Raw genomic sequence first — 56,460 nt, 5'->3', positions numbered from 1 at the left:
CCGCAGCACGACGAGGGCCCCCATGAGCACGCCGATGCCCACCGCGAGCACCAGTGGGGAGCGCCAGAACCCACCGGCCGGTGTCTCGGTGTCCGTGCGAGCACTCGCCAGCGCAGCGGCGTCGTCGGGTGCGGGCGTCGGCGTCGGCGTCTGAGCCGGGGGGTCGCTGACGGCAGGGAGGTCCACACCGGTCGCGGCCGCGCTGGGGAGCACTGGCCGCGCGGACGGGACGAGCGGCACAGACGCGGAGGACAGCGAGCCCGAGCCACCCCCCAGGGGGCCCGGGCCCGCTGCGCCGTCGGACCGGGTCGTCGACACCGGTCCCGTGCGGGCCCCAGCAGGCTGGGGCGGCTGAGTGGACGCAGGTGCCGAGGTGGCGCGTGGCGTCGTGGCGGGGCGAGTCGTCGGGCGTGTCTCCGGCGTTGCCGGAGTGGTGGGGGTGGTGGTGGGTGGCGTGGGCAGCCCCGTCCCCGAGGGCAGCCCGGCGAGCTGCGCGAGCCCGACCGGGTTGAGGGCGAACACCGCCTGTGCCGTGGCCCGTCGCCACTGGTCGCGGCCGGCGGCGCTGATCCCGTGGGTGCGCGCGTCGGCGAGCGCCGCGGCGTCGTAGGCGATGGCCCCCCGCTCGCTGGCGAGCGCACCGGTCGTGGCGACCAGCTGCAGCCCGGCCACCCAGGAGCGCGCCCTGGCGGCCTGCGTCGTGCGGCCGGTGAGCTGCAGGGCGGCGGCAGCCAGGCCGGTGCTGTTGGCGTTGGCACCGGAGGCGCCGGCGCCCCCGCCGAAGGAGCCGTCGCTGTGCTGGGCCGAGACCAGGTATCCGGCGGCCGCACCCAGCGCAGCGAGGTCGACGCTGATCCCGCGGTCACGGGCGGCGACCATCGCCTGCACGGCGATCGCGGTGCCGTCGACGTCACCGGCCGCGTCCCCCTTGGCCAGTGCCGCATCACAGGTGAGGTCATCGTCGTAAAACACGCGGAACCAGCCGGGTGCGCACTGCTGCGTGCCCAGGAACGTGACGGCGGACGCGAGGGTGGTGGTGTCGGCCGCGCGGGTGAGCCGGGCGTCGCTGAGCCCGATGACGGCGATGGCCTGGCTGAAGACGTTGGTGCTGTCGAATCCTGCGCTCGCGGAGTCCTCGAGCCGCCCCACCTGCGGTCCGGTGGTGGCGATGCGCGCGAGGGTGGCGGCGACCAGGTCGTGACTCGTGCCGCCGGCCCGGACCGCCCGCGGGTCGGCGCCCACCGACTGGGCGGCCACCAAGACCTTGGCCGTTCCACCGCCGTAGCGCAGCGTGGTGTCGGTGGACCAGGACGGCGGTCCGGCGAGCTCGGTGGCGTTGGCCTCGATCGCCCCCCAGGTGCGTTGCAGGTCAACGGTGCTCGCGCCTGCGGCCTTCATGGCCCAGAGGGTGTCGACGGTCAGGCCCCAGTCGGTGCCGGCGAAGGGCCCCGGCACCCCGCCGTCGCCGTCACGCTCACCCGCGAGCCAGCCGGCCGCGAGCCTGGCGTCGGCCGGCACGCTCGCAGCCGTGGCCGCAGCCGACCCCGCGCTGGCCGCCGCAGGGCCGGGCGCGACGAGGGCGGTGAGCGCCACGACGACTCCTGCGGTCGCCGCGACGGCGATCCGCGTGAGCGCGGTGGGGGTGGGGCGTGACGGCATACGGTGAGGTCTCCTGGGCGTGGTCAGCGGTTGCGGACCTTGGTGGGGGTCAGCGTGGGCTTGGCCCCGTTGCCGAAGGCCCAGGCCTCGATGCTGCCCTGCGCCGGGGCGTAGGTCGACGCGCCCTGGCTGCTGTAGGACCACGCGGTCTGGCCGGCGGCGGCGTGGTAGTAGCTCCAGTAGGCCGTTGGCGCAGGGGTGTTCACGCACGGGTCCTGCGCCGGGGCCGGCTTGCTGTTGATCCGGCAGATGAAGGCCAGGCCGTAGCGGTCGGTGCCCGCGGGGGTGAAGCCGGCCTGCTGCAGGGCGGCGACACCGGTCGCGGGCGTGCCGGGTGCGCAGCGCACCTGGGTGCCGGCGCCGAAGGCGCTGAAGTCGACGGCGACGGTCACGCCGGTCGTGCCGGGGCAGTGACCGACGGTGCCGGCACGCGCGGCACGGGCGGCGCGGGCGGTGGCGAAAGCAGTGGCCGTGGCCTCGGGGCACCGGTAGCTCGGCGCTCCGGGGGTCAGTGTCCGCTGACGTACGGGGAGGGTCGCGCCGGCCTGCGCGGGCACGGCCTGGATCGTGGCCAGCACGTCTCCGGTGCGCCCACCGAAGGTGGTGTAGTAGGCGCCTCGGTCGGGGGCGGCGTCACCGCACGAGAGCTGGAACGACTGCAGCGCGGCGTAGGGCGTCACGTCGCCGACCTTCCAGCGGGCAGCATTGGGAGCACTGCCCGCCGCGAGGATCAGCTGGATCGACAGTGCGGTGGAGTTCGGGTCGGACTCCTGACCCGCAGCGGCGGTGTAGGGGAAGCCCCCGTCAGCGCCCTGCACGGCGTCGAGCGAGGTGAGCAGCGCGCGCCGCTTCTGCAGCAGGCCGTAGGCCGCGAGGCCCTGCCCGGCGAGGGCGCTGCTGTTGGTGTCGGCGTCACCGCTCGCACACGGGCTGGTGACGTCGGCTCGGTAGGACGCCCAGAGCCCGTTGGCGCACTGCTGGCCCTGCAGCCACGCGATCGGGGCCGAGAGCTTGCTGGCGCTGACGCCGGAGGCCTTGAGGGCGGCGAGGGCCAGACCCTGGCGGAAGGCGCCGTCGTAGGTGGGGGCGGAAACGCCGAACAGCCCGGCGTCGGAGCCGCCGGTGCGGGCGGTCGCCAAGAGGCGCCTGACGAGGTTGTTGCTCGCGCCGGTGCCACCGAAGGCACGCGGGTCCTCACCGGCGGCGCGGGCGGCGAGCACGAGGTTGGCGAGGGCGCCCGCGTTGTCGTTGCCCCCACCGTCGGTGAGGTTGCCGACCTGCGTCTTCAGGTAGGTGATGGCGAGGTCGCGGGCCCTGCCGCCGACGCCGGCGGCGGTGAGGGCCGACACGGCATACGCCGTGTTGCCGGGGTCGGGGCGACCGAAGGGGGCGAGGTAGCCGCCGTTGGCGGTGATCTGGTCGGCGAGCCACGCGGCGCCGGAGCGCGCGGACGCGGCGTTGCCGCGGGCAGCGGTCGCGCCGGCCGTGGTGTCGGGGGCGGCCGGGGTCGCCGAGTGCGCCGGTGCGGCGAGCCCGAGCGACAGGGCGAGTGCGGCGGCCGGGAGTGCAGCCAGAGCGGGACGGAAACGCATCGGGATGTGTGCCTCTCACAAAGAAGGACACACGACGAGACCCAAGCGCTGGCATACCCGGCCAGACCGCTCAGGCTCCGACCGCAGTCCTCGACGGTCATAACAGGGGGAGCCAGTCTCGGTCAGGCATTCCGGCTCGCCCCGGTCGTCAGGGGCCCACGGTTGCGGGTCAGCGCCGGAGTCGGACCGGCTTTCCCCGAAGGAGACGTGCCTTGCGAAGGTAGCACCCCCGCAGCCACCGCCGTGCACGACCCGGTTCACCACCGCCCCGAGCATCTCGCTCAGCTGGGCCAACGACAGCCCTCCGGCAGGGCGTCGAAGACGACCCGGCGCACCTCCTCGACGTGCGCCGCCAGGAGCCCCCGACCCCGGCCACGGTGCTCGCCGTCGTCGCGGTCGTCACCGCCGTGGTCGGCTTCGCCACGGCCTGAGCGCCTAGAGTCGCGGGGACGCCCGCGCAGCCCGAGGAGCCCCCCATGACCACCCTCACCGACCACCCGCACACTGCGCTGCTGGTCATCGACGTGGAGAAGGGGGTCGTCGAGGGCGCGCACGAGCGCGAGGCGGTCATCGCCAACATCGCCATCCTCGTCGACCGGGCCCGCGAGGAGTCGGTGCCGGTGATCTGGGTGCAGCACTCCAGTGACGACCTCGTGCAGGGCAGCGAGCAGTGGGCCTACGTGCCCGAGCTCGTCGCCCGCGAGGACGAGCCGGTCGTGCACAAGCGCTACGGCGACTCCTTCGAGGACACCGAGCTGGCCCAGCTGCTCACCGAGCGCGGAGCCGGTCGGCTCGTCGTCACCGGCGCCCAGACCGACGCCTGCATCCGCTCCACCCTCCACGGCGGCCTCGTGCGCGGCTACGACGTCATCCTCGTCAGCGACGCGCACACCACCGAGGACCTCAGCGCCTATGGTGCGCCCACTCCCGACAAGGTCATCGCCCACACCAACCTCTACTGGGCGTACCAGACGGCGCCGGGCCGTCAGGCCGACGCGGTCCCGACCGCCGAGGTCAGCTTCGCGGCCGGAGGCTGAGCCGCCCGTGGGGACGGCGCCCTGACGTCGCCCACCCTCTCGACATAGTGTGAGCAGGAGGGCACCGGCCTCGCGTGTGCGGCGTCGGACGGCCCGTCCTCGCCGCCGCGCAGGCGGCCCACCGCGACCGAGAAGTGGAGCACCACCGATGTCCGTGAGCCTCTCCAAGGGCGGCAACGTCTCCCTGACCAAGCTGGCCCCGACCCTGACGGCCGTCTCCGTCGGTCTCGGCTGGGACGTGCGCACGACGTCGGGGGTCGACTTCGACCTCGACGCGTCGGCCCTGCTGTGCAACGACGCCGGCAGGGTCATCTCCGACGCGCACTTCGTCTTCTTCAACAACCTGACCTCACCCGACGGGGCCGTCCAGCACACCGGTGACAACCTCACCGGCGAGGGGGAAGGCGATGACGAGGCGATCAACGTCGACCTGGCCACGCTGCCGGCCGAGGTCGCCAAGATCGTCTTCCCGGTCTCGATCTACGACGGCGAGACCCGCCACCAGAACTTCGGGCAGGTCACCAACGCCTTCATCCGGGTCGTCAACCGCGTCAACGACGAGGAGCTCGCCCGCTTCGACCTCACCGAGGACGCCTCGAGCGAGACGGCGATGATCTTCGGCGAGCTCTACCGGCGCGACGGCGAGTGGAAGTTCCGCGCCGTCGGCCAGGGCTACGCCAGCGGTCTGGGCGGGATCGCCCGCGACTACGGCGTCAACGTCGGCTGAGCGCTCCCCGGGGGCTGACCTGACGCAGCGTCGACCCACTTGACGCACGGCGCTCAGGTCACGGACCCGCGTCGATGACCCGCTCGACCTCAGCGAGGTCGAGGTCGTACGGGCCGATCCGGGTCAGCACCCACGAGGCGCCGCGTGCTCGCCAGGGCGTCGGGTCCTGCCCCGGCTGGAGGTCGATCACCACCTCGAAGCCCGGCGCCGGCTCGTGCTCCGCGAGCGCGGCGGTGACCTCGTCGAGGTCGTCGGGCCCGCTCAGGCCGATGACGAAGAAGCCGTCGTGTCTCGCGGCCCGGCGCACCGGAGCCCGGTTGCCGAACCGGCCGGCCAGCCAGATCGGCACGTCGGGCGCCGGGCGGAAGCGGGCGGCTCGCGCGGCATACAGCGCTCCGTCGTGGTCGACCGAGCCCCCGGTCAGCAGGGCGGTGAGCACCTCGAGCCCCTCGTCGAGCATCCGGCCGCGCGTCCTCGGGTCGGCTTCGTCGCCGAACGCGCTGAACTCGCCGAGCCCGTCGTCACCCAGCCCGAGGCCGAGCACGAACCGGCCGCCCGACAGCACCGCGAGGCTGGCGGCCTGCCGGGCCAGGACCTGTGGTCGGCGCCGCGGCAGCGGGGTCACCATCGGCCCGAAGAGCAATCGCTCGGTGCGCATCGCCACGGCCGCGCAGCAGGTCCACACGTCGGCGATCTCGGTGACCCGCTCGCCGTACTGCAGGTGGTCCCACAGGAAGAACCCCTCCCAGCCGGCGGCCTCCGCCCTGGCCGCCAGGTCGCCGACGACTCCCGGGTCGGCCAGGGCATCGAAGGGGGCGACGAAGAGCCCGCGGCGGCTGGTCATGCCCCCATCATGCCCACTCACCCGGGCCGCGGCCCGCGCCTACCGCTGCGGCGGCAGCCCGTATGCGTCCGCGCCCTCGACCAGCTGCAGGACGTCGACGGCGATCGCCGCGACGTGGTGCCCGCGCTCGGCCAGGAACCGTCGCGTGTGCGGCTGGCGCTCGTGCTCGTCGAAGGCCGCCCGATCGCGGTAGAGCTCGTAGAAGACGCGCACGCCGGGCTCGCCGTCTGGCCGGTGCGACGCGTACACCAGCGTCCCCGGCTCGTGGGCGCGGATGCCGTCGAGGGTCTCGGCGACGAGGGCGTCGAACGCGGTCTCGTGACCGGGCTCGAGGGTGAACCGCACCACGAGTGCGTAGCCGTCCATGATCGATCTCCCTGCCTGGCTCACCGGTCTGCGTCGACCCGCGTGAGCGTAGTGGCCAGCCGGCGCTCGCGGAGGGCGAGGAACAGCGGCAGCGCGAAGGCCAGGGCGGCGACGAAGGTCAGCGGCACGAGGACCAGGCTCCAGCGCCAGCCGAGGCGCCACCCCTCACGCACGGAGAACGCGCAGGCGACGCGGGCGAGGACCTGCTGCGGGCTGCTCGGCTGGGCTACGTCGAGACGCTCGAGCGGCTGCGCTCGACGGGCATCGCGCCGCACTGACGCTCACTCGACCCGCCCCATCTCCACCAGCTCGCTCATCACCTGCGCGAACGACCCGACGACGATCGACAGGTGGCCCTCCTGGGGCATCAGGTGCACCCGGGCCCCCGCCGGCAGCAGCTGGCGCAGCGCCCCACCGTGCGCGAAGGGCACCATCTGGTCCTGTCCACCCTGCCAGAGGCTCACCGGCACGGTGATGGCGCCGAGGTCGAAGCCCCACGGCTGCACGAAGGCCAGGTCGTCGTCGACCCACCCGTCCAGCGGTCCGGCGCCCTCGAGCGCGGCGGTCGTCGACGCCACGAGCTGGTGCCCGATGTCGCCGGTGAGGCTGGCCTTGTCGACGTCGGGCAGCAACGAGTCCCAGGCCTGCAGGAACGCGTCGGGGTCACCGTCGGTGAGGGCCGGCAGCATCCCCTCGAGAAAGCCCCGCAGCTGCTCCTCGCCGTGCAGGGCCGCACCGAACTCCGCGACGTTGTCCGCGCCCATCCCCGCCAGGAAGTCGAGCCCGATGCCGGGCGCGAGGTCGTGGGGCGCGACCCCGCACACCGACGCCGCGGCTGCCACGCGCTCCGGCAGCAGCGCCGCGCAGGCCAGGGCGTGCGGCCCCCCGCCGGAGGTCCCCGCGGTCACGCACCGCTCGATCCCGAGGTGGTCGAGGACCGCGGCGGTGTCGGCGGCGACGGCGGCGACGGTCCGCCCCGGCTGCCGGGTGCTGCTGCGGTATCCCGGGCGCGACACGGTCACCAACCGCACCCCGACCTGCTGCGCGGTCTCCACCAGCCACGTCATCGGTAGGAAGGCCTGCGGCGTGCCGTGGTGCAGCACCACCGCGGGCAGACCCTCGTCACCGACGGTCGCGACCTCGACGACCCGGCCCTCGGCCACGTCGACGTGGGTGGTCTGCCAGGGAGGTGTCGAGGTCGTCGCTGAGGTCACAGACGGACGCTACGGTCGGCCCCGCGGGCCCGCCACCCTCGCAACCTTCGAGTTCGCTGAGGGTGTGATGCACCGGGGTCGGGTCGGGCTTGACGACCCGTCGCGGTGGTCGGCCACTGCCGGGTAGGACGCGCCGCTACCGTCGGCTCACCGCGCCCGCCCACACCCACGCCTCGAGCACCCGCGGGGGGACCCCCCACCGGACGAGGACGGCCTTCGACGTCCACGACACGGCCACCGCCTGCTCCACGGCCCCGACCAGCTCTTCGACGCCGCTCTCCCAGACCACCCACGCCACGACCGGTACGGGGGCGCCAGCCGTGGTCACCCGCACCGCGGCATACTGCTCCGGCGCGAGCGATCGAGGGCGCAGCAGCGCACGGCGCGGAAGCTCGGTCACCGGGTCAGCCTACTCGAACAGGTGTTCGACAATGGAGAGCGTGAGCCGATAGCCTGAGGGTGCTCGACACCGCGTCGGAGGCATCCGGTCCGGCGCGGTCGGCGTCGGGTGCTCGACGAAGGGGGACTCGTGCCTGACGACTGGGACGGTGTCTACAAGCGACTCTTCCGCGACTTCCCGGTCGAGGCGCTACGCATCCTCTGTCACGTCGACGCCGACGGTGCAGAGGTCGTCGCCCAGCCGACCGAGTTCACGATGAAGCTGCGTGCCGACGGCGTGTTTCGCGTGCAGCCCAGCGACGGCGCCCCGTTCGTCGTGCACGTGGAGGTGCAGCGGTCGCCCGCCGACGACTTCGAGCTGCGACTGGTCCGCTACTGGCTGGCAGTCACCACCGAGCACGGCCAGCCGCCCCTCCAGGTCGTCATCATGCCGATGGGCGGACCGTATGCCGGTCGGTATGAAGCCGGCGGTCTGACCCTGACCTACGACGTCGTGGACGTCACCAGGTTGGATCCCGAGGTGCTCCGCACCTCGGCGCTGGCCCCGCTGGCGCTGGGCCGGCACGCCTCAGCAGCACTGGTGGAGTCCGTGGTCGCGCAGATCGCCCTGGCCACGGATGATCTGGATGCCCGAGCCACGCTCGTCGACCTCGCTATGCTGGGAGCAGACGACGAGTTGACCGCGTGGATCACCGACTCGATGAAGAGGAACGACATGAGCAACGTGCTGGAACGCACCGCCGAGGGCCAAGCGCTCCTGGCCCGTGGAGAGGCCCGTGGAGAGGCCCGCGGAGAGGCCCGTGGGTATGCCACAGCCCTGCGGGTGCTGCTCGTGCAGAAGTTCGGGGAGTCGACTGATCTCGATGCGATCTCGGACGTGCTCGCCGAGCGAGGCTTCGCCTCCGGGCTGCAGATGATCCAGGACGCCGACACCTTGGCCGACCTGCCGCACTGACCTGCCGCACTGACCTGCGGGCGCGCTCAGCCCCGCACTGTCGCCGGCACGAAGAACCGCAGGGTCGCGCCGCGGGTGCCCGTCCGCTCCAGCCGGCACCAGCCTCCCGTGGCCGACGCCCGGTCGCGCATCGTCTCGAAGCCGCGGTGTCCGCGGCGACGCGGCAGGTGCTCGACGTCGACGCCGTCGGGCAGGCCGTCTCCGTCGTCGGTGACCGCGACCTCGATCCCGCCACCCACGCGGTGCAGGTCAATGTCGACGTGTGAGGCGTGGGCGTGCTTGCGGGCGTTGATGAGCGCCTCCTTGACGATGCGCAGGATCTGCCCGCGCTCGAGGCTGGGCAGGTCGACCGCCCCGGTGCAGTGCACCGACCAGGTCGTCCTCTCGCCCTCGAAGACGTGCTCGGCCGTCGTGCTGAGGGCCTCGGTGAACGACTGCGCCAGCAGGGGTGGCTCGAGCTCGAAGAGCAGGGTCCGCAGGCTCTCGGAGGCCAGTCGCACGGTCTCGGTGATGGTGCGCACCATCGCGCTGGCGTCGGCGAGGTCGGGAGAGCCGCCGAGCCGCCGGCGCAGCAGCCCGAGGCGCAGGTTGACGGCGGCGAGCACCTGCACGGAGTCGTCGTGCAGGTCGCCCGCGATCCGTCCCCGCTCCTTCTCCTCCGCAGTGACCAGCCGCAGCAGCAGGTCGCGTCGCGCGGCGGCTTCGGCCTCGAGGGCCCGGGCCGACTCGAAACCGTCGAGGGCGAAGGAGATGTTGTTGCTCATCTGGATGAGCAGGTCGCCGACCCCGTCGTCGAAGGCGGTGACGCGGTCGGCATACAGGGTGAGGCAGGCCACGACCCGGCCGGCGGTGCGCAGCGGCAGGCTCGCGCAGGAGGCGATGCCGTAGCCGCGGGCGCGCTCGTGCACGAAGGCGGTGGTCGCGTCGTGCAGGAAGTTGCTGTTGACGACCGGATGCCCCTCGCGCAGGGCCACCCCCACGGGGCCCTGGCTGCTCGGGTCCAGCGGGTCGAGGGTCAGACCGAGCTGGGTGACGTAGGGGACCAGCACGCCCGCCTGCGCCAATACCTCCACCGCGCCCTCCGCGGTCGGGACCGCCACCCACGCCCCGAGGTATCCCCCGTGCTCGACGGCGACCTGGCAGGCTGAGTCCAAGAGCGCCTCCGCGTCTGGCGCCCGGACCACCGCCTGGTTGAGCTGGGCGAGCGCCAGGTAGGCCCGGTTGAGCTCGGCGACCTGCCGCTGGGCCTCCACCCTGGTCGACACGTCGCGCACGGTAACCACCGCCCAGACCCGTCCGTCGCCGAGGTCGGTCGGGGTGACGTCGACCTCGGCGGGGAACTCGGTGCCGTCGCCGCGCAGGCCCACGGGGTTGAAGCCGGCCTCCTGCCGCCGCAGCGCGAGGTCGTGCAGGTAGGAGGAGCTGCGGCCGGTGAGCCGGGCACTGACCAGGCAGGGCACGAGGACCTCGACCGGGTGGCCGACGACGTGGCCCGCCTCCAGCTGGAAGAGCTGCTCGGCCGGCCCGTTGACGAAGGTGATGCACCCGTCGTGGTCGACGGCGATGACGGCGGTGGGGGTGCGGGTCAGCAGCGAGCCGAGCCCGACGGGCAGGTCCGGACCCTCGCTCGTGACCGCGACGGCGGGGGAGGGATCCCCGGAGGTGTCGGTCATTTCTGTACGTTAACTGCTAAAGCACCGCAATGCACTCGGAGAACTTGTGCCCCGCAGACACCCGGCCCGGCGGCGTCGGCGAGCCTCACTGCGAGATCTCACGGTCGAGACGGTCGAGGAGGGCTTCGAGGGCCATCTCGAACTCCGCCTCGGTGTGGTCCTCGGTTAGCATCGCGGCGGTCCGCACGAGGGTCGGGTAGGAGGAGACCTCGAGGTCGGACGTGGGTGGATCGACGTCGGCGTCGCCCTCGTCGAGCGGCTCGTCGACCGGTGCGGTGGAGGCCCCTCGGGTGGCCGCCTCGAGCAGCAGGTGACCGAGCAGGAAGCTGGAGAAGATCCGGTAGGTCTCCACGGCCTTGCGGTCGGTGAACCCGCACTCGCTAAACCCGCGCAGCAGGTCCTCGACCAGGCGCAGGCTGCGCAGCGGCGGGCACAGCCAGGGCGCGGCGGGGGGGCGGGTCGCGATCAGCGGGAAGATCGCCGGGTGGTCGATGGCGACCTGACGCACGCAGTGCGCCGTCCACTGGAGCATCCCCTGCCACTCGTCGGTCAACGCGGGCTCGTGGTCGCCGTCACCCTCTGGTCTGGTCTGGATCTGCTCGACGAGGGTGTCGACGATCCCCTCGAGGAGGGCCTCGCGACCGTTGATGTGCCGGTAGAGCGCCATCGCCTCGAACCCCAGGTGGGCACTGAGGGACCGCATGGTCAGGGCCTGCAGGCTGCCGCTCCGGTCGATCATCCCGATCGCCGCGTCGATGATCGTCGCGCGCGACAGCGGCAGTCGGCTCTCGTGGTCGTCGGGTGCCGGCATGTGCACGAGCCTACCGGTGGGACATCCCTCGCCCTCGCGATGTTTACGTCGTACGCAGGTGGGGGATACGTCGTAAACACTCGTCACCATCGTGACGTGACCACTGCTCGACAAGGAGAAAACCGATGCAAGAGGCCCTCACCAGTGCCCTGACGTCGATCGCCACGTTCGTCCCCAAGCTCGTCCTGTTCCTCGTCATCCTGCTGATCGGCTGGCTCGTCGCCAAGGCGCTGGCCAAGGCCGTGAGCGCCATCCTGACGCGGGTCGGCTTCGACCGCGCCATCGAGCGCGGCGGGGTCGCCAAGGCCCTCGCGAAGTCGGAGTACGACGCCAGCGACATCCTGGCCAAGCTCGTCTACTACGCGGTCATCCTGTTCACCCTGCAGCTGGCCTTCTCGGCCTTCGGCCCCAACCCGATCAGCGACCTGCTCGCAGCCGTCATCGCCTTCCTGCCGCTGGTCTTCGTCGCGATCGTCATCGTCGTCGTCTCCGCCGCCGTCGCGGCCGGGGTCAAGACGCTCATCGAGGGCACGCTCGGTGGCCTGTCCTACGGCAAGACCCTGGCCAACATCGCCGCCGTGTTCATCCTCGGCCTCGGCGTCATCGCGGCCCTGAACCAGGTCGGCATCGCCACCACCGTGACCACCCCCGTCCTGGTGACGGTCCTGGCGACCGTCGGCGGCATCCTCGTCGTCGGTCTCGGCGGCGGCCTGATCAAGCCCATGCAGGCCCGGTGGGAGAGCTACCTGACCAAGGCCGAGGAGGAAGCCCCGAAGGTCCGCCGCGAGGCCGCCAGCGCCCCCAGCGCCAAGGACCAGGCGATCGAGGCGAAGAACCGCGCCCGCGCCGCCTACGACCAGGCCGAGCCCGACACAACGTCGGTGTCGTACCGGGACAACGAGCGCGGCGCCTACCGCGCCTGAGACGGGCACCAGTCGGCAGGGGGGCGGTGGGGGCGGACGATCGAGGTCGATCTGCCCCCACCTCCCGACCGGCCGGGGCGTCCCGGGCGGAGAGCGCTGTCGACCACCAGCGTCGGGTGCTGCCCGCCCGGGCCAGCCGCGTCCGGCGCCCCGATGCCGGACGCGACCGACCGCGGGCGCTGACCGCCCCGGGTGGCTCTGAGCCGGGCCGGCGGCGCCCGGTGGAGGCGGGGGGCCCGGCTTCTCGGCATCCGGCCAGGAAGCGGCGATGATCGCCTCGAACTCTGCCTGCAGAAGGTCCGGGTCGTCGAGCACCTGGTCGAGGTCTGTGTCCTCGACCGGTGTCGGGCACCGGGTCGCCGTGATCGCCACGATGACACCTCCCTCGAATGACCGTGGCAGTGGGTGGCAGTGGGTGGCCGTGCAGATCGGGGTGGCCGTGGTCAGGCGTTGACGACCTGCCGGTCTCGTGCGTCGTGCCGGTCCGGGGCGAGGGGCGGGCTCTCGCTGGGCCGACCGGTGCCGATCTCGATCTTGCGGGGCTTGGCCCGTTCGGCGACCGGGATCTCCAGGCTCAGCACGCCTGAGTCGTAGCGAGCCTCGATCCGCTGGGTGTCGAGGTTGTCTCCCAGGACGAGCTGTCGAGAGAAGACGCCGCGGGGGCGCTCCGCCGCCAGCATCTCTCGGTGTGTGGGCAGTGGGGGCCGCTCGGCCCGCACGGTGACGACGTTGCGCTCGACATCGAGGTCGACCGTCTCCGGGCTCACCCCGGGCAGGTCGAACTCGATGTGGAAGGTGTCGCCGTCGCGCCAGGCGTCCATCGGCATCGCCGAGGGGCGGGCCCAGGTGCCCGCGCTGCCGACGACCTGCTGGGTCAGCCGGTCCAGCTCACGGAACGGGTCGGTGCGCATCAGCATCGCAGCCATGACTGTCGTGCTCCTTTCGTCTGGGGTCCCACCACGGCTCTGATCTACCGTGGTGGCTGTAGGTTTTTTTGTAGCACCCATGACATGCTGAGAGCAACACCCGCCATCAGACTTTTTTCGAGGACTCCGTGCGCGAAGCATCCGGCACTCATTCGCGGCCCCTCCCCGGCCAGCCCTCAGGGGCGAGGTGGCCCGGTGAGCGCGCCTGGTCCGGGGCACGGCGTCTACGGCATCTCGGTCGCCGCCGAGCTGGTGGGCATGGGCGTGCAGACTCTGCGCCTGTACGAGGCTCGCGGGCTGCTCGACCCCGCCCGCACCGCGGGCGGCACGCGCCGCTACAGCCCCGACGACCTGGTCCGGATCCGACGCATCGGGGCGCTGCTCGCCGCCGGGCTCAACCTGGCCGGCATCGCGATGGTCCTCGACCTGGAAGAGGAGGCCACGCACCTGCGCACCCTGCACGAGCGAGCCCCGGAGTAGCGCCCACCAGCCCCGACTCGGCCCGAGTCAGCCGCCCTCCGTCACCGGTATGAAGAAGCGCAGCGTCGCCCCGTGGGGCTGGCGCCGCTCGAGGCGGCACCACCCGCCCGTCGCGGTCGCCCGGTCGCGCATCGTCTCGAAGCCGCGGTGTCCGCGCTGTCGGGGCAGGTCCTCGACGTGGACGCCGGGGAGCAGGCCCTCGCCGTTGTCCCTCACCGCGATCTCGATCCCGCCGTCGACGCTGCGCAGGTCGATGTCGATGTGCGAGGCGTGGGCGTGCTTGCAGACGTTGATGAGCGCTTCCTTGACGATGCGCAGGGCCTGACCCCGCTCGAGGTCGGGCAGCTCGACCTCGTCGACGCAGTGCACGGCCCAGGTCGTCGCCTCTCCCTCGAAGACGTGCGCCGCGGTGGTGCCGAGCGCGTCGGTCAACGACTGGGTCAGCAGGGGAGGCGCGAGCTGGAAGAGCAGGGTGCGCAGGCTGTCGGCAGCGAGCCGCACCGTCTCGGTGATGGTGCGCACCATCGAGGCCACGTCGGCCACCTCGGGGGCGGTGCCCACCCGTCGGCTCAGCAGCCCCAGCCGCAGGTTGACCGCGGCCAGCACCTGCACGGAGTCGTCGTGCAGGTCGCCGGCGATGCGTCCCCGCTCGTTCTCCTCTGCCGTCACCAGTCTCATCAGGAGCCCGCGTCGCGCCGCCGTCCCGGCCACCAGCGCCCGGGCGCTCGCGAAGCCGTCGAGGGCGAACGAGACGTTGTCGGTGACCTGCCCGAGCAGGTCGCCCACCCCGTGGTCGAAGGCGGTCGGGCGGCCGGCATACAGGGTGAGGGTGGCGACCACCGCGCCTGCGGTGCGCAGGGGGAAGGACGCGGCCGAGGCGATGCCATGGCGCCCGGCGCGCTCGTGCCACGGCTCGGTGGTGGGGTCGCCGAGGAAGTCCTTGCTGAAGCAGGGCCGTTCCTCGCGCAGCGACCGGGCCACGGGGCCGTCCCGGTGGGCGTGGTCGGGGTCGAGCCTGATGTCGAGCTCGTTGATGTAGGGACCCAGCGAGCCGGCCTGGGCCACCGCGTCCACGCGGCCGTCGGGGAGGGGGACGCCCACCCAGGCCCCGAGGTAGCCACCCTGCTCGACGGCGATGCGGCAGGTGGCGGCGAAGAGCGCCTCGGCGTCGGGAGCCCGCACGACGGCGTGGTTCATCTCGGCGAGGGTGAGGTAGGAGGTGCTGAGCTCGGCCACCTGCCGCTGCGCGCGCACCCGGGCCGACACGTCGCGCACGGTCACCACCGCCCACAGGCGACCGTCGTCGAGCTCGACAGGGGTGAGGTTGACCTCGGCGGGGAACTCGGTGCCGTCGGGCCGTATGCCCATGGGTTGGGCGGTGCGGCTGGCCGTGCGCCCGGGCGGAGGGTCCGGCAGGTGGCGGTAGCTAGAGGCGACGTACGCCACACCCTGGAGGCAGGGGACCACCACCTCGATCGGCTGCCCCACCAACCGGCCGTCCCCGAGGCGCAGGAGCAGCGCCGCCGCGTCGTTGACGAAGGCGATGACGCCGTCCTGGTCGATGGTGATGACGGGGGTGAGGGTGGCGGTGAGTAGCGATCCCAGCCCGGGGGGCAGGTCTGGGCCCCGGTCGGTGACCGCGTCGGGGGGCAGCACGCTGCCGAACTCGGTCATTTACCCACGTTAGCGGCATTGCGCGGCGAGAGGGACTTTTTCCTTCCGCGGCTGCTCCGGATGCCGACCAGTGGTGGCGGCTGTCGTCGAACCACCGGGGGTGTTTTGCCAGGACCGGTGGACGGCGTCAGAGGCCGACCTCCACCGGTCCACCCCTGACGACAGCAGGTACGTTGTCCCCGGGTTGCCCCACCGTCGCGCACCCGCCCCGTCCGACCCCGCCCCACCGCGCGAAGGACCCCTCTTTGCCGCACCTGCTCTTCGTCTGCGTCGCCAACCGCGCCCGCTCGCCCCTGGCCCAGCTCATCGCCCAGGAGCGCCTCGGCGCCCACCCCCAGGGCCACGAGATCACCGTCGCCAGCGCCGGGGTCTGGACCGCCGGTGACGAGCCCATGTGGCCGCCCGCAGCCGCAGCCGCCCGCGCCCTGACGCTGGATCCCGCCCCCTTCCGCTCACGCCAGATCACCTCGGCGATCGTCGCCGACTCCGAGCTCGTCCTGGCCGCGACCCGCACGATCCGCGACGGCGTCGTCGCGGCCAACCCGAAGGCGCGAGACCGGGTGCTCACCTGGCGCGAGCTCGCGTGGGTCTTCTCGCAGGTCGCGCCCGACTGGCAGGGCCTGCCGCTGGCGCAGCGTCCACAGCGCCTGCCGGCCTTCGTCAGCCACTACCGCAGCCGCATCACGTGGCCGCCGGGGGAGCAGCTCGACGTGCAGGACCCGGCCGGGGCTCCCTCACGCGTGATGGCCGAAGCCTCCGCGCTGACCCTGTCTGCCGTCGACCTCGTCGTGGCGGGCCTGTGCGCGTGATCCCGGCTCCCCGCTTCGCGTGCGGCAGCCTCAGGCCGCCGCATAGGGTCGCAGGGATAATTCGCAGCGACCGACAGCCAGGGAGGGGTCCGGCCTAGTGGCCAACCGAAAGCGCCGCGCGCCGTCGAGCCGACGCCGCGCCCGTCCCCGGCTGGCGACGGTGGCCCAGGTCGCCGGAGTCGCCCTCGCGGGCGCCGTCACCGTCGCGCTCACGGTCGCCCCGCTCCGCCCGCCCCCCACCTACGACTCCACCCAGGTGACGGCGGCGGCAGTGCTGCCGGCGCCATCGGCCGCGAGCACTCCCGTGCCCACCTCGACGGCGAGCACCACGACGCCGTCGCCACCCACCTCGGCATCGACGTCGGCCTCGACCACCGGCGCGACCACGCTGCCGGTGGGGCTCGTGCTGGGTGACGGCTTCGCCGTCCGACCCGCGGCACAGACGTCCTTCGCCTGTCTGGCGATCACGTCGCGTGGGTGGGCCTGCGACAACCGCGCCGGGGCCGGCAGCGGCTACGTCTCCGGCGGCACCGTCGGCTCGTATGCGGTGCAGCTCGCCGCCGCAGCCACCGCCCAGGACGTCGGGCTCGTCGTCATCAGCGGGGGAGCGGTCGACGGGCGGGCGTCGACCGCCACCATCAGCGAGGCTGCGCGCACCCTCGTCGAGGCGACCACGACCCAGTTCCCCCGGGCCACGGTGCTGATCCTGTCGCCCTTCCCGGTCAAGGGGGCCACCACCCCAGCCCTGATCGCCGCGTCCATCACCCTCAAGGGGCTGGCCGACGGCATCCGGGTGCAGTACGTCGACACCACGTCGTGGTTCGCCGGGCTGAGCACCATCGTGGCGGCGGATGGCATTTCGCTGACGCCGCAGTCGACGACGGTGGCGCAGTCGGCGCTCGCCGGTCTCGTGCCGACGGTCACGACGCCCTCCACCTGACGTCACCGGGTGGTCCCGCACCACATGCCCGGTAACGCTCGGTCTGATGTGATTTGCCATGAGGGAGTGGGGGGCTCGCACCTGCCCAGCTCGCATCGAGAGCGCTACGCCAGTAGGGTCTGCGCCGGGGAATCAGAGCTGGGTCAGAGAGGGTGAGGTCGGTCATGGCACGAGGCCGCCATCGTCAACGGCGCGCCCTGCTGTCCTACCGCAGCCGCGAGCGGGTGCTCCTCGGCAGCCTGCTCGCTGCCATGGTGGTGGGCCACCTCTTCATCGTCACGCTCACCGTGCAGTCGCTGTGCGCGCAGCCGCTGCGTTCCGACCGGTCGACCCCGAGCAGCGCGACGGCGACCTCAGACGCGCGTCCCGGAGCCAGCAGCACCCCGGCTCCGCTCGGAGCGCCCCCGGCGCGCTGAGACCGCTGCCCGTCCGGCGGTGCGTTGCCGGGTCGGTCAGGAGGGGTGCGACGCCGGGGCGGCGGCCGCAGGCTCCGACTCGGGTGGGGTGACCCGGTCGCCGTGCGGGCTCTCGTCGGCCCGAGGCTCTGGTGGGGGCCCAGGAGGCCGTCGACCTCTACTGGGAGGTCGTGGGCAGCGGCCGGGTCGACTACGTGTCCCACCTGGCGACCGCCGTCACCAACCTGTCGATCGACCTGCGGGTGGCCGGTCGGCGGACCGAGGCGATGTCGGCGGTGCAGGAGGCCCTTGCGCTGCGACGAGAGCTGGTGGCCCAGGACCGTGAGCTCTACCTGCCCGACTTCGCGAGGTCGTTGGACGCGCTGGCCACCGTGCTGTGGGTGTCGGGCCAGGGCGACGAGGCGGTCACGACCGCGCAGGAGGCGGTCGACCTGCGACGCGAGCTCGTGGCGACCGACCGCGAGCTGCACCTAGTCGCGCTGGCCACGGCGCTGGTCAAGCTCGGGCACCACCTCGTCAGGGCCGGTCGCGGGCCCGAGGCGGTGGCGGCGACGCAGGAGGCGGTCGACCTGCGGCGCGAGCGGGTGGGGCCGGGTGGTGCGGCGCTCGTCCCCGCGGGGAGACGGGTGCAGCTGGCGGTGACCCTGACCAGCCTGGCGATCCGGCTGCACGAGGAGGGCCGTCAGGCCGAGGCGGTCAGTGCGGCGCGGGAGGCGGCCGAGATCTACGGCGTGCTGGCGATAGCCGACCCGTCGACCTACGAGCACAAGCTGAACCGGGCGCAGCGGGTCGCGCAGCAGATGGTTGTACGCGACACGAACTAGGTCTGCCATTGTGCCTCAAGGGGTTTGGGCAGGGCGCGCAGACGGTGAGGCTCGGGTCGCGGGTGCGGCCGATGCTCAGGGATTACCCCGCTCGTTGGGCCACGTGTGAAGATCCTCCCATCGTCACCACATCACCGGGAAGGACCATCGCGATGCCCAGTCATGGCAGACACCCGCGCGCCACAGCCCTCCTCATCGGCGTGGGGCTGGCCCTCGCCGCCGCGGCTCCGGCGAACGCCGGGATCCGGTCGCAGCTGAGCAAGGGGTGCGCCGGGACCCCGACCATCGCGTGCTATCCGCTCAGCTCGCCCACCGGACCGGGCAAGTACGACCTGACCGAAGTGATCGACCCGGTGAGCAACACCGTGCCCGACGCGATCGACCCGGCCACCACCACGGGAGTCACGGCCGCCCGCGGCGGCCGGACCTACTACACCGGCGGCTGGGGCGACTACGTCCACCGGGTCGGCAAACGCTGGCAGCTCGGGCCCGACCCCGTCACCGGCTCGCAGACGATGGCCGAGACCTATGGGCAGGTGCTCGTCGACCGGACCGGCATCACCGACCCGGCGACGTCCTACAACCCCGGCCTGCGTGACTGGCGGGTCAGGCTCCGGCTGCAGCCCGAGCTGCTGAGGTTCGGCCCCGGCGACTTCCAGCTGCCCGACCTGTGCCCCGACGCGTCCTGCGCAGACCTGGGGCACCCCTCCTACAACGTCGTGCAGAAGGGCCGCAACGGCGCCGGAGGGCCGGTCGGCGGGTTCTACAAGATCGAGATCATGGGCTATGCCGGCAACGACCACGGGCTGCCCTTCACCAAGGGATCGGTGCACTGCGTCTTCACCGACGACGACGGCACGAGCGTCGAGGCCTTCACCGGCCGCGGCTCGACCCCCCAGCTGCTCAACACCAAGAGCTACTACTCGATCGACTGCTCGCGCATCGGCAGCGGCGTGCAGCTCAAGGTCACCAACGACACGACCGGGGCCCACGAGCGGGTCAACGGCACCATGACCCTGCTCGGGCGCATCATGCCTCCCGCGACCAAGGGCGACGGTGTGCTCGACACCGTCGCCCCGGCCAATCTCGTTGGCTCGCAGTACAGCCCGCTCCTGGCCGTCGGCAAGAAGCCGATGTCCACCAACCCGGCCGACGCCTTCCACGGCTGGATCGACTACGTCTCGCTGAGCACCCAGTAGCGAGCTCCGGTCTCCCTGCCCCGCCGGGCGGTGCGGCTGGCCGCCGGTCACCGCTCTTGGATAGCGGGTATGGGCCGTGGCACCATTCGCTGGTGGAGCTGCTCTCGGTCGGTGACGTCGCAGGGCGGCTCGGGGTGTCGCCGTCGACGGTGCGCATGTGGGGATCGCGCTACGGGATGACGGCCTCAGGCCGGTCCCCGGGAGGCCACCGGCGTTACACCGCTGAGGATCTCGAGCGGCTGCAGCGCGTGCACACCGCCGTGGTCAGCGGTCTGACCCCGGCGGCTGCCGTCGCCGCCGAGCTGGGAGAGGAGCCACCGAAGCCCCCCTCCGGGTCGGCGTCGCGTCGCTCGGGTGCGGGCGGCTCGGTGCTCGCGGTGCCCGGCGCCGGAGCCCGCGCCCGTGGAGTCGCCCGCGCCGCCTCCCGGCTCGACGAGATCGCCGTCGAGGACGCGATCGTGGATGCGCTGCGCGCGGAGGGGACCCTGGCGACCTGGCAGGACGTCGTGCGCCCCGTGCTCGTCGCCGCTGGTGACCACTGGCAACGCACCGGTCACGGCATCGAGATCGAGCACCTGCTCAGCCAGGCGGTGACCACCGCCTTCGTGCGCCATGTCGCCGACGTCAGCGAGCGACCGCAGGACCCGCCCGTCCTGCTCGCCGCCGGGCCGCAGGACGAGCACGTGCTCGCGCTGCAGGCGGTGCGCGCCGCCCTCGCGGAGCGGGGTCTGCCGGCCCGCCTGCTCGGGCCCCGCACCCCGATGTCGGCCCTGGCCGCGGCTGCTCGGCGCACCCGAGCTCCGGCCGCCCTCGTCTGGCTGTCCACCCCCGACGTCGCGGCCGCCGCGGAGCTGCCGATGCTGGCCAAGGCCCACCGACGGATCACCGTGCTGGTGGGCGGGCCGGGGTGGGCCGACGTCGACGTCGACGGCGCGCGGCGCTGCACCGACCTCGCGGACACCGTCGACGCCCTGGCCGCGGTCGCCGCGCCCGGCCGAGCTCAGACCGAGACTTCCTCGTAACTTGCACAACTTGTGCGCAGGCCCGTCCAGCAGTACGGTGGCAAAGGCCCGCCGATCGGTGGGCACGAGCACCCGCGGCAGAGTTGCCGCATCACGTAGGAGCACTGATGGTTGCCGCATCCGGCATTGACATCCCCTCGTTGACCGCAAGCCAATTCGCTACGGTCTACAACCTCTTCTCCCTCGTGATCGCCTCCATGCTGTTCACGGCGATCTACCTCCTCTTCTCGCGGAGCCGGGTCGCTCCGCGCTACCGCAACGCCCTCGTGGTGTCGGCCATGGTCTGCGGGATCGCGGCGTACCACTACTTCCGGATCTTCAACAACTTCAACGAGAGCTACCCGCCGGGGGCCGACGTCCAGGCCATCCACGCGCTGTCGAACATCCAGTTCAACGAGGCCTACCGCTACGTCGACTGGTTCCTGACCGTGCCGCTGCTGCTCGTCGAGACGATCGCCGTCATGGCTCTGGGCAAGACGGCCCAGCGCAGCCTCCTGCAGAAGCTGGTGCCGGCCTCGGCCCTGATGATCGCGCTCGGCTACCCCGGCGAGATCGCCTCGGGCACCGGCGAGCGCCTCATCTGGGGGATCCTGTCCACCATCCCCTTCATCTACATCCTCTACGTGCTCTTCGTCGAGCTCAGCAAGTCGCTCGACCGCCAGCCCGCAGAGGTCATCAAGACGATCAAGTTCCTTCGCCTCTCGCTGGTGATCCTGTGGTGCGTCTACCCGATCGCGTACCTCTTCCCGATCATCGGTGGCGACTTCTTCGGTGGCTCCAGCGGCTTCGTCCTGCGCCAGGCCGGCTACAGCGTCGCCGACATCCTGGCCAAGGCCGCCTACGGCCTCGTGATCCTGCGGATCGCCCGCATGAAGAGCGAGATCGAGGACCCGACCTACAACGACGACCACGAGACCGTGGCCGCCAAGTCGCGGGTCTCGGTCTGACCGATGGCGCTGCTCGCCCGGCCGGCCTCCGCCTCCGCGCGGAGGCCGGCCGCGGTCGGGTCGCCTGCCCGCTCCTCCGCTGCGCGAGGACCGACAACGGCGATGGCCGCTCTGCCGGTGCTCACGATCCTCCCGGTCTGCGCGCTCGCCGCCCTCGTCCTGCTCTCCGTCCTGGCCCCTGAGGTGGCCCGGTCCTTGGCCCTGCCGGTCGCGGTGGCCGGGGCGGCAGTCGGCATCCCTCACGGTGCCGTCGACCACCTCGTGCCGTGGTGGTGGTCGGAGCAGCGGGTCGCCGCGCGTCCCCACCCCGGTCGGCTGCGGCTGACCGTCTTCGTGGTCGCGTACGCCGCTGCCGCCGGCCTCGCCTTCGCGGCCTCGCTCGCTGTGCCCACCGTGACCTACGTCGTCTTTCTTCTCCTGTCTTCCCTGCACTTCGGCCGCGGCGAGGTGGTGACCAACGCCGAGCGCGCTGGCCGACCCGTGCCCGGCCCCCGGCAGGAGTGGGCCACGACGCTCGCCCCGGGTCTGGTCGTCGTCGGACTGCTGCTGTGGGCCCGTCCGGCTGACACCGACGTCTTGCTGAGGCCGGTGTCACCAGTCCTGGCCGATGCCGTATCCGCCACGGCCACCAGCGGGCTCGTCGTGGTGGGAGCCGCTGTCCTGCTCGCTCTGGCCGTGCAGCTGCGCCGGCGCCGCGTCCTCGACGCTGCGGAGCTCTCGCTGCTCGTCGTGGCCTTCGCGGTCGCGCCACCGCTGGCCGCCTTCGGGCTGTGGTTCGGTCTGTGGCACGCGGTGCGACACACCGGCCGGCTCCTCGACCTGGCTCGCACCGACTCCGCGCAGATCCCGAGCGCGCGGGACTGGAGGCGAGCCGTGCGCCGGCTGACCGTGGCCGGCGCCCTGCCCACCGTCATCGCCCTGGGCGCCGTCGCGGTGCTGTGGGCGGTGCACGAGCAGGCCGGGCTGCGGGCCGAAATCGGCATCCTCCTGGCCCTGACCTTCCCTCACACCGCCGTGGTCGGCGCCTGGGACCGGCACCAGTCCCGCCGCGCCCCAGCCACCCCCACCCTCACCCCCTGAGCGCTTGTTGCTGACGATCACCCCGAATGGTGGCTCTGGAGGGCATCATTCGCGGCGATCGGCCGCAACAAGGGGGTGGGGGTGAGGGGGTCAGGCGCGGTCCAGCAGGGCGCGCAGGTCGGCGTCGGTGGTCACCGGCCGGTCGCACACAAAGCCCCGGCAGACGTAGGCCGCGGCGCCATCACCGACCAGCGGTCGGCTCGCGAGCAGGGGGTGAGAGTCGGGGGCCCCATACACGAGGACGAGGCCGGGGGAGCTGCTGCGGCGGGCGGCCGCGACCAGCGCGCGACCGCGCTCGTCCTCGGGTGACGGCGTCACGACGGCCACCTGCAGCGGACCCGCCGCGCGGGCCTCGGCCACCGCGAGGGCCCAGCCGGCGAAACGGGGGTCTCGGGTGGCCACGGCGCCGGCGGCCGTGAGGGCTTGGTCGGCCGCGTCGAGCCACCGGGTCTCACCGGTGAGGGCGCCGAGGGTCAGCAGCGCCCCGGCGACCGCGGACTGGCCCGACGGCTCGGCCCCGTCCGAGCCGGAGTGCGGCCGGGCGTAGAGGGCCTCGGCGTCGTCGGCGGTGTCGTGCACGGCGCCGTCGTCGTCGGTGAAGCGCGCGGTCACCGTCTCGAGGAGGCTGGTCGCGGCGTCCAGCCACCGCTGCTCACCGGTCGCCTGATGGAGGACCAGCAGGCCCTCGGCGAGGTTGCCGTGGTCGTCAGCGACGGCAGCCGCCCCTCCGACCACGCAGTCCCGCGACGACCGGCGCAGGCGCCCGTCGACGACGTGAGTCTCCAGCAGGTAGGTGGCGCAACGGGATGCGGCCGCGACGAACCGGGGCTCGTCGAGCAGAAGGCCGACGTCGACCAGCCCGGCGATGGCCAGACCGTTCCACGAGGTGACGACCTTGTCGTCGCGCCCGGGCTGCGGCCGGGTGCCGCGCGACGCCAGCAGGCGCTCGCGGATCGACGCCCAGCGGGCCGGGTCGTCGGGGTCGACCGGTAGCTGCAGGGTCGAGCTGCCGTGCTCGAAGGTGCCGGCAGCCGTCACGAGGAGCAGGGGCGCGGCATACCCCGCGTCGTCGTCGCCGAGCTCCTCGGTGAGCTGGGCCGGGGTCCAGGCGTAGGTGAGACCCTCGACCCCCGCGCTGTCGGCGTCGAGGGCACTCGCGAAGCCGCCCGCCGCCGTGCCGAGATCGCGGACGATGAACTCAGCTGTCTCCCAAGCGATCCGGCGCGCGAGCGGGTTGCCGGTCGCGCGCCACCAGTGCGAGAAGACGCGGCAGAGGAGGGCGTTGTCGTAGAGCATCTTCTCGAAGTGGGGGACGACCCACTCGGCGTCGACGGCATACCGGGAGAAGCCGCCGGCGAGCTGGTCGTAGATGCCGCCGCGCGCCATCGCGGTGCAGGTGTCCTCGGCGAGCCGCAGCGCGGTCGCGTCGCCGGTGCGGGCGTGGTGGCGCAGCAGCTGCTCGAGCACCATCGACGGCGGGAACTTCGGGGCGCCACCGAAGCCCCCGTGCTCCGTGTCCTCGGTGCGCGCGAGGCTGGTCACCGCGGCGGCGAGCGCGGGCTCGTCGAGCACCACGCCCGCGGGCGGGGTCATGGCCCGCCGGATGACGCCTGAGATGTGGTCGCTGCTGGCGAGCACCTCGTCGCGCTGCTCGCGCCAGGCCCTCGTGACCGCCGAGAGCAGCTGGAGGAACTGCTCGCGGCGGAAGTAGGTGCCGCAGTAGAACGGCTCGCCGTCGGGGGTAGCGAAGACGGTCATCGGCCAGCCGCCGTTGCCGGTCATCGCCTGGGTCGCGGCCATGTAGACCGCGTCGACGTCGGGCCGCTCCTCGCGGTCGACCTTGACCGCCACGACCGAGGCGTTGACGACCGCGGCGACCTGCTCGTTCTCGAACGACTCGTGCGCCATCACGTGGCACCAGTGGCAGGCGGAGTAGCCGACGGAGATGAGCAGGGGGACGTCGCGCTCCTTCGCCTCGGCGAAGGCGTCAGGCCCCCACTCGTGCCAGTCGACGGGGTTGTCCTTGTGCTGCAACAGGTACGGAGACGTCGCGGCTGCCAGGCGGTTCATGACAGTAACCCTGCCACGGACCTCGCCCGCGGAGACCCGGGCGGGGGTATCGAGGCCGGGGATGAACCCGAGGACGGTGGTGTCGACCAGGTGCTCGGTCTGCTCGTCGGTTCTGCCAGACTCGAGGTGCGTGGCGAGCGCGTGCAGGAGCTGGTCTCCCGCCGCCGTCGGGCCGCCGTCGAGCGCTTTCGCGGTGTGCAGGGCGGCCAGCCGCCACCCGAGAACGTCGGCGCCCAGGGTGTCGGTGGACGTCAACGGCAGCGACCGCACGCGTCCGCTGGACGGGGTGACCCATGCCGCACGTGTGCTCGCGTCCCGTGGAGACGCTAGCCCAAATCGTGGCGGTACCCACTTGGGTGGGCACGAGCCGCTTGCCGACCGGCCCGATCCCCAGTTCCCCTTGGACGTTGGCCCCCCAGCACCACGGGGTGTGGTCGGTGCGGATCCCGCACGTGTGGGTCGCCCTCGCGGATACGCTGCCGCACGGGCTCACGGCGACGCCCGCCGACGAGACCCCAGCGACGTCCGGCGCGACCGGGCCGGCGGCTACGCCGGCCCCGGACATGGCGGGCGGACCCGTCATCGCCAGCACCGTCGCCACGATGAACGCGACCACGGCGGGGACCGTTGCCGCCCTGACCCGCCCAAGCAACCGCACACCTGAACGTTCCACGATCCCTCGCCCCTCGCCTGGGCCGGGTACGCAGGGACTCAGCCGCCACCGCACACACGTCCGGGATTCCCGGCCCGACCAACCCCGAGACGCGTCGATCCGAAATCGGTGCAGAACAATTTCCCGCTCTCCCCGCGAAAAGTGTCAACGGGGCCGTGCAGTGCGGGCGCCCCCTGCCGGCCGACCCACCGCTAGCCGCGAAGTACGGCTATCGGGTGGCGTAACGCTTTGGCGCGGGCCGCTGACGCTCTGTCGCCCTTGCGCGTGTAGAGCGCGGCGGCCTGCTGAACCCCGCGACGGGCGGTGCGTACACGTCCCGCAACCTCGTGGAGTTCGGCTTGGTCCAGCAGGGCGTCATCGGGGATGCTTGAGAAGTCGGTCGGGGCAACGAGAGCCACCGCCTCGTCGGCCAGGGCAAGGCTCGTCGAGCCGGCCGGATCCGGCTAGCGCGCGTGCGGTTGCGGTGCGCCACATCACCTGGCTCTGGATGTCACCGGGGCTGGTCAGCTCCCGCGCCACGTGCGCGGATTCGAGGGCCTCGGTGAAGAGCCCCACGGATGAGCCCGGATCCACCGACGTGTGAGCGGTAACGGCGGGTCGTGACACGCGAATGCCCCTGTGGTGCAGGAGAATTGGGCTTGCGAAGATCCAAGATCACCGGCTCCGAAGGGGCATCCGACAGATGCAAGCATTCCACACGATCGACGCAGTTTTCGATGACCCCAACCTGATCGGTGTGGCGGGTTTGGTCCCGGTGATGCGGTTGGCCGAACGCGCCGGGCTGCAGCGCCTGCTGACGCAGCGGTTGACCGTGTCGTCGCCCAACGCGGCGGTCAAGGCCGGGTGCGTGGTCGCGGGGATGATCGCCGGCGCCGACAGCATCGACGACCTCGACGTGCTGCGCCACGGCGGCATGAGCAAGGTCGTGACCGGGGTGCGGGCCCCCTCGACGGTCGGGACGTTCCTACGCACCTTCACGTTCGGACACGTCCGGCAGCTCGACGCGATCTCCTCCCAGGTCCTGGCCGGGCTCGCGGGTGTGGTCCCGCGGCTCCTGGCCGGGACCGACGCGATGGCGTTCGTCGACATCGACGACACGATCCGCGAGGTCCACGGGTACAAGAAGCAGGGCGTCGCGTACGGGTACTCCGGCGTCAAGGGGCTGAACGCGCAGCTGGCCGTGCTGTCGTCGCCGACCTGCGCACCGGTCATCGCAGCGTGCCGGCTGCGCAAGGGCAACACGATCTCCGGGCAGGGCGGCGCGAAGCTGGTCGGGGACGCCGTCGCCACCGCCCGCCGCGCGGGGGCGTGCGGGCAGGTGATGGTCCGGGCTGACTCCGGGTACTACCGCCGCGACCTGGTCACCGCCGCCCTCAAGGCCAAGGCCTGGTTCTCGGTCACCGTGCGGATGAATCCTGCTGTGGTGCGGGCGATCGGCGCCATCCCCGAGGATGCGTGGACCACGATCAAGTACCCCCGGGCGATCTGGGACGACGACGAGCAGCGGTGGATCTCCGAAGCGCAGGTCGCCGAAACCGAGTTCATCGCGTTCACGTCCGCCCGCAAGGACCAGCAGGTCCCCTGCCGACTCGTGGTCCGCCGCGTGCAGCGGCTCAACAAGGTCGCCGTCGCTGCGGGTCAAGACGAGCTGTTCGCCAGCTGGCGTCATCACGGGTTCGTCACCAACTCCACCCTGACCGCGATCGCCGCGGACGAGACCCACCGGGACCACGCGATCGTGGAGCAGGTCATCGCCGAGCTCAAGAGCGGGGCCATGGCCCACGCACCGTCAGGCAAGTTCGACGCCAACGCAGCGTGGCTCGCCCTGGCCTGCCTCGCGTTCAACCTCCTGCGCGCCGCGGGAGTCGCCGCCTCGACCCGCCACGCTAAAGCGAGGTGGGCCACCCTGCGCACCCACCTGGTCGCGGTCCCGGGCAGGGTCGCGTCCTCGGCCCGACGGTTAATGCTGCACCTACCGACGAACTGGCCCTGGGCGAATGCATGGGACAACCTCTGGGCCACCGCCACCGCTACCGCTACCTGACCATCCGGCCACCTGGCCCCCGAGGAACGACCCGACGTGGAAGAGCCGGACAGACCGGCGGCTCCACCGCGCCACCGTCCGGCAAGGCCCGGGATCACCGGCCGACGATGTCAGCGGACACCCCCGAAATCAGGGACGGTGGATCCGGGATGAGAGGGCGTGGGCCAGCATCGCCGTCGTCGTCGAGCGGACCGCGCGCAGCCGTCGGCCACGGGAACGAATCACGTTCAGAACAGGGCCTGACGGGTCTTTCTTTTCCCCCGACACGGGTCTAGATTGCTGGTCGTCGGGGGTCCACGGAATGACAGGTCCCCGGTGCGTGCGCATCCCGTACCCGAGCAGGAGCTTGGGGGTGGGGGCCGGAAGCGTTGGACGGTGGGGGTACCCACCCGATCTGCACCCAGTTCCCAGCAGTTGCCCAGGAAACGTTCGTCCGAGTGCCACGATGAGGAGAAAGAATGCCGGGCCACGCATCTCACAGGTCGGTCAGAGTGGGCGGCGCGGCGACGGTAGGGCTCCTTCTGGGCAGCCTCGCACTCTCCACCATCGGCGCCGCATCGTCGTCTGCGTCGTTGTCCGCATCGTTGTCCGCATCGCGGTCCGTGGTGGGGAGCACAGCGGCGGTTGCGAGCCCGATCAAGCACGTCGTCATCATCTACCAGGAGAACCACAGCTTCGACAACGTGCTGGGCAAGCTATGCGCGACCGAGGCCCGTTCCGTCCCGTGTGACGGGGCCACGAGTGGTCACGTGGAGAGCGGTTCAACAGTGCCGCTGCAGAAGGCCCCCGACATCGTGCCGCTGTCCAACCACGACACCGCGTCGCAGGCCGCCGCCGTCAATGGGGGGAAGATGGACTCCTTCGACAAGGTGAAGGACTGCACCTGGGACCAATTTGCGCCACCGCCCGGAGACGTGGCCCCGTACAGCGACTGTTACACCCAGTACGCACCGGGACAGATTCCGTCCCTGTCGGCGCTCGCGCGCAAGTACGCGATCTCGGACCGGACCTTCGAAGAGGACAAGGTCCCGTCCTGGGGTGGGCACCTCGAGCTCGCGCTGGCCGGGCTTGGGGGGTTCACGGGGGACAACCCGACGCCCGACAAGACGGTGGTGACGAACCCCGGGTGGGGCTGCGACAGCAACCGCAGGGCCCGGTGGTCTCCTGACGGCGGTGTCACCCCCTACTCGTGGCAGCCGTCGTGCATCCCGTACCCCGGCCTGGATCCCACCCGCTTCCCGTTCGGCGGGGCCTACAAGCAGAGTGCGGTCCCTTACCAACGCACCATGATGGACGAGGCCCTGGGAGCAGGGCTGTCCATGCACATCTACGCCGAGCTCCCGCCAGCCACCACCCCGGGCCCGCAGCCTCCGACGGCCACGCAGCCCGCAGCCGGCGGGGCCGCGGGTAACGCGTTGGCACCTGCGGCGGGGGGCCAGGTCCATCCCAACGGCTACGCCTGGTCGATCTGCCCAAGCTTCGCCAAGTGCCTGTACACGGCGCAACGCGGGCAGATCTTCACTCCGAAGAAGCAGCTCGACACGGACGCCGCCGCGGGGACCCTGCCGGCCATCAGCTACGTGATGCCTATGGGGGTGGGCGGCAACACCAGCCAGCACAACCAGCAGTCGATGCTGATCGGGGACAACCGCATCGGGCAGGTCGTCTCGGAGATCGAGAACGGTCCCGCCGGTCCGAGCACCGCGATCTTCATCACCTACGACGACTGCGGGTGCTTCGCCGACCACGTCGCCCCGCCGGCGGGGACCTCGCTGGGCATCCGCGTGCCCATGGTCATCGTCAGCCCCTACGCGAAGGCGGGTTTCACCGACCACACCGTCGCCAGCTACGCGTCGATGCTTGCGTTCATCGAGCACAACTTCGGTCTGCCGCCTCTGAGCTCGGCCGACGCGACCGCCTACGACTACGCCGATGCCTTCGACTACACGCAGGTTCCCCTTGCGGCAGAGACGTTGACGCAGCACCCGATCCCCGCGGATTCACAGCGGTTCCTGCTGAGCAACCCGGATGTAGCAGTGGACGACCCGACGTAGAACCAGGTGCGGACACCAACCCGGGGGCGGGTGGTACGAAGTCAAGGACGGCCAGTTGCAGGCTCGGGGGGTGACCCGTACCGGGCGTGGCGCGTGAGCAGCGCACCGGCCTGCCGGTGACGCCGCGACGACGGGGGCGGCGTCCCAGCACAGCTCAGCGCCGGACGACGGACGGTCGAGAGCTGTGTTGGTCGCGGCCAGGACGAGCAGCGATGCGGCGATCACGGGCGGGAACCCCTTCGGGAACGGGCGCAATTGGGCTCTTCACAGTTGAGGGTGTAGGTCCCTCGCCCGGGTGGCTCGGCGCGTCGGTCCCGGGGTAGGTGTCGAGGTCTTCCGATGATGAGGGTTCCTACACACCGCATCTGGAAGACCTCGACGTGCCTGACGCTACCTTCGCTGCCCCTGACCTGACCACCTTCACCCGCTTGGACGAGCTCGGACTCGAAGTGACCGGGCAACGTCTCGAACCTGGCCGGGCGGTCCTCGCGTGCCGGGTCGTGGAACCCGACCGGTGGTGCCACCGCTGCGGGGGCGAGGGCGTAGCCCGCGACACCGTGGTGAGGCGGTTGGCGCACGAGCCGCTGGGGTGGCGTCCCACGACGTTGCTCGTGACGGTCCGCCGGTATCGGTGCACAGGGTGCGGGCAGGTCTGGCGCCAGGACACGAGCGCTGCGGCGGAGCCGCGGGCGAAGCTGTCGCGGCGGGGGTTACGGTGGGCGTTGGAGGGGATCGTGTGTCAGCACCTGACCGTGTCCCGGGTCGCGGAGGGCTTGGCGGTGTCGTGGAACACCGCGAACGACGCCGTCCTGGCCGAGGGCCGGCGGGTCCTGATCGGCGACCCGGCCCGGTTCGACGGCGTGCAGGTCGTCGGGGTCGACGAACACGTGTGGCGGCACACCCGGCGCGGGGACAAGTACGTCACCGTCATCATCGACCTCACCCCAATCCGTAACGGTACCGGCCCTGCTCGGCTCCTGGACATGGTCGAAGGCAGGTCCAAGCAGGCGTTCAAGCAGTGGCTCGCGGCCCGCTCCCAGGGCTGGCGCGACCGGGTGGAGGTGGTGGCGATGGACGGGTTCACCGGGTTCAAGACCGCCGCCAGCGAAGAGCTGCCGAAGGCGGTGGCCGTGATGGATCCGTTCCATGTCGTCCGCTTGGCCGGCGACGCACTCGACACCTGCCGTCGCCGGGTCCAGCAGGCCGTGCACGGCCACCGAGGCCGAAAGGAGGACCCGCTGTTCAAGGCCCGCAGGACCCTGCACACCGGCAACGACCTACTCACCGACGCTCAGCGGGAACGACTGACCGTCTTGTTCACGAACCGCAAGCACGTCGAGGTCGAGGCCACCTGGGGCATCTACCAGCGGATGGTCGCCGCGTACCGCGACCCCGACCGCAAGCACGGACGCGAACTGATGACGACGCTCATAGCCTCGGTCAGCGACGCCGTCCCTGAAGCGCTGACCGAGGTGAGCAAGCTCGGCCGCACGCTGGCCAGCAGGGCCGACGACGTGCTGGCCTACTTCGACCGGCCCGGGACCTCGAATGGACCTACGGAAGCCATCAATGGTCGACTCGAGCATCTGCGTGGCTCCGCCCTCGGGTTCCGCAACCTCACCAACTACATCGCCCGATCCCTGCTCGAGAGCGGCGGCTTCAGACCGCAACTACACCCTGCTTTGTGAAGAGCCCGCAATTGCCGGTATCGACAGCAGAGGCAGCAGCCGCGCCGGAGCGGTGAGGGCGCCGAGGATGCCGAGGCGGGGTGAGCCTCGGTGTTAGGCCTCGATGGGGGTGGCGGTCCGGTAGTCCCCGGCCTGGGTCAGGATGCTAGCGATGCGACCACATAGGGCGCATGGCAACAACCGTCGTTCGAAGCTGGTGCGGTGGGTGCACCAGACCACGGTCTAGGTCCCACTCACGCTTCTACGCTACGAGCCGGCACTAGTGGCAGGCGGAGTAGCCCACGGAGATCAGGAGCGGGACGTCGCGCTCCCTCGCCTCAGCGAAGGCCTGCGGGCCCCACTCCTGCCGGTCGACGGGGTTGTCCTGGTGCTGCAGGAGGTAGGGCGAGGTGGCAGCGGCGAGGCGGTTCACGCCGGCCACTCTGTCACTCGAGCGGAGCTGGGGTGGCGGCCCCCCGAGGCAGCGGTGGCCCGTACTGGCCACTGTCGCCTTTCTCCATACCGGGTGTCGTGCGGTCGGCCCTCGTCTAGGGTCGTGTTTGTACCGATTCACGGTGCCACAAGGTCCCCAGCTCCTGACTTCGTGTTGATGCCAGCGCACCGGAGGACCCCATGGATGACGTCGTCATCCCCCCTGACGTCTCGGCCCGGCCTGACGGCCGCCTCGAGGTCGTGGTCGCCGACCTCGCGGGCCTTCTCGACCGGGCCGTGTCCGGAGACGCCTCGGCGGCCGCGGCAGCCTACGACCTGGTCTCGGTCCCGGCCTACCGCATCGTGCACCTCGTCGTCGGTGACGCCGAGACGGCGAGCGAGGTCTGCCGCCGGGGCTTCGCCCATCTCTGGGACGTATGGAGCGCGGCGCCCGCCTGGGTCGACCGCCCCGCCTCCGCCCGGACCTGGGCGCTCATGATCATGCACCGCTGCGCCACCGACCACGTGCGGCAGGTGAGTGGCGGCCTTCCTCGCCCGCCCCTGGCCCTCGCCCACCACACCTGACGCCGACCCGCTCCCGGCCTGAGGTAGGGCATCCCGCGTCGCAGACCTCCGACGCGAGCTCGGCGTGGCCCGGCCGCGACTCCAGGCCCGTGCTCCCGTTCCGAACCAGGGAAACCCGTGGTTTCGGCCCCGAGCGGGCTGCGAAACCAAGGGTTTCCCTGGTTCGGAACGAGGGTGGTGGGGGTGGGGCATGCTGGAGGCCATGAGGATCTCTGTGCCGCGCTACCGGCTGGGGGCACGGGTCTACGACGTGGTGTCGATGGAGCGGCTGGTCTACCGGCACGGCCGCGAGGCGGCCATCGACGCGCTGGACCTCGCCGTCGGCGCGCGGGTGCTCGACGTCGGGTGCGGGACGGGGCTCAACGTGCCCCTGCTGATGCGTGCGGGCGCTGCTGAGGTGGTCGGAGTCGACGCCAGCGCGTCGATGCTGCGCCAGGCCCGACGACGGGTCGCGGGTGCGGGCTGGTCAGGGGTCTCCCTGGTCGACGGGGACGCAGCCGAGCTCGGCGCGCTCGTCACTGGCCCCTTCGACGCCGTCCTGTTCACCTACTCGCTCTCCGTGGTCGGCGACTGGCACGCGGCCTGGGAGCAGGCCTACGGGCTGCTGCGCCCGGGAGGGCGCGTCGCCGTCGTCGACACGGCCCTGCCGGTCGGCCGCTGGCGCGTCCTCGAGCCCGTGGCGCGGCTGGCGCTCTTCACCGGTGGGGTGGACGCGTCACGCGAGGTCTGGCGGCAGGTGCTCACCGCGACGGACGACACGACGTATGCCGTGATGACCGGCGGGCACGTGCACGTCGCGGTCGGCACCAAGCCCGCCCACGGCACTCAGGAGGACGCGCGATGACCACTGGAGGCAGTCCGCCGGGACCGCCCACCGATGGCTCGTCCACCTGGGCGTCCGACGACCTGACGCCGCCGGACGGGGTCGCGTGGGACCTGCTGGTGGTCGGCGGCGGCACCGCCGGCCTCGTCGGGGCCAAGACCGCCGCCCGCTTCGGAGCCAGCGTGCTGCTCGTCGAGCGCGACCGCATCGGCGGCGACTGCCTGTGGACCGGCTGCGTGCCCAGCAAGGCCCTGCTGAGCGCCGCGCACGCCGCCCACGACGCGCGCACCGCCTCCCGCTACGGCGTCCGTGCGGCCGCAGTCACCGTCGACTTCACCGCGGTGATGGCGCACGTGCGCGACGCGATCATGACGATCGCGCCGCTCGACTCGCCCGAGGCCGTGCGGGCCGCCGGAGCGCACGCGGCGCGCGGGTCCGCGCAGCTGACCGGCCCGCACACCGCCACGGTCGACGGCACCCCGGTGCCCTTCCGGCAGGCCGTGATCGCCACCGGCGCCACGGCGGTGGTGCCGCCGATCCCCGGGCTCGCCGACGCGGGGCCGCTGACCAACGAGTCGGTCTTCGCCCTCACCGAGCTGCCGAAGCGGTTGCTGGTGCTCGGTGGTGGCAGCATCGGGTGCGAGCTCGGTCAGGCCTTCGCCCGGCTCGGCTCGCGGGTGACCCTGGTGGAGGAAGCCGACCGGCTGCTCGGGCGCGAGGACGCCGACGCCGGCGTCCTGGTCACCCAGGCCCTGGTCGACGACGGCGTCGACGTGCGCATCGGTGCCGGGCTGCGCGCCGTCCGGGCCGACGGGGAATCCTTCGTCGCCGAGCTGGCCGACGGCAGCGAGGTCGCCGTCGACTCGGTGCTGGTCGCCGTGGGGCGTCGCCCACGCACCGCGTCGCTCGGCCTCGAGCGGGCCGGCGTCGAGCTCGACGAGCGAGGCCTGGTGCGGGTGGATGCTCGGCTGCGCACCACCAGCCCCCACATCTGGGCCGCGGGCGACCTGACCGGTCACCCGCAGTTCACCCACACCGCAGGGGTGCACGGCAGCCTGGCGGCGTCGAACGCCGTCCTCGGTCTGCGTCGCCGGGTCGACGTCGCCCTGACACCGCGCGTGACCTTCACGCAGCCCGAGGTCGCCGCCGTCGGCGTGTCGCTCGCGCAGGCGCAGGCGCTCGGGCTGACCGTGCAGACGACGCCGCACACCGAGGTCGACCGGGCGGTCGCCGAGCAGCACACGGCCGGCTTCTCCCGGCTGGTGCTCGACGGCAGGGGCCGCGTCGTGGGCGCCACCGTCGTCGGCCCGCGAGCCGGGGAGTCGCTGGCCGAGGCCGTGCTGGCCGCGCGGCACGGGCTGAAGGCGCGTGACGTCGCCGCCTCCACCCACGCCTATCCGACACACGGCGACGGACTGTGGAAGGCAGCCCTCGCGCAGGTGCAGCAGCAGCTGGCCAGCGGCGTCACCGGTGGGGCGACGAGGGCGCTCGTCGCCGTGCGGCGCGCCACCCTGCGGGGCCGCTGAGCCCCTCAGGGTGGGGCCGACGGGAGTCGGCCCGCCTCCCGACGGCGCTCCCGCAGGGCCGCGACGCCGCCGCCGGCGGTCAGCACCACCACCGAGGTCAGCGCGGTCCAGAACGGCCACGAGCCGGGCTGGGAGCCGTAGGCACCGAGCGCCACGTAGGCCGTCGTCGTCGGCAGGATGCCGAGCACCGTCGCGGAGAGGAAGACCGACACCCGCAGCGAGGTGACCCCGGCCAGGTAGTTGACGACCGTGAAGGGCACGACCGGCACCAGCCTCAGCACCAGCACGGTGAGGAAGCCGCGTCGGGCCAGCCGGGCGTCGAGCCGGTCACCACGCAGCCCGGTCAGCCGGTGCACCCCCTCGCGGCCGAGGGCCCGGGCCAGGCAGAAGGCCAGCACCGCTCCGGCGCAGGCACCGACGACGACCACGCCCACCCCCGGGACGAGCCCGAAGAGGGCGCCCGCGCCGAGACTGAAGACGGCCTTGGGCAGCGGCGACAGGGTCGCGACGGCATACAGGCCCGCGTATGCCGCTGCGCCCCACCAGCCCCACGGCTCGAAGCGGGCCCGCAGCCCGTCGATGCTCGGGATGCCGATGAGCTGGGCCAGGGCCAGCGCCGCCGCGACCAGGACGACGAGGGCGACCAGCCGCAGGACGGCGGCCCGGCGGGTCACGCCCGGCCCCCGTGGAAGACGGTGCAGGCACCTGGGGGGAGGGTGACCGCCACCGTCTCACCGACCACGGCGCAGCACCGCGATCCCGAGCGAGATGCGCTGGACGGCCGTGACGGCCACCGCGGCGGTGAAGACCCACGCGATGGGCTCGGCGAGGTCGGGCAGGACGCACAGCACCGCATAGACCACCACGGTCTCGGTGCCCTCGGCGAGGCCGCCCACGAAGCGCAGCGACCGACCGTCTGCGGCGATGGTGGTGCCCCGCCGCTCGAGCAGGGACGACAGTGCCAGGAAGGCGGTCCCGGAGACGTAGTAGGCGCAGAGCAGGGCCAGGCACGCGATCCGGGCCTCGGGCCGCGCGATCCCGACGGCGACGACGAAGCCGGCGTAGATGCTGAAGTCGGCGACGATGTCGAGGAAGCCGCCGAGGTCGCTGGCCCCCTGACGCCGTGCGACCGGTCCGTCGAGCCCGTCGAGCAGCCGGTTGAGCAGCCACAGGGCGAGGGCCGGCAGCCACGCGTGGACGACGACGGCGACGCACGCGGCGACGCCCGCGACCCAGCCCGCCGCGGTCAGCGCGAGCGCCGGGACCCCGGCATCGGCGAACCGGGCCCCGACCGCGTCGAGAGGCGGGCCGAGGAGCCGTCGGGCCCGGGTGTCAAGCACGTGCGCCGGCCTGACGGGGCGGTCGCCGGACCGGGGTGAGCGGCAGCAGGGTTCGTAGGGCACGGTTCTCACCCGGGTCGAGCACGCTGTGCTGCACGCAGGCCGGGACGAGCACGCCGTTCTCGGGGTGCGCCATCGCGTAGGAGCAGGCGGCCAGCCGCTCCTGCGCCGCCACCTGACGGGGGTCGGCGGCCACCCGGCCCTCCTGCATGGCCTGCCACGCCGGGGCGACGTCAGCGGCATCCATGAAGGAGTGCATGACGAAGGTGACCGGGCGGATGCGGTGTCGCACCAGGCGTCGCAGGCCGACGCGTCTGGCCTTGCGGGCCAGCCACCTCAGGAAGGGCAGGGCTGCGCCGCGCGGGTGGCGCAGCACGACCCGGGAGACCTTGGCCGCGACCAGCGGCAGCGGCGAGCCGGAGAAGCTGATGCCGCCGAAGAAGGTGAGGAACGCGTCACGCACCTCGAGGTCGGCCGGGTCGAGGTCGTCGAGGATCGGCACGTAGTCGTCGCCGACGTAGAAGCCGTAGGTCGTGCGGTTGCACCGCTCGTCACCGACCTGCAGGGCGCGGAAGGGCAGCCGGGTGCCGGCCCCCGCCTCGACCTGCGCCCACACCTCGTCGGCAGTGGTGTCGGCGTAGCCCTCGTGCCAGCGCCGATCGTCGCCGATGAACGCCGCGGGCTGGAAGGAGAAGAGCCCGAAACCGTAGGCGTGGCAGTCCCGGACCACCGCGGCAACCTGCCCGAGGTTGCTCGGGGTGACGGTCATGCTGTGCGCCAGGAAGGAGCGCACCCCGTGCTCGCGGCGCAGCATCTCGAACATCGCGGTGAAGCGCCGGCGGTAGGGGTTGAGCGAGGCCTCGTCGGGGGGCCGCTCGATGCCCCGCCGGCCGAACATCAGCGAGTCGAAGTGCCCTGCGAAGGAGAGCCGGTCGAGTCGGCGGGTGCCGTCCGGCCCCAGGGCGAGTGCCGTCAGGTAGTCGGCGTCGAAGTCGCCGTGGCTCATGCTCATCGGCTCCCGGCCGTGCTCGCGCATGACCTGCAGCGTGGCGGCATGGTCGTCGGGGGGCAGCAGCGTGACCTCGCCGCCGATCAGCTGGGCGTGGGCGCGCGGGCCCCTCACCCTGCGCAGGAGCCCCATCTGGGCCCGCACCTGCTGGAGCGTGTGGCGGCCGCTGACGGCGACCCGGTTGGCGTCGCGGGAGTGGTAGCAGGGGGTGCAGGCCAGGTCGCACCTCGGGAAGACCCCGTGGGTGCCCTCGCAGCCCAGGGCATGCTGCCCGAGGGTCTGCGCCGGGGTGCGCGCGTGCGCCGGCAGGCCCTCCCACCGCGTGCGGAGCGCTGCGGCGGTCTCCTCGTCGACGGGGCGCGTCAGCCGCTCGAGGTCTCGCAGCCAGGTCATGCGTCCCATCGGGCCTCCGTGTCTGGTGCGGCATCGCGGTCGACTTGTCCCCGACTCGTGACGGCGACCCGGTTGGGTCCCCCCGATCCTTCCTGCTGCTGTCCCCGTTGTCCTGAGCGGGGGGACGACCGGCCCGGATGCGCTCTCACCCGGGGCAATCCGCTGACCCGCATGCGCCGAATGACCATCGAGAGTCAGCCACCAGCACTCGGTGGCCAACGGACAAGCCCACCAAGGAGATTCACCGTGAACGTTCGTCGCACCACTGCCGCCCTCGCCCTCGTGGCTGCCCTGCCCCTCGGCCTCGCCGCCTGCGGCTCCAGCAGCACCACCTCGGCCGGCACCGCCGCCAGCTCCAGCTCCTCGGCCGCGACCACCCCGTCCGACACCACGAGCAGCACCGCCACGGACGCCATGTCCACCAAGCCGTTCGGTGCCGGCTGCTCCGCCGTCCCCGCCGACGGTGCCGGCTCGTTCAACGGCATGGCCACCGCCCCGGTCGCCACCGCTGCCAGCGCCAACCCGGTGCTGTCCACGCTGGTCACCGCCGTGAAGGCCGCCGGCCTGGTCGACACCCTCAACTCGGCTCCCGAGCTGACTGTCTTCGCCCCGGCCAACTCCGCCTTCGAGAAGATCCCCGCTGCCGACCTCGGTGCGCTCCTGAAGGACAAGGCCGCCCTGACCAAGGTCCTGACCTACCACGTGATCGCGGGCAAGCTCACCCCCGAGCAGCTGGCCGGCACCCACAAGACCCTCAACGGTGGTGAGGTCACCGTGACCGGCTCCGGCGAGTCGTTCCAGGTCGGCGCCGCCAAGGCCAACGTCGTCTGCGGCAACGTGCAGACCGCCAACGCCACCGTCTACATCCTCGACTCGGTCCTGACGCCCCCGGCCGCCTGATCACCGCAGTCGTCCCCCGCGACCGCCATCCCAGCCCCGCTCGGCGGGCTGTGGGTGGCGGTCGCGTCTGCGTCCCCCGACGTGCTGCGTCGCCAGGGCAGCTCGAGCAGCAGGTGCTCGACGCCGGAGCCCGGCAGTCGCCGTGGCCCAGTGGGGAGTCGTAGGTCACCCTGATGGACACCGGTCACGAAACGGTACCCACAGGCGCAGGTGTGAGGCAGAATGCCCTTGCCCCGCAGGGTCGGTGGCAGGAGGACTACCGGGAGGGGGGTGGTGACGTCGATGCCGGCGATCACGGGCCCCGAGCTGGCCTTCAGCCCCGACGGCCTCGCGGTCGAGATCGGCTGGGTGCTGAGCAACGCCCGGCTCTACGCCACGGACCCCCGCTTGCAGCGGGCCTCGCAGTTCTCCGCGTCGATCAGCCCACCGGTGCACCGCGCGCAGATCGGCCGCTGGGAGTCGGGCACGACGTCGGTCAGCCACGCCCAGGTGCGACGGTATGAGGTCGTGCTCGGGCTGCCCGAGGGGCAGCTGCTCACGATGGTCGACCTGCTCGCGCGCGAGCGTCAGCTCACGACCGCCCAGCCGTACCTGGTGCCGGTGCGGCCCCCGACGTGGGAGGACGAGACCGACGACCTGCTCGACCTCGCCCGGTCCGACGACCGGATGACCCCGCTGCAGTGGCGCACCCTCTCGACCCACCTCGGCTCGGTCACCACCACCTTCCTGCGCCGCGACGACTGGACGCACCTGCTGCGGCGGGTCTCCCTCGAGGCCTCCCTCAGCACCGGCCTCGACTACATCCTGCGCGACGTGGCCAAGCTCTCCCTGGCCTCGCACCCGCGCAGCACCCGGGCGGTGCTCGACATGGTCGACGAGGTGCTGAGCGACCCCGTGGCCCCTGTCTACGGCGAGACCCTCGGGCTCCTGCTCGCGGTGCCGGGCCCGGAGCCGGTCGAGCTCGTGCTGCGTCACCTGCGCAACCCGATCGGGCCGGCCGCCCACTTCTCCCTGATGTGGATGGCCCGCAGCATGGTGAACCAGGCCGTCGTCTCACCTCGGCAGCTCACCCAGATGGGTCGGTACGCCGTCGAGGCACTCGACGACAGCACGGCGTCGCACCGCGTGCACCGCTCTGCGGCCTCGTTCCTCGAGGTGCTCGACGGACCCGAGCGATGCACGGTGGTCGCCGATCTGCTGTCCGAGACGACTCGTCGCCGGGTGGGGCGGATCATCGAGCACGGAGGTGCGCTGGGCGACGAGCAGGTCACCACGCTGGCCGACGAGGTGGAGCGGCGCCTCGCCGCCGCCCAGAGCCCGCGCGGCGCCCTGCACCCTGTCTTCGCGTCCCTGCTGCGCACGGCGGCCGGCCTCAGCGCCGAGGACTCACGGGGCACGGCGCTGTCGCTCCTGATGCTCTCGCCCCAGCGGGACGTGGTCGGCGAGACCTATGCCCGAGCCCTGCGCTGGGCCCTGGAGCAGGACCGCGAGCCGGTCATCGACGAGGCCCTGTCGGTGCTGGCGTGGCTCCTGCCCCCCACGGCCGTGCCGTGGATGCTCGAGCTCGCCTTCGACCCGTCGACCGAGCCGACCCGCGCCACCCAGGCCCTCGTCAGCGTCGCGAACGCCCAGACCCCGATGCAGACGGCCCCAGAGGGCTACGGCCCGGACGACGTCGTCGAGATGGTGCGACGGTCGGCCCTGGCGCTGATGACCGACCCCGGCCCCGAGCCCGACGTATCGACCCGGGGCCACCTCTACCTCCTCGGCATGTACGGCCGGTTCGACGCCATCACCGGCCTGGCCGACGCCGCCGCGCGGCCGGGCGTGCCGCCGCAGTGGGCCCTCGGCATCCGGTCGTGGCTCGAGGTGCCGCTCTGGGCGAGGCCCGAGCGCGTCCGCTAGGCGTCGAGCGCGGCGAGCAGGTCGACGGGCCCGACCTGCTCGCGGGCCACGCCGTACATCCGCGCCCTCACGAGGGTGCGCTCGGCCCACGCCAGGTGAGGCCCTGACTCGTTCATCTTGTTGCGGTAGCCCGACGCGAGCACCCCTCCGCCACGGGCCTGCTGGCCCACCACGTCGAGCGCGTCGCAGTGCTCCTCGAGGGAGACGACCGACAGCGCGTGCACGACGGGCACGTGGCTGGGGTGCACGACGGTCTTGCCGGTGAGCCCGTTCGCCTGGTCGAGCACGATCTCGCGGATGAGACCGTCGACGTCGCGGTCGATCAGGGCGTGCCGCAGGTCAGGGCCCGTCAGCGCCGCGAACGGGGTCTCGCGCAGCTGGGGCTTGAAGAGCCGGCTGCGGTCGGCGAAGTACTCCCACCCGGGCCCACTGATGACGAACCCGGTGCCGTCGGCCCGCCCCAGCACGTTGACGACGTCGTAGATGGTCGCGGCGACCGCCCCGATGTCGTAGGCCGTGAGCTCGCGCGAGCGGCGCACGCCGAGGGCGGCGCACAGGTCGGTCGCGCCGATGCGGACCGCGGGCACGACGTCGCGGTGCTGGGCCAGCAGCGCCGCCACCCCCGCCAGCGCGGCGTGGCGCGTCTCGAGGTGCACGACCTCGGGCGACTCGATCACGGGCATGGCCAGCAGCGGGTGACCGACGGCGCGGGAGGCGTGCGCGAGGGCCTGCAGGAAGCCGGCCCCCGACGCCGCAGTGAACTTCGGCAGCACGAAGCCGGCGAGCACGTCCGACCCCCCCGGCGCCGGGGGCTCGGCCAGCGCGGTGGCGATGTCGACGATCTGCTCCGGGTGGCGCACCCTGACGAAGACGAGCGGGGCGGTCGCGTCGGCCGTGGCCAGCCGCTCGGCGAGCCGGCGCAGCGAGGTGATCGTGTGCGCCTGCGCGCCCTCGACCTCGGAGTCGGCGATCGCATCCTCCAGGCAGACCACCGCGCTCACCACGCCGCGAGCCCCCTGCCGCAGCAGGTCGTCGGTCAGGTGAGGGCGCGTCGCCGGGAGGTAGAGCGTGGCCCCGAGCGCCGTGCCGACGTCGCCGAGCGGGCTCGAGACGTCGAACGGCTCGGGTGCATGGGCGAAGATCCCCTCCCTGACCCCTTGCGGCAGGTGAGCGAAATGGCGCTGGGAGCGGTGCCCCACGATCTGCATGACGGGACCTCTTCCCCGGTGACTCTCGACGCGCACGGGTGTGCCTCCCGCCAACGGGCGGGGGATGGGCCGTGTTCCCTCCTCTCGTTGCCCCGCAGCATAGGGTCGAGTGAACCGACTGATACGCCGCACCACACCGACTCCACGAGGAGAGCACCATGACCGTGAACCTGAGCAAGGGACAGCGCGTCTCGTTGACCAAGGGCCAGGGCGAGTCGCTGACCCGGGTGAAGATGGGCCTGGGCTGGGACGCCGTCAAGAAGAGGGGCCTCTTCGGGGGCCGCAAGTCGCAGACCATCGACCTCGATGCCTCGTGCCTGCTCTTCGACGGCAATGGTGGTCTCGTCGACCAGGTGTGGTTCGGCCAGCTGACGAGCAAGGACGGGTCGATCCAGCACACCGGTGACAACCTCACCGGTGACGGCGACGGCGACGACGAGTCGGTCAAGGTCGACCTCACCCGGGTGCCGACGACGGTGCAGACGCTTGTCTTCACCGTCAACTCCTTTACCGGACAGGACTTCTCGCAGATCGAGAACGCGTTCTGTCGGGTGGTCGACGAGAGCACCGACACCGAGACCGCGCGGTACGAGCTCACCGGCTCGGGCACCCACAACGCGCAGATCATGGCCAAGCTGACCCGTGAGGGCGGCGGCTGGGCCATGACCGCGATCGGTGCCCCGGCCACGGGTCGCACCTTCAAGGACCTGTTGCCGGCCATCGCCGCGCACCTCTGACGGCCTCGTGCCCCTGACCGACTCCCCCGCCAGTACGCAGGTGTGGCCCGGTGAATGGGTCGAGCGTGTCCTCGACGTGCACCTGCACAGCGGGTCGAGCGCGGACGGCGCGCCGCTCACCTCGCTCGTCGGGCTGGCCGTGCGACGCAACCCCCGTCGGGCCCACCTGCTCGTCTCACGAGTGCTCGGCAAGCACGTGCCCACCGACCCCGACGTCGTGCACGACGGCGGTCGCCGCCTCGGCGCGCTGGTGGCGCAGGCGCTCGAGGCACACAGGCTGACGCGGCTGGAGGGCCGGCCCGACCGGGGCCGGTTCGTGGTCCTCGGCTACGCCGAGACCGCCACCGCCCTGGGCCACATCGTCGCCGACGTGCTCGACGCGCCGTACCTGCACTCGACGCGCCGCCGGGTGGAGCAGGTGGTGCCCCTCGGTGGCTTCGAGGAGTCGCACAGCCACGCGGCCGACCACCTGCTCCTGCCGGTCGACCCCCAGCTGCTGTCGGCCCTCGAGGGCGACGGCCCCCTCGTGCTCGTCGACGACGAGATCTCCACCGGCTCGACGGCGCTGCAGACGATCGCCGCGCTCCAGCAGACCCACCCGCGGGCTCACTACGTGCTGGCCAGTCTGGTCGACCTGCGCTCGCTGGCCGACCGTGAGCGCATGACCGCCGAGACGGCCAGCCTCGGCGCCGCGGTCGACGTGGTGGCGCTCGCGACCGGCTCGATCGACCTGCCGCCCGACGTGCTGGCCCGGGGGGAGCGGGTGGTCACGGCGCAGGAGTCGATCTGCGCGAGCCCGCCTCCCCGCGGCGGCCTGACGGGCGACGTCGTGCGCGTGGTCCCGCGGGCCGCGGCCTGGGGACCCGACGTGAAGGAGGGTGGGCGTCACGGCTTCCTCCCGGGCGACCGCGCCGCCCTCGAGGCGGCCGTCACGGCGCTCGCCGGAGAGGTCGCGACGGCGTGCGGCCCGGGCCGCCGGGTCCACGTGCTCGGCTTCGAAGAGCTGATGTATGCGCCGCTGCGCCTCGCACAGGCCCTCGCGCTCGAGCTCGCGGGGCCCGACGGGGCGGTCGTCACCTCGTCGACGACCACGAGCTCACCGATCCTCGTCGTCGACGACCCCGGCTACCCCGTGCGCTCCGCCCTGACCTTCCCGGCCCACGACGACCCCGCCGGTGGCCCGGCCACCCGCTACGCCTACAACATCTCGGCGCCCGCCTCGGACCCCGCTGACCGCTTCGACGTCGTGGTGCTCGTGGTCGACGCCCGGGGCGACCGGCCCGAGCTGACCGCTCCCGGCGGGCTCGTGCCCCAGCTGGCCCGGGCGGCCGACCGCGTCGTGCTCGTCGTCCTGCCGCAACACGACCCCGTGGGGGTCCCCGCGTGACCCCGGCGCCCCTGACCGGCCCGGCCTTCGGCTCCTACCGCGCCGACGAGGTCGCGTGGCTCCTGACGGACCTGTCGCACGTGCCGCTCGAGGCCCCCACGCACGAGCGCGAGGAGGCCATCCAGCGCGGCCAGGCGCACTACGCCGAGTCGCTGCCGATCGAGTACCAGCCCAGCGAGGACTACCAGCAGCTCTTCACGCAGGCCCTCAGCCGCTCCGCCGCCAAGGTCGCGTATGCCGTGGGCCTCGTGACCGAGCGCGTGCTGCAGGAGCGCGGCGACCGGGTCGTGCTCGCGTCCCTGGCCCGGGCGGGCACGCCCGTCGGCGTGCTGATGCGCCGGTGGGCGCAGGCGTCGCACGGCCTCGACCCGGCCCACTACACCCTGTCGATCGTGCGGGGCCGCGGCATCGACGAGGTGGCGCTGCGCCACCTGCGCGAGCACCACGACCCGGCCGACATCGCCTTCGTCGACGGCTGGACCGGCAAGGGTGCGATCACCCGCGAGCTCGCTGCGTCGGTGCGGGCGGTCAACACCGTTCTCGGCACACGCTTCTCACCCGACCTGGCCGTGCTCGCCGACCCGGGGGAGTGCGTGCGGCTGCACGGCACCCGCGAGGACTACCTCATCCCGTCGGCGTGCCTCAACTCCACGGTCTCCGGTCTCGTCTCGCGCACCGTGCTCAACGCCGACCTCATCGGGCCGGACGACTTCCACGGGGCGAAGTTCTACGCCGAGCTGGCGCCCGCCGACGTGTCGGCGACCTTCCTCGACGCGGTCACCGCCGAGTTCGCCGGGGTGGCCGCGGCGGTGGCTGCCGCCGCGGCCCAGCCGCTGCCGGTGGAGGCGCCGAGGTGGACCGGGTGGGCCAGCGTCGAGCAGATCAGCGCTCGCTACGGCATCGACGACGTCAACCTCGTCAAGCCGGGTGTCGGTGAGACGACCCGGGTGCTGCTGCGACGGGTGCCGTGGAAGGTGCTCGTGCGCCCGGACGCCTTGGCCGAGGACGGCGAGCTGGCGCACGTGCTGCTGCTGGCCCGGCAGCGCGGCGTGGAGATCGTGCCGGTGCCCGGCCTGCCCTTCACCTGCGTCGGTCTCATCCGGCCCCGCACGGCCCCGACGGCGTGACCACCCCGGCCAGCGCGGGGACGGTCGCCTTCAGCGACCTCGACCGCACCCTCATCTACTCCCGGTCGGCGGTCGACGCCCTCGGCGCGCTCGCTGACCCGCCGACGTCGACGACGACCTGCGTCGAGGTCTACGACGGTACCCCGCAGTCGTTCGTCACCGACCGCGCCGTCCCCATCCTCGTCGACCTGGCCGCCACGGGCCGGCTCGTGCCCACGACGACCCGCACGGTCGAGCAGTTCCTCCGGGTGCGGCTGCCCGGACCCGCACCGCGCTACGCGATCTGCGCCAACGGCGGTCACCTGCTCGTCGACGGCGTGGTCGACGACGACCACCACCAGGACGTCGTACGACGACTCGGCTCGGGCAGCGCGCCGCTGCCCGAAGTGCTGGGCGAGGTCACCCGGCTCGTCGCCCAGGCAACAGCCGAGCCAGCGTTCGTCGAGCGGGTGCGGGTCGCCGACGACCTGTTCTGCTACCTCGTCGTCGACCGGGACCGGTTGCCCGCGGCGTGGCTCGAGCAGCTCGAGGGGGAGGCCGCGCGGCACGGGTGGGGGGTCTCCCTGCAGGGCCGCAAGCTCTACGTCGTGCCCACCCCGCTCACGAAGTCGTCCGCAGCCGACGAGGTGATGCAGCGGACGGGGGCCGGGCGTGCCGTCGCCGCCGGTGACTCCCTGCTCGACGCCGACCTGCTCGAGTGGGCGTCGGCGGCGATCCGGCCCCGGCACGGCGAGCTGGCCGACGCGGGGTGGATCCGCCCGCACGTCGAGGTGACCTCGTCGGTCGGCGTGCGGGCCGGTGAGGAGATCGCGGTCTGGTTGCGTGGCAGAGTGTCATGACGGGCACGTCGACGGACGGTCGTGCGTTGACAGGCTTCGTACAGACAGTATTGCCACTCCTCCCATGTGGGGGAACCGATCGCCGCCCGGGGTGCCAACCCCGGACGCACCATCTCTGGAGGAAGCACTCATGTCAGTCAGCCTGACCAAGGGCGGAAACGTCAGCCTCACCAAGCTCGCTCCCGGCCTGACCGCGGTCACCGTCGGTCTCGGGTGGGACGTGCGCACCACGACCGGCACCGACTTCGACCTCGACGCCAGCGCGATCCTGCTCAACACCGCGGGCAAGGCCGTCGACGACCAGCACTTCGTCTTCTTCAACAACCTCACCTCACCCGACGGGTCGGTCGAGCACACCGGCGACAACCTGACCGGAGCCGGCGAGGGCGACGACGAGGCCATCAAGGTCAACCTCAGCGGGGTCTCCTCCGCCGTGGAGAAGATCGTCTTCCCGGTGTCGATCTACGACGCCGCCACCCGCAGCCAGTCCTTCGGGCAGGTGCAAAACGCCTTCATCCGCGTCGTCGACCAGAGCAACGGCGCCGAGCTCGCCCGCTACGACCTCAGCGAGGACGCCTCCACCGAGACGGCCATGGTCTTCGGCGAGCTCTACCGCAACGCGACGGAGTGGAAGTTCCGCGCCGTGGGCCAGGGCTACGCCGAGGGGCTCGCGGGCATCGCCCGCGACTTCGGCGTCAACGTCTGATGGCGGACAGCACTCCCCTCGCACCGCCGACCACCGGGAGCACCCGGTGATCCTGCGCATCTTCGGGTGGTCCTTCGGGATCACCGTCGTGGCCCTCGTGGGCGCCCTGGCCATCGGCGGGGTGAAGGCGCTGACCCTCGTGGCCATCCTCATCGTGCTCGAGATCTCGCTCAGCTTCGACAACGCCGTGGTCAACGCGACCATCCTCGAGAAGCTGAACGCCTTCTGGCAGAAGATGTTCCTCACCGTGGGCATCGTCATCGCCGTCTTCGGGATGCGGCTGCTGTTCCCGCTGCTCATCGTCGCGGTCACGGCCGGCCTCAACCCGGTCGAGGCGGTGCAGCTCGCGATCAAGGGCGGGCTGGCCGACGAGCCCGGCACCTACGCCTACCTGCTCAAGCAGGCCCACCCGTCGATCGCCGCCTTCGGTGGGATGTTCCTCTTCATGCTGTTCCTGGACTACATCTTCGAGGACCGCGAGATCCGGTGGCTGACCTGGCTCGAGCGGCCGCTGGCCCGGATCGGCAAGCTCGACCAGGTCTCGGTCGTGGTCGGTCTCGTCGTGCTCGTCCTCACCGCCGAGCTGCTGGCTCAGACGCCCTCGACGGTGATGGTGGCCGGGGCCCTCGGTGTCGTGACCTACCTGTTGGTCAACGGGTTGGGGGCGCTCTTCGAGGGGGCTGGTGACGAGGCTGAGGACGGTCCCGACACCGCGGCCTCGACGGGCCCGACCGGTGTGGCCAAGGCTGCCGGGCGGGCGGCGTTTTTCCTGTTCCTCTACCTCGAGGTGCTCGACGCGTCGTTCTCCTTCGACGGGGTCATCGGCGCCTTCGCCATCACGCAGGACATCTTCATCATCGCCACGGGCCTCGGCGTCGGTGCGATGTACATCCGGTCGCTGACGGTGTTCCTCATCCGTAAGGGCACGCTCAACGACTACGTCTACCTCGAGCACGGGGCGCACTGGGCGATCGGGGCGCTCGCGGTGATCCTCTTCGTCAGCATCAAGACGGAGGTTCCCGAGATCGTCACCGGTCTGATCGGCGTCGGCTTCATCGCCGCCGCCTTCGTCTCGTCGCTGGTGCGCAACCGCCGACAACCCGCGATGGCCGGCTGATCCCGGCTGATCCCGCTGAGTGCGGGTCCACGCGCTGCTGTCAGTGGCGCGTGGACCCGGCCCCCGCACCACCCACCCGCTGACCCCGACCGGCCGACGCGTCCGTGCACGCCGTGGCCGTCCACGACTGGAGAACCCATGGCCATCGACTACACCAAGCGCCCCACCCCGCCGGCGGCAACGAACCCGGCTGCCCCGGCACCCTCGGCAAGCCCGGCGACCCCGGCTGCCCCACCTTCTCCGGCCGCCCCCCAGGGAGCCGTCAGCCTGACCAAGGCGGCGCCCACGGTCTCGCTGACCAAGCGGGGTCAGTCGACCGGGCAGCTGCGGGTCAACCTCAACTGGAACGCCCGCCCCGCGGCCCCGAGCGGTGGCAACTTCCTCAAGCGGGCGATGGCCGCGTCGAGCCCGGCGATCGACCTCGACCTGGGCTGCCTCTACGAGCTGACCGACGGGTCGAAGAGCGTCGTGCAGGCGCTCGGGGGGCTCTTCCGCAACCGCGAGGACGGGCCGCCCGTGGTCTGGCTCGACGGCGACGACCGCTCGGGCACCAACAGCGGTGGCGAGAACCTCTACGTCGACCTCGGGCAGCTCGCCAGGATCAAGCGCATCCTCGTCTTCGCCTTCATCTACGAGGGGGTCCCCAACTGGGCGGCGGCCGACGGTGTGGTCACGCTGATGCCCGCGCAGGGTGCCCCGATCGAGGTGCGGCTCGACGAGTCGCGCGAGGGCGCGAGCATGTGCGCGATCGCGCTCCTGGAGAACCGTGGTGGCGAGCTCGTGGTCAACCGTGAGGTGCAGTTCTACACCGGCCAGTCAGCCCTCGACGAGGCCTACGGCTGGGGCATGAAATGGAAGGCCGGGCGCAAGTAGCCTCCGCTCGTCGCCGACCGGCCGCGGTCGCCGGGCGGCACGTGTCGGGTCAGACCAGCGGGGTGTGGTCGTCGACCCAGGTGATGCGGTCGAAGCCGAAAGCGAGGGCTGCCGCGCGCACAGGACCGTCGACCACGATGCCCTCGTTGCGCAGGACGATCTCACCGTCGACGTCGTAGATCGACAGCGGGACGAGCACCCCCGGGCCAGCGGCCCTCCTAGACCGGTCGAGGGGGATCCGCACCCTCGTGCCGGCGAGCATCTCGACGACGAGAGTGCCGCTGGCCTGGACGGGTTGGCCGGTGGCGGACGAGAGGAAGACCACCATCCGGCTGAGCCGTCGCACCTGCACGAGGTCGACGGTGAGCACCTCACCTGCGTCGTACGACGCCCTGATCACGGGTCGTCGACCGTCTGCGGGGGCGGTCTGGGGGCCGGGGTCCCGTCGGACGAGCCCGGTGCCGTCGACCAGCTGGTAGGCGCACCCGAGGCGGAGGTCCGACGTGGCGCCCGAGGCCACCAGTCGCACCCGGACCGCGCCGGTGCCCGACTGCAGCCGGGTGAGAGTCACCGTGGGCGACGACCCGGCGAGGAGCACGTCGTCGCCGGCTCGCACCCGACGCGGCTCGTACCGGGCGATGGACCCTGGACCCGGGGCGAGGTCGGCGGGGCCACCACGGGCACGGTCTGCACGGCCCTCGGGTGAGGGCAGGGGCGGTGGTGGACCGAGGTCGAGGGCGTTCGACCCCGCGGGGGGCGGGAGCGTGAGGTCGAGGCTGCTGGCGGCTGGGGCGGCTGGCGCTGCTGGGGTCGCTGGCGCGGTGGAGAGGTCGAGCGGGCTCGTGCGCGGGGGAGCGGTGACGGGAGGAGGCGGCTCGGCGCTGCGCCGGTGTCGCAGCCATGGGAGGTCGGTGCGTGGGTTGGCCGTAGCGGGGTCGAGACGGGTCACAGCTCCAGCCCGAAGTCGGCCGCCATCGACACCAGCCCGGAGGTGTAGCCCTGCCCGACGACCTTGAACTTCCACCCGTTGTCGTGGCGGTAGAGCTCGCCCAGCACCAGCCCGGTCTCGGTGCTCAGGCCCGGAGCGAGGTCCTCGGAGCGGACCAGCTCGACGTCGCCGGCCAGGTCGAGCACCCGGATCGTGGCCGAGCGCAGCTGACCGAGCGAGCGGTTGGCGGCGATGCCCTCGTTGATGTAGGTGACGACGACGATGCGCTCGATGTCGGCGGGCACGTCACGCAGGTCGACCTCGATCTGCTCGGTGTCGCGACCCGCCGACGCGGCGAGCTGGGTGACCGACCGGTCGGGTGAGCTCAGCTGGTTGAAGAACACGAAGTGCTCGTGCGACAGCGCCCGCCCCCCGGCGTCGCACAGGATGGTGGCGACCACGAGGTTGTCGGCCAGCACCGAGTCGGCGGGGGCCAGTGAGATGCCGAGCACGACCGATCGCAGCGAGGGGATCTCACGGGTGAGGGCGACGTTGGCGCCGCGGACCATCGGAGCAGCCATCAGATGTCGAGATCCGATCCTGAGAAGCGGGTTTCCAAGAAGCTACCTTGGATCATGAGGGCTTGTGCGTCCTGCTGCCGAACGGCGAGCAGGCTCGCCGTCACCGACTGCTGCAGGACCTCGATCTGTTGCAGCAGTGCGTCGTTCGCACTCTGGTCGGTCGCCGACGTGTCGATTCGCTGGGTGTGGTCCAGGGCGAGGTAGCGCCGCAGGGTGGTCGGCAGGTAGTCGTCCATGGTGCTGCGCAGGGAGATGACGGCATACGTGTCGAGCGGACGGGTGGAGGTCGTGTCGACGATCTCGGCCAGGGTGTCGGTGAGCCGGCGGGCGTCGACGAGCGCCCGCGTCGGCATCTGCCCGGCGTTGGCGTTGATCAGCGAGACGAGGGCGTCGAGCGCGTCACGCAACGCCGCGGGATCGTCGCGTCGCGCCGTCGGTGCCACGGCCGGGTCGACCGCCTCGTCGCCGGCGACGCGCCTGAGCCAGCGCCTCACCGCCGCCCCGCCTCGATGGCAGCCCGGGACCGGGACCGCAGGTCGTCGATCGCGTCGATGCTCGCGACGACCTCGTTGAAGGCGGTGGTGAGGCGCCCGAGGTCGTCGGGCGACGCCCCCGGCTCGAGCGCCCGCTCGACCACGGCCCCGAGGCCGGCGATGCGACCGAGCACCAGCGTCTGGTGCTGCCTCGCCTCAGCGACGGCGACGGCGGTGCGCAGCGCCACGAGGGTCGTGCGCTGGGCCCGGTCGACGCCGCGGATCAGCTCGAGGTTGGTGTCGCGCACGACGTCGAGGACGAGCTGGCCCTGCAAGGTGACCGCGTGCGAGGTCGCCAGGTCGACCCGCCGTCGGCGCACGGCCGTGAGGGCCTCGGCGCGCACGACGTCGGCTGCGTCGCCGCGGCCAGCGGCCGTCAACGCGTCGGCCTCGCTCACCAGCACCGCGTCGAGCTGGGCGCAGAGGTCCTCGTACTGCTCGAGACGGGCCAGCAGGGCGAGGGCCGAGGCGCGCTCGGCCTCGATGACCGCGTTGTCGCGACGCAGGCCGTCCTGACCGCCCACGAGGTCGACGAGGATGACGTCGAGCTCGTCCTGTGCGGAGTCGAACCCGGCGAAGTAGTCGGCGAGGGAGTCGTCTCCTGGCAGTCGGCGCAGCAGTCGACGCAGGCCACCTCCTGCGGTGCCTGCCGGTGCGAGCCGTGACACCACCCCCCGCAGACGCGACAGGGCGTCCGCCACCAGCCCCTGGGCGTCGGGTCGCCCCGGTGCCGACCCGACGTCGCGGCTCAGGAAGCGGTCGCTCAGCGCCGCAGCCGCTCGCACGTCGGGCTCACCCATCGAGCTGATGGAGGCCACCTTGACCGCGAACCCGGGGGAGCGGGGCGGCAGCTCGAGCAGCTCGGTGGCGAAGGCACCCGCGCGCTGCCGCAGCGCCTGCGACGGCAGCCCCGCCCCCCGCAGGTCGGCCGCCGGCTCGGCCTGACCGCCCTGCTCAGTCATGCAGCGTCCCCCTCGTGGGTGCGGTGGTGGTGCCGGTGCGTCGCGATGTGCCTCGAGCCGACAGTACCGGGGCGCCCGCGATCACGCCCAGACGACCGTGAGCCACTGCAGGGCGAGCTGCTCGACCCACAGCCGGAAGTCGGGGGTGCCGTCGATGCGGTAGAGCGTGCCCTCGGGGCAGTCCTCGAGCTGGCGCTTGGTGTAGAAGTCGTCGTGGGGGGCCCAGCGCAGCACGTCGCCGTCGACCCGGTGGCACAGCGTGGCGTTGCCGTTGGCGTCGTCGCTGACGGAATACCACTGCGCCGGGTCGATCGGCAGCTCGAGGCCGTCCTCCTCCCAGCGCCAGGTGTGGTCGTGCAGGAAGTCGGCGGAGTGGCGCAGCTGGGGCCGCAGCAGGCTCTCGGTGCTGCCGCTCAACCACGTCGTGGGCTCCTGCCAGCGCTCGAAGATGCCCCCCAGCGCGCCCAGCAGCTCGGCGTGGTGCGGATGGGCCGAGGACGGCAGCGCCGCGTTCGTCGGTGGCGGGCAGAGCCATCCGGTGCGACCGCCACCGCGGCGCTCCCAGCCGAGGATCTCGTAGTCGACCCCCTCGATCGTCACGGGGGTGACCTGCGCCGCGGTGAGCAGCCGACCCATCCCGCTGGCCCACGACGGCACCTCTCGGTCCCACGCACGGGTGACCTGCGTGCGGGAGACGCCGTAGACGTAGCCCATCTGCGGCACCGCGTGCAGCAGCCGGTCCCAGTCGTCGAGGGGGCGGTCAGGCACCAGTCGCAGCGCCATCAGTCGTTCACGGCCTTGAGGATCGACACGGCCAGACCGGCGTCGTCGCACCCGGGCGCGAGGTCCCGCGCCCAGTCGACGACCCGCACGACGGCCCACGCGCGGGCCTTCGCCTCGTCGATCCCGGCTGCGTCGCACACGACCTCGACCCGTCGGCGCAGGCTCCACCGGACGGCCGATCCGGAGCCGAGCTCGTCGGCGCGGTTCCACAGCACCGGGGCCACCTCGAAGGCCCGGTCGCCGGCCATCGGCTTGGGGTCGATGGCCAACCAGGGCACCCGGCCGCCGGCGAGCACGTTGGCGAAGTGCAGGTCCGTATGGAGCAGCTGCGCATCCACCCCCGGGTCGGTCGCCAGGTCGGCGGCCAGGTGCCGGGCCTGGTCGGCGAAGCGCGGCGGCAGGGCAGCCGGGGCCGGTGCGGCCGCCTGGCGGGCGGCATACGCGCTGAGGGTCGGGATGCGGGCGATCGCCGGCGCCACGAGCTCGGCGAGCAGCCCCCCGATCACCTCGCAGGCCTCGTCGACCCACACGCCGGTGAGGTCCGAGGGGTCGAGCCGCTCGAGCAGCAGCGCCAGGCGGTGCGGGTCGGCCCGCAGGAGCTGCACGGCGCCCCGTCCGTCCCAGTGACGCAGGGCGATGTGCTCACCACGGGCCTCGAGGTGAGGCCAGGTCAGCTTGAGCATCGCGGGCCGGTCGTCGGCGGTCCGCACCGGCACGACGAGGGCGCACCGACCTGTGCGGGAGTGGCCGTCGGGCGCCAGCTGCCAGTCGTCGAGGACCGAGCCGACCAGCCGCGGGAGCGCCGCTATCCAGTCGGAGCCGGAGGGCGTCCCGGCCGGCGAGAGCGCGTCGGCGGGCCGGGCCTCGACGGACCGCGCGAAGCGGGCGGGGATGTCGACGTTCATGCCGCCATCCCCGGAAAGGCCGTGGGGGTGACGCCCCAGGCACGGGCGAGGCCGACGGCATCGGCCTGCAGCCGCACGACCGTGGTCACCGCGGTGGACCCCGGCGCGACCGCGCCCGTGGTGAGGGGGTCGAGCCCGCGGGACACGAGACCGGTCAGGAGGTGCTCGACGAGGCGGCGCACCGTGGCGGCGCTGGTGACCGCGAACGGCAGCGGGTAGCCCAGGGGCTGCGGCCGGGCCGACCCACCGGCGGCATCCAGCAGGGAGGAGACCCTCCGTCGCACGGTCGTCAGGGCCGCGAGGAGGGCGGCTCGCTCGTCGCCGGCCACCCGGGCGGCTGCCACCTCCAGCCCGTAGGCCACCGCACGGGACGTGTCGAGCAGCGCAGCGGCGGCGACACCCGGGAGGGCGTCGCCGACCGGCCAGGTGACGGTCGCACCGAGCTCGGCCGTGCTGGCCGCCGTGCACGCGGCGATGGAGGCCACGAGAGGCCGGTTGGCTGCGCCCAGCCGGGGCAGCACCACGAGCAGGTCGGACGCGAGGGCGGTGGCCTGGGCCCGTGCGAGCACCGCAGCGGTGGCTGGCGGTGACGTCGTGGAGGCGTCCGAGGGGGCCGGTGTGGCCGGGGGTGCCGCCGCACCCAGGATGCGGTCGGGCACGCCGGCCGTGCGCAGCCGGTCACGCACGACGCCCAGGTGCTGTCGGTGCAGGACGGCGATACGGGCGGAGGCCGGCGACACCGGGCGCACCCGCGCCGCCAGCGGCGCGAGGAACGCCGTGGCCGTGAGCACCCGCAGCAGCGCGGCCTCGTCGGGCACCGGGACGCGGGCGGCGGCAGGGGGAGGCGTGGTGTGCTCGAGACGCAGCCCACAGCCGGACAGGGCCACGAGGGCGAGCAGGGACCCGCCGCCGCCCAGGGTGTGCAGCAGCACCCGGCGCGAGGGCCGGCCCGGTGTGGGCGGTACTGCCGGTGCCATGGGGTCATGCTGTCAGGTCTGAGACCCGATGTGGGCATCCTGGGCGCAGTTCCGTCGCGTACGTGCCCCCTCCTGTCGCTCGGTAGACTGCACACGTCGCGCACCCTGGTCGGGCTGGTCCTCTCGGGCTGCTCGCGGTGCGTGGCGACATTCGAGAACAGGAGGCTGACATGGTGGACGACCAGGTGAGGTCGGCGCTCGTCGGCCCCCTCTCAGAGCTGGGGCTGGTGCTCGACGACCTCAGCATCGTGCCGACCGGACGACGACGGGTGGTGCGGGTCGCCGTCGACCGCGACCTGCGCGACCTGGCTGGCCACGACGGCACGAGCACGGTGCCTCCGCTGTCCCTCGACGAGGTGGCCGAGGCGACCCGGCTGGTGAGTGACGTGCTCGACGGCACCCACGGCATCCCGCAGGGGCAGGAGCCCGACGGGTCTGCCGACCTGATGGGCAGCGCCGGCTACACGCTGGAGGTGAGCTCACCCGGGATCGACCGACCGCTGCGCGGGTTCCGCTCGTTCCGCCGCAACGTCGGGCGGCTCGTCGCCTTCGTGCTCGAGTCGGGAGACGTGGTGACTGCCCGGCTCGTGTCGGTGACCGACGGCCCCGACGGGGCGGTGGCGAGCCTCGAGGTGCCGGCGGCCAGGAAGCAGCCCGCGAGCCGACGCGAGGTGCGCCTCGACGAGGTGACCTCGGCCCGGGTGCAGGTCGAGTTCAACCGGCCCGGAGGGTCGAGCGAGCCCGACGAGACCCACGACGCCGACGAGGCTAACGAGGCTGACGACACAGACGACACAGACGTGACTGACGCGTTCGACGACATGACCGACGAGGAGACCGACGATGGACATTGACCTCGCTGCCCTGAGGGCGCTGGAGCGTGAGCGGGAGATCAGTCTCGACATCCTCATCCCGGCCATCGAGCAGGCCCTGCTCGTGGCCTACCACCGCACCGACGGGTCGCAACGTCTGGCCCGGGTCGAGCTCGACCGCAAGACCGGCCACGTGGTCGTGCTCGCCCGCGAGGAGGGCGACCTGCTGCCCGCCGACGAGGGCGAGCGGCCGGTGCGTGCGGAGCCGGGCCCGGAGTTCGACGACACCCCGCACGGGTTCGGGCGGGTGGCGGCCTCGACGGCGCGCCAGGTGATCGTCCAGCGACTGCGCGACCTCGAGGAGGAGGCCATCCTCGGAGACTTCCGCGGGCGCGAGGGCGACATCGTCTCAGGCGTCATCCAGCAGAGCAGCAACCCCGGGCACGTGCTCGTCGACTTCGGCACCGTCGAGGGCATCCTGCCGCTCGCCGAGCAGGTGCCGGGTGAGAGCTACCGCCACGGGGACCGGCTGCGGTGCTTCGTCGTGAGCGTCAAGCGAGGGCCGCGTGGTCCCCAGATCGGCCTCTCGCGCTCGCACCCCAACCTCGTGCGTGCCCTCTTCAAGCTCGAGGTGCCCGAGATCGCCGACGGCACGGTCGAGATCGCGGCCCTCGCCCGTGAGGCGGGTCACCGGACCAAGATCGCCGTGCACGCCAAGATCGCCGGGGTCAACGCCAAGGGAGCCTGCATCGGGCCGATGGGGGCGCGGGTGCGCGCGGTCATGACCGAGCTGCAGGGCGAGAAGATCGACATCGTCGACTACGAGGTCGACCCGCGGGCCTTCGTCGCCGCCGCGCTGTCACCGGCGCGGGTGCAGTCGGTCGAGATCGTGGACGCCGTCCTCCGGGCGGCCCGGGTGACCGTGCCCGACTACCAGCTGTCGCTGGCGATCGGCAAAGAGGGACAGAACGCCCGTCTTGCCAACAAGCTCACCGGCTGGCGCATCGACATCCGCTCCGACACGGCGCCGCCGCCCGTCCTTGACGAGGCCGGGGCCAAGGAGGAGTAGAGTTGGCCGTGACCGATCGGACTGGACTCCGTGCCCGGCAGCCCCTCACACCCCAGCGGATGTGCCTGGGATGTCGCGGCAGGGATAGCCGATCGGTTCTCCTGCGGGTGGTTGCCACTGTCGTCGACGGCGGAGACGTCGTCCTCACACCTGATCCGGTCCGTTCTCGGCCCGGTCGAGGTGCGTGGTTGCACCCGAGTACGGACTGCTTCGAGCAGGCTGTGCGCCGCAGGGCGTTCACGCGGGCTCTGCGCCTGGCCCACGGGCCCGACGTCGGACCCGTGAAGGAGCACCTCGACGAGGTCGCCGCACGACGAACACCCCCGGAACGACAAGACCAACCGAAAGCGGGTCAGACGCTGATGAGCACCCGATGAGTACTCAGCGATGAACAAGCTTTAATCCGGTCTGCCTGCAGAGACTTCTCTGGGGTCAGACCACCCAGAGAAGGAGAAACGTGGCCAAGGTCCGTGTCTACGAGCTCGCCAAAGAGCTCGGCGCAGAAAGCAAGACCCTCCTCGCGTGGCTGAAGGAGGAGGGCGAGTTCGTGCGCTCTGCCTCGTCCACCATCGAGGCCCCCGTCGTCCGTCGGACGAAGGACAAGTTCCCCACCGAGCTGCGCTCGGGTGGAGACGCGCCCGTCGACGCCGCGGCGCCGACGGCCGTGCCGTCGTCGACCCGTCCGGGCCCCGTGCCCGGTCCGGCGGCTCCGTCCGCTCCCGCTGCTGCCGCCCCGGCACCGGCCAGCCCTGCTGCCGCGGCCGCCCCCGTTCCGACGCAGACGTCCGCTCCGGCTCCCGGCCCGTCGCGCCCGGCTACCGACTCGCGTCCGGGCCCGGCTGCTCCGGCCCGCCCGGCCGCTGCCGCGCCGGCCTCGAGCCGCCCGGCTCCCGCCGACCCGGCACCGTCGGCTCCCGCACCGGCCGCGGCGTCGGCTCCGGCCGCAGCGCCTGCTCCGGCCTCAGCGCCTGCTCCGGC

General features: G+C 72.4%; 56 protein-coding genes and 1 riboswitch (2 of these 57 cut by a window edge). Of the genes, 32 read left to right on the top strand and 24 right to left on the bottom strand.

Annotated features, from left to right (window positions below; genetic code table 11):
• Together V3N99_02720 and V3N99_02715 are read right to left on the bottom strand one after the other, a co-directional pair.
• Positions 1-1,659, bottom strand: partial view of a hypothetical protein gene (locus V3N99_02720; protein MEO3935651.1) — the 5' portion only. Its footprint begins 33 nt before the window's first position; the window shows 1,659 of its 1,692 coding nt (coding positions 1-1,659); its start codon is at positions 1,657-1,659; its stop codon lies off the left edge, out of view.
• Positions 1,660-1,682: 23 nt separating this feature from the next.
• On the bottom strand, positions 1,683-3,251 hold the full coding sequence (locus tag V3N99_02715) for a hypothetical protein (GenBank protein ID MEO3935650.1): 1,569 nt from the start codon (positions 3,249-3,251) through the stop codon (positions 1,683-1,685).
• A 125-nt stretch (positions 3,252-3,376) separates the two neighbouring features.
• A riboswitch (cobalamin riboswitch) is annotated at positions 3,377-3,447 on the bottom strand.
• 280 nt (positions 3,448-3,727) lie between these two features.
• On the opposite strand from V3N99_02715, the gene V3N99_02710 reads away from it, so the two are divergent.
• Together V3N99_02710 and V3N99_02705 are read left to right on the top strand one after the other, a co-directional pair.
• A complete protein-coding gene (locus tag V3N99_02710) occupies positions 3,728-4,288 on the top strand; it encodes an isochorismatase family protein (GenBank protein ID MEO3935649.1) in 561 nt (186 codons plus the stop codon).
• A gap of 148 nt (positions 4,289-4,436) precedes the next feature.
• On the top strand, positions 4,437-5,015 hold the full coding sequence (locus V3N99_02705; protein ID MEO3935648.1) for a TerD family protein: 579 nt from the start codon (positions 4,437-4,439) through the stop codon (positions 5,013-5,015).
• Between the two features lie 58 nt (positions 5,016-5,073).
• Here V3N99_02705 and V3N99_02700 read toward each other — a convergent pair whose 3' ends face one another.
• From V3N99_02700 to V3N99_02680, 5 genes are all read right to left on the bottom strand, one after another.
• Entirely contained in the window at positions 5,074-5,859 is a 786-nt protein-coding gene (locus V3N99_02700; protein MEO3935647.1) for an LLM class flavin-dependent oxidoreductase, read from the bottom strand.
• A gap of 39 nt (positions 5,860-5,898) precedes the next feature.
• Positions 5,899-6,225 carry a putative quinol monooxygenase gene (locus V3N99_02695; protein ID MEO3935646.1) on the bottom strand — a complete coding sequence of 109 codons (327 nt, stop codon included), beginning with the start codon at positions 6,223-6,225 and terminating at the stop codon, positions 5,899-5,901.
• 20 nt (positions 6,226-6,245) lie between these two features.
• A complete protein-coding gene (locus V3N99_02690) occupies positions 6,246-6,500 on the bottom strand; it encodes a DUF2834 domain-containing protein (GenBank protein ID MEO3935645.1) in 255 nt (84 codons plus the stop codon).
• A 6-nt stretch (positions 6,501-6,506) separates the two neighbouring features.
• On the bottom strand, positions 6,507-7,439 hold the full coding sequence (locus V3N99_02685; GenBank protein MEO3935644.1) for an alpha/beta hydrolase: 933 nt from the start codon (positions 7,437-7,439) through the stop codon (positions 6,507-6,509).
• A gap of 136 nt (positions 7,440-7,575) precedes the next feature.
• Positions 7,576-7,839, bottom strand: coding sequence for a hypothetical protein (locus V3N99_02680; protein ID MEO3935643.1), 264 nt, complete (start codon positions 7,837-7,839; stop codon positions 7,576-7,578).
• Between the two features lie 129 nt (positions 7,840-7,968).
• Between V3N99_02680 and V3N99_02675 the strand changes: the two genes are divergently transcribed.
• On the top strand, positions 7,969-8,793 hold the full coding sequence (locus V3N99_02675) for a hypothetical protein (GenBank protein ID MEO3935642.1): 825 nt from the start codon (positions 7,969-7,971) through the stop codon (positions 8,791-8,793).
• A gap of 26 nt (positions 8,794-8,819) precedes the next feature.
• Here the strand turns inward: V3N99_02675 and V3N99_02670 are convergent, their stop codons facing one another.
• Both V3N99_02670 and V3N99_02665 read right to left on the bottom strand, forming a co-directional pair.
• Positions 8,820-10,466: a GAF domain-containing protein gene (locus V3N99_02670; protein MEO3935641.1), complete on the bottom strand. Its 1,647-nt coding sequence runs from the start codon at positions 10,464-10,466 to the stop codon at positions 8,820-8,822.
• 85 nt (positions 10,467-10,551) lie between these two features.
• Positions 10,552-11,277, bottom strand: a complete 726-nt coding sequence (locus V3N99_02665; GenBank protein MEO3935640.1) for a TetR/AcrR family transcriptional regulator C-terminal domain-containing protein — start codon at positions 11,275-11,277, stop codon at positions 10,552-10,554.
• A 125-nt stretch (positions 11,278-11,402) separates the two neighbouring features.
• Between V3N99_02665 and V3N99_02660 the strand changes: the two genes are divergently transcribed.
• Positions 11,403-12,200, top strand: coding sequence for a hypothetical protein (locus tag V3N99_02660; protein MEO3935639.1), 798 nt, complete (start codon positions 11,403-11,405; stop codon positions 12,198-12,200).
• 443 nt (positions 12,201-12,643) lie between these two features.
• Here V3N99_02660 and V3N99_02655 read toward each other — a convergent pair whose 3' ends face one another.
• Positions 12,644-13,117 (bottom strand): Hsp20/alpha crystallin family protein, encoded by a 474-nt coding sequence (locus tag V3N99_02655; GenBank protein MEO3935638.1) that lies wholly within the window; start codon positions 13,115-13,117, stop codon positions 12,644-12,646.
• Positions 13,118-13,321: 204 nt separating this feature from the next.
• Here V3N99_02655 and V3N99_02650 point away from each other — a divergent pair, with 204 nt between their 5' ends.
• The gene (locus V3N99_02650) at positions 13,322-13,606 is read left to right on the top strand and encodes a MerR family transcriptional regulator (GenBank protein MEO3935637.1); all 285 of its coding nucleotides are present in this window, start codon (positions 13,322-13,324) and stop codon (positions 13,604-13,606) included.
• Positions 13,607-13,633: 27 nt separating this feature from the next.
• Here the strand turns inward: V3N99_02650 and V3N99_02645 are convergent, their stop codons facing one another.
• On the bottom strand, positions 13,634-15,280 hold the full coding sequence (locus V3N99_02645; protein MEO3935636.1) for a GAF domain-containing protein: 1,647 nt from the start codon (positions 15,278-15,280) through the stop codon (positions 13,634-13,636).
• Between the two features lie 245 nt (positions 15,281-15,525).
• Between V3N99_02645 and V3N99_02640 the strand changes: the two genes are divergently transcribed.
• From V3N99_02640 to V3N99_02605, 8 genes are all read left to right on the top strand, one after another.
• Complete coding sequence (locus V3N99_02640; GenBank protein MEO3935635.1) at positions 15,526-16,089, top strand: hypothetical protein; 564 nt, start codon at positions 15,526-15,528, stop codon at positions 16,087-16,089.
• Positions 16,090-16,249: 160 nt separating this feature from the next.
• A complete protein-coding gene (locus V3N99_02635; protein MEO3935634.1) occupies positions 16,250-17,029 on the top strand; it encodes an SGNH/GDSL hydrolase family protein in 780 nt (259 codons plus the stop codon).
• Between the two features lie 164 nt (positions 17,030-17,193).
• On the top strand, positions 17,194-17,445 hold the full coding sequence (locus V3N99_02630) for a hypothetical protein (protein MEO3935633.1): 252 nt from the start codon (positions 17,194-17,196) through the stop codon (positions 17,443-17,445).
• A gap of 131 nt (positions 17,446-17,576) precedes the next feature.
• Positions 17,577-18,269, top strand: a complete 693-nt coding sequence (locus tag V3N99_02625; protein ID MEO3935632.1) for a tetratricopeptide repeat protein — start codon at positions 17,577-17,579, stop codon at positions 18,267-18,269.
• Between the two features lie 152 nt (positions 18,270-18,421).
• Entirely contained in the window at positions 18,422-19,468 is a 1,047-nt protein-coding gene (locus V3N99_02620) for a hypothetical protein (GenBank protein MEO3935631.1), read from the top strand.
• A gap of 92 nt (positions 19,469-19,560) precedes the next feature.
• The gene (locus V3N99_02615; protein MEO3935630.1) at positions 19,561-20,490 is read left to right on the top strand and encodes a MerR family transcriptional regulator; all 930 of its coding nucleotides are present in this window, start codon (positions 19,561-19,563) and stop codon (positions 20,488-20,490) included.
• 107 nt (positions 20,491-20,597) lie between these two features.
• Positions 20,598-21,437, top strand: a complete 840-nt coding sequence (locus tag V3N99_02610; protein MEO3935629.1) for a bacteriorhodopsin-like — start codon at positions 20,598-20,600, stop codon at positions 21,435-21,437.
• Between the two features lie 102 nt (positions 21,438-21,539).
• Positions 21,540-22,517 (top strand): Brp/Blh family beta-carotene 15,15'-dioxygenase, encoded by a 978-nt coding sequence (locus V3N99_02605; protein MEO3935628.1) that lies wholly within the window; start codon positions 21,540-21,542, stop codon positions 22,515-22,517.
• A gap of 90 nt (positions 22,518-22,607) precedes the next feature.
• Here V3N99_02605 and V3N99_02600 read toward each other — a convergent pair whose 3' ends face one another.
• The gene (locus V3N99_02600) at positions 22,608-24,587 is read right to left on the bottom strand and encodes a thioredoxin domain-containing protein (GenBank protein MEO3935627.1); all 1,980 of its coding nucleotides are present in this window, start codon (positions 24,585-24,587) and stop codon (positions 22,608-22,610) included.
• 1,355 nt (positions 24,588-25,942) lie between these two features.
• Here V3N99_02600 and V3N99_02595 point away from each other — a divergent pair.
• The 3 genes from V3N99_02595 (at position 25,943) to V3N99_02585 (ending at position 31,046) form a co-directional block, all read left to right on the top strand.
• The gene (locus V3N99_02595) at positions 25,943-27,304 is read left to right on the top strand and encodes an IS1380 family transposase (GenBank protein ID MEO3935626.1); all 1,362 of its coding nucleotides are present in this window, start codon (positions 25,943-25,945) and stop codon (positions 27,302-27,304) included.
• A 602-nt stretch (positions 27,305-27,906) separates the two neighbouring features.
• Positions 27,907-29,358: an alkaline phosphatase family protein gene (locus V3N99_02590; GenBank protein ID MEO3935625.1), complete on the top strand. Its 1,452-nt coding sequence runs from the start codon at positions 27,907-27,909 to the stop codon at positions 29,356-29,358.
• A 380-nt stretch (positions 29,359-29,738) separates the two neighbouring features.
• Complete coding sequence (locus tag V3N99_02585) at positions 29,739-31,046, top strand: ISL3 family transposase (GenBank protein MEO3935624.1); 1,308 nt, start codon at positions 29,739-29,741, stop codon at positions 31,044-31,046.
• Positions 31,047-31,305: 259 nt separating this feature from the next.
• Here V3N99_02585 and V3N99_02580 read toward each other — a convergent pair whose 3' ends face one another.
• The gene (locus tag V3N99_02580; GenBank protein ID MEO3935623.1) at positions 31,306-31,458 is read right to left on the bottom strand and encodes a DUF255 domain-containing protein; all 153 of its coding nucleotides are present in this window, start codon (positions 31,456-31,458) and stop codon (positions 31,306-31,308) included.
• A gap of 200 nt (positions 31,459-31,658) precedes the next feature.
• Here V3N99_02580 and V3N99_02575 point away from each other — a divergent pair, with 200 nt between their 5' ends.
• From V3N99_02575 to V3N99_02565, 3 genes are all read left to right on the top strand, one after another.
• Positions 31,659-32,042 carry a sigma factor gene (locus V3N99_02575; protein ID MEO3935622.1) on the top strand — a complete coding sequence of 128 codons (384 nt, stop codon included), beginning with the start codon at positions 31,659-31,661 and terminating at the stop codon, positions 32,040-32,042.
• A 202-nt stretch (positions 32,043-32,244) separates the two neighbouring features.
• Positions 32,245-32,886 (top strand): methyltransferase domain-containing protein, encoded by a 642-nt coding sequence (locus tag V3N99_02570; GenBank protein MEO3935621.1) that lies wholly within the window; start codon positions 32,245-32,247, stop codon positions 32,884-32,886.
• The gene (locus tag V3N99_02565) at positions 32,883-34,391 is read left to right on the top strand and encodes an FAD-dependent oxidoreductase (GenBank protein ID MEO3935620.1); all 1,509 of its coding nucleotides are present in this window, start codon (positions 32,883-32,885) and stop codon (positions 34,389-34,391) included. Before V3N99_02570 ends, V3N99_02565 begins: the two co-directional genes overlap by 4 nt.
• A gap of 5 nt (positions 34,392-34,396) precedes the next feature.
• Here V3N99_02565 and V3N99_02560 read toward each other — a convergent pair whose 3' ends face one another.
• From V3N99_02560 to V3N99_02550, 3 genes are read right to left on the bottom strand one after another with little or no spacing between them, the layout of a single operon-like run.
• The gene (locus tag V3N99_02560) at positions 34,397-35,065 is read right to left on the bottom strand and encodes a VTT domain-containing protein (protein MEO3935619.1); all 669 of its coding nucleotides are present in this window, start codon (positions 35,063-35,065) and stop codon (positions 34,397-34,399) included.
• A gap of 57 nt (positions 35,066-35,122) precedes the next feature.
• Positions 35,123-35,731 (bottom strand): CDP-alcohol phosphatidyltransferase family protein, encoded by a 609-nt coding sequence (locus V3N99_02555; GenBank protein ID MEO3935618.1) that lies wholly within the window; start codon positions 35,729-35,731, stop codon positions 35,123-35,125.
• Complete coding sequence (locus tag V3N99_02550; protein ID MEO3935617.1) at positions 35,724-37,133, bottom strand: hypothetical protein; 1,410 nt, start codon at positions 37,131-37,133, stop codon at positions 35,724-35,726. The genes V3N99_02555 and V3N99_02550 overlap by 8 nt, the downstream gene beginning before the upstream one ends.
• Before the next feature lie 246 nt (positions 37,134-37,379).
• On the opposite strand from V3N99_02550, the gene V3N99_02545 reads away from it, so the two are divergent.
• Positions 37,380-38,033, top strand: coding sequence for a fasciclin domain-containing protein (locus tag V3N99_02545; GenBank protein ID MEO3935616.1), 654 nt, complete (start codon positions 37,380-37,382; stop codon positions 38,031-38,033).
• Positions 38,034-38,315: 282 nt separating this feature from the next.
• On the top strand, positions 38,316-39,938 hold the full coding sequence (locus V3N99_02540; GenBank protein MEO3935615.1) for a hypothetical protein: 1,623 nt from the start codon (positions 38,316-38,318) through the stop codon (positions 39,936-39,938).
• Here V3N99_02540 and V3N99_02535 read toward each other — a convergent pair.
• Positions 39,935-41,146, bottom strand: coding sequence for an HpcH/HpaI aldolase/citrate lyase family protein (locus V3N99_02535; GenBank protein ID MEO3935614.1), 1,212 nt, complete (start codon positions 41,144-41,146; stop codon positions 39,935-39,937). The genes V3N99_02540 and V3N99_02535 overlap by 4 nt on opposite strands.
• A gap of 158 nt (positions 41,147-41,304) precedes the next feature.
• Here V3N99_02535 and V3N99_02530 point away from each other — a divergent pair, with 158 nt between their 5' ends.
• The 7 genes from V3N99_02530 to V3N99_02500 all read left to right on the top strand — a co-directional run bounded on the left by V3N99_02530 (position 41,305) and on the right by V3N99_02500 (position 47,932).
• Positions 41,305-41,883: a TerD family protein gene (locus V3N99_02530; protein MEO3935613.1), complete on the top strand. Its 579-nt coding sequence runs from the start codon at positions 41,305-41,307 to the stop codon at positions 41,881-41,883.
• A gap of 7 nt (positions 41,884-41,890) precedes the next feature.
• Positions 41,891-43,270 carry a phosphoribosyltransferase domain-containing protein gene (locus V3N99_02525; protein ID MEO3935612.1) on the top strand — a complete coding sequence of 460 codons (1,380 nt, stop codon included), beginning with the start codon at positions 41,891-41,893 and terminating at the stop codon, positions 43,268-43,270.
• A complete protein-coding gene (locus tag V3N99_02520; protein ID MEO3935611.1) occupies positions 43,267-44,397 on the top strand; it encodes a cysteine protease StiP family protein in 1,131 nt (376 codons plus the stop codon). Before V3N99_02525 ends, V3N99_02520 begins: the two co-directional genes overlap by 4 nt.
• A complete protein-coding gene (locus V3N99_02515) occupies positions 44,394-45,236 on the top strand; it encodes an HAD family hydrolase (protein ID MEO3935610.1) in 843 nt (280 codons plus the stop codon). Before V3N99_02520 ends, V3N99_02515 begins: the two co-directional genes overlap by 4 nt.
• A 130-nt stretch (positions 45,237-45,366) precedes the next feature.
• Entirely contained in the window at positions 45,367-45,942 is a 576-nt protein-coding gene (locus V3N99_02510; GenBank protein MEO3935609.1) for a TerD family protein, read from the top strand.
• Positions 45,943-45,988: 46 nt separating this feature from the next.
• Positions 45,989-47,059: a DUF475 domain-containing protein gene (locus V3N99_02505; protein ID MEO3935608.1), complete on the top strand. Its 1,071-nt coding sequence runs from the start codon at positions 45,989-45,991 to the stop codon at positions 47,057-47,059.
• A gap of 138 nt (positions 47,060-47,197) precedes the next feature.
• Positions 47,198-47,932, top strand: a complete 735-nt coding sequence (locus V3N99_02500) for a hypothetical protein (protein MEO3935607.1) — start codon at positions 47,198-47,200, stop codon at positions 47,930-47,932.
• A 49-nt stretch (positions 47,933-47,981) separates the two neighbouring features.
• On the opposite strand, the gene V3N99_02495 is transcribed toward V3N99_02500, so the two are convergent.
• From V3N99_02495 to V3N99_02465, 7 genes are all read right to left on the bottom strand, one after another.
• Positions 47,982-48,881 (bottom strand): hypothetical protein, encoded by a 900-nt coding sequence (locus V3N99_02495; protein MEO3935606.1) that lies wholly within the window; start codon positions 48,879-48,881, stop codon positions 47,982-47,984.
• Positions 48,878-49,441 (bottom strand): TerD family protein, encoded by a 564-nt coding sequence (locus V3N99_02490; protein MEO3935605.1) that lies wholly within the window; start codon positions 49,439-49,441, stop codon positions 48,878-48,880. Before V3N99_02490 ends, V3N99_02495 begins: the two co-directional genes overlap by 4 nt.
• The gene (locus tag V3N99_02485; GenBank protein MEO3935604.1) at positions 49,441-49,935 is read right to left on the bottom strand and encodes a hypothetical protein; all 495 of its coding nucleotides are present in this window, start codon (positions 49,933-49,935) and stop codon (positions 49,441-49,443) included. The genes V3N99_02490 and V3N99_02485 overlap by 1 nt, the downstream gene beginning before the upstream one ends.
• Positions 49,932-50,936 (bottom strand): toxic anion resistance protein, encoded by a 1,005-nt coding sequence (locus tag V3N99_02480; GenBank protein MEO3935603.1) that lies wholly within the window; start codon positions 50,934-50,936, stop codon positions 49,932-49,934. The genes V3N99_02485 and V3N99_02480 overlap by 4 nt, the downstream gene beginning before the upstream one ends.
• Positions 50,937-51,017: 81 nt before the next feature.
• Positions 51,018-51,704 (bottom strand): hypothetical protein, encoded by a 687-nt coding sequence (locus tag V3N99_02475; protein ID MEO3935602.1) that lies wholly within the window; start codon positions 51,702-51,704, stop codon positions 51,018-51,020.
• A 14-nt stretch (positions 51,705-51,718) separates the two neighbouring features.
• The gene (locus tag V3N99_02470) at positions 51,719-52,624 is read right to left on the bottom strand and encodes an aminoglycoside phosphotransferase family protein (GenBank protein MEO3935601.1); all 906 of its coding nucleotides are present in this window, start codon (positions 52,622-52,624) and stop codon (positions 51,719-51,721) included.
• Positions 52,621-53,601, bottom strand: a complete 981-nt coding sequence (locus V3N99_02465; GenBank protein MEO3935600.1) for a hypothetical protein — start codon at positions 53,599-53,601, stop codon at positions 52,621-52,623. Before V3N99_02465 ends, V3N99_02470 begins: the two co-directional genes overlap by 4 nt.
• A 170-nt stretch (positions 53,602-53,771) precedes the next feature.
• On the opposite strand from V3N99_02465, the gene V3N99_02460 reads away from it, so the two are divergent.
• From V3N99_02460 to infB, 4 genes are all read left to right on the top strand, one after another.
• A complete protein-coding gene (locus tag V3N99_02460) occupies positions 53,772-54,455 on the top strand; it encodes a ribosome maturation factor RimP (GenBank protein MEO3935599.1) in 684 nt (227 codons plus the stop codon).
• Positions 54,445-55,482, top strand: coding sequence for a transcription termination factor NusA (gene nusA / locus V3N99_02455; GenBank protein ID MEO3935598.1), 1,038 nt, complete (start codon positions 54,445-54,447; stop codon positions 55,480-55,482). Before V3N99_02460 ends, nusA begins: the two co-directional genes overlap by 11 nt.
• 59 nt (positions 55,483-55,541) lie before the next feature.
• On the top strand, positions 55,542-55,859 hold the full coding sequence (locus tag V3N99_02450; GenBank protein ID MEO3935597.1) for a YlxR family protein: 318 nt from the start codon (positions 55,542-55,544) through the stop codon (positions 55,857-55,859).
• A gap of 80 nt (positions 55,860-55,939) precedes the next feature.
• A protein-coding gene (infB, locus tag V3N99_02445; protein MEO3935596.1) for a translation initiation factor IF-2 crosses the window boundary here: on the top strand, positions 55,940-56,460 show its 5' end (the start). The gene runs 2,440 nt beyond the window's last position; 521 of the gene's 2,961 nt are visible here — the first part of the coding sequence; the start codon lies at positions 55,940-55,942; the stop codon falls past the right edge of the window.

The sequence above is a fragment of the Dermatophilaceae bacterium Soc4.6 genome, assembly GCA_039889245.1.
Lineage (GTDB): Bacteria > Actinomycetota > Actinomycetes > Actinomycetales > Dermatophilaceae > Lapillicoccus.
Note: the sequence above shows the minus strand (reverse complement) of the source record. Positions and strands in the feature narration are given on the sequence as shown.

Bases quoted from the DNA above. Each gene is read 5' to 3' on its own strand.
- V3N99_02715 (MEO3935650.1), bottom strand. From the start codon at position 3,251: ATGCGTTTCCGTCCCGCTCTGGCTGCACTCCCGGCCGCCGCACTCGCC.
- V3N99_02710 (MEO3935649.1), top strand. From the start codon at position 3,728: ATGACCACCCTCACCGACCACCCGCACACTGCGCTGCTGGTCATCGAC.
- V3N99_02705 (MEO3935648.1), top strand. From the start codon at position 4,437: ATGTCCGTGAGCCTCTCCAAGGGCGGCAACGTCTCCCTGACCAAGCTG.
- V3N99_02700 (MEO3935647.1), bottom strand. From the start codon at position 5,859: ATGACCAGCCGCCGCGGGCTCTTCGTCGCCCCCTTCGATGCCCTGGCC.
- V3N99_02695 (MEO3935646.1), bottom strand. From the start codon at position 6,225: ATGGACGGCTACGCACTCGTGGTGCGGTTCACCCTCGAGCCCGGTCAC.
- V3N99_02670 (MEO3935641.1), bottom strand. From the start codon at position 10,466: ATGACCGACACCTCCGGGGATCCCTCCCCCGCCGTCGCGGTCACGAGC.
- V3N99_02665 (MEO3935640.1), bottom strand. From the start codon at position 11,277: ATGCCGGCACCCGACGACCACGAGAGCCGACTGCCGCTGTCGCGCGCG.
- V3N99_02660 (MEO3935639.1), top strand. From the start codon at position 11,403: ATGCAAGAGGCCCTCACCAGTGCCCTGACGTCGATCGCCACGTTCGTC.
- V3N99_02655 (MEO3935638.1), bottom strand. From the start codon at position 13,117: ATGCTGATGCGCACCGACCCGTTCCGTGAGCTGGACCGGCTGACCCAG.
- V3N99_02645 (MEO3935636.1), bottom strand. From the start codon at position 15,280: ATGACCGAGTTCGGCAGCGTGCTGCCCCCCGACGCGGTCACCGACCGG.
- V3N99_02630 (MEO3935633.1), top strand. From the start codon at position 17,194: ATGGCACGAGGCCGCCATCGTCAACGGCGCGCCCTGCTGTCCTACCGC.
- V3N99_02620 (MEO3935631.1), top strand. From the start codon at position 18,422: ATGCCCAGTCATGGCAGACACCCGCGCGCCACAGCCCTCCTCATCGGC.
- V3N99_02610 (MEO3935629.1), top strand. From the start codon at position 20,598: ATGGTTGCCGCATCCGGCATTGACATCCCCTCGTTGACCGCAAGCCAA.
- V3N99_02605 (MEO3935628.1), top strand. From the start codon at position 21,540: ATGGCCGCTCTGCCGGTGCTCACGATCCTCCCGGTCTGCGCGCTCGCC.
- V3N99_02600 (MEO3935627.1), bottom strand. From the start codon at position 24,587: ATGAACCGCCTGGCAGCCGCGACGTCTCCGTACCTGTTGCAGCACAAG.
- V3N99_02595 (MEO3935626.1), top strand. From the start codon at position 25,943: ATGCAAGCATTCCACACGATCGACGCAGTTTTCGATGACCCCAACCTG.
- V3N99_02575 (MEO3935622.1), top strand. From the start codon at position 31,659: ATGGATGACGTCGTCATCCCCCCTGACGTCTCGGCCCGGCCTGACGGC.
- V3N99_02570 (MEO3935621.1), top strand. From the start codon at position 32,245: ATGAGGATCTCTGTGCCGCGCTACCGGCTGGGGGCACGGGTCTACGAC.
- V3N99_02565 (MEO3935620.1), top strand. From the start codon at position 32,883: ATGACCACTGGAGGCAGTCCGCCGGGACCGCCCACCGATGGCTCGTCC.
- V3N99_02550 (MEO3935617.1), bottom strand. From the start codon at position 37,133: ATGACCTGGCTGCGAGACCTCGAGCGGCTGACGCGCCCCGTCGACGAG.
- V3N99_02540 (MEO3935615.1), top strand. From the start codon at position 38,316: ATGCCGGCGATCACGGGCCCCGAGCTGGCCTTCAGCCCCGACGGCCTC.
- V3N99_02535 (MEO3935614.1), bottom strand. From the start codon at position 41,146: ATGCAGATCGTGGGGCACCGCTCCCAGCGCCATTTCGCTCACCTGCCG.
- V3N99_02530 (MEO3935613.1), top strand. From the start codon at position 41,305: ATGACCGTGAACCTGAGCAAGGGACAGCGCGTCTCGTTGACCAAGGGC.
- V3N99_02510 (MEO3935609.1), top strand. From the start codon at position 45,367: ATGTCAGTCAGCCTGACCAAGGGCGGAAACGTCAGCCTCACCAAGCTC.
- V3N99_02500 (MEO3935607.1), top strand. From the start codon at position 47,198: ATGGCCATCGACTACACCAAGCGCCCCACCCCGCCGGCGGCAACGAAC.
- V3N99_02490 (MEO3935605.1), bottom strand. From the start codon at position 49,441: ATGGCTGCTCCGATGGTCCGCGGCGCCAACGTCGCCCTCACCCGTGAG.
- V3N99_02480 (MEO3935603.1), bottom strand. From the start codon at position 50,936: ATGACTGAGCAGGGCGGTCAGGCCGAGCCGGCGGCCGACCTGCGGGGG.
- V3N99_02470 (MEO3935601.1), bottom strand. From the start codon at position 52,624: ATGAACGTCGACATCCCCGCCCGCTTCGCGCGGTCCGTCGAGGCCCGG.
- V3N99_02465 (MEO3935600.1), bottom strand. From the start codon at position 53,601: ATGGCACCGGCAGTACCGCCCACACCGGGCCGGCCCTCGCGCCGGGTG.
- V3N99_02460 (MEO3935599.1), top strand. From the start codon at position 53,772: ATGGTGGACGACCAGGTGAGGTCGGCGCTCGTCGGCCCCCTCTCAGAG.
- nusA (MEO3935598.1), top strand. From the start codon at position 54,445: ATGGACATTGACCTCGCTGCCCTGAGGGCGCTGGAGCGTGAGCGGGAG.
- V3N99_02450 (MEO3935597.1), top strand. From the start codon at position 55,542: ATGTGCCTGGGATGTCGCGGCAGGGATAGCCGATCGGTTCTCCTGCGG.